General features: G+C 73.0%; 51 protein-coding genes and 1 pseudogene (2 of these 52 running past the window's edge). 28 read left to right on the top strand and 24 right to left on the bottom strand.

Translation table 11 applies throughout. The features are described from left to right. Together QFZ74_RS04055 and QFZ74_RS04060 are read right to left on the bottom strand one after the other, a co-directional pair. On the bottom strand, positions 1-508 hold the 5' portion of the coding sequence (locus QFZ74_RS04055; RefSeq protein WP_307619398.1) for an ABC transporter substrate-binding protein. 845 nt of this gene lie to the left of the window's left edge; only the first 508 of its 1,353 coding nucleotides appear in the window; it begins with the start codon at positions 506-508; its stop codon lies off the left edge, out of view. 142 nt (positions 509-650) lie between these two features. Continuing rightward, positions 651-2,189, bottom strand: a complete 1,539-nt coding sequence (locus QFZ74_RS04060) for an alpha-N-arabinofuranosidase (protein ID WP_307619399.1) — start codon at positions 2,187-2,189, stop codon at positions 651-653. 371 nt (positions 2,190-2,560) lie between these two features. Here QFZ74_RS04060 and QFZ74_RS04065 point away from each other — a divergent pair, with 371 nt between their 5' ends. Both QFZ74_RS04065 and QFZ74_RS04070 read left to right on the top strand, forming a co-directional pair. Continuing rightward, positions 2,561-3,715, top strand: coding sequence for a LacI family DNA-binding transcriptional regulator (locus QFZ74_RS04065; RefSeq protein ID WP_307619400.1), 1,155 nt, complete (start codon positions 2,561-2,563; stop codon positions 3,713-3,715). A 422-nt stretch (positions 3,716-4,137) separates the two neighbouring features. Continuing rightward, positions 4,138-5,271 carry a serine hydrolase gene (locus QFZ74_RS04070; protein ID WP_307619401.1) on the top strand — a complete coding sequence of 378 codons (1,134 nt, stop codon included), beginning with the start codon at positions 4,138-4,140 and terminating at the stop codon, positions 5,269-5,271. A 77-nt stretch (positions 5,272-5,348) separates the two neighbouring features. Here the strand turns inward: QFZ74_RS04070 and QFZ74_RS04075 are convergent, their stop codons facing one another. Next, complete coding sequence (locus tag QFZ74_RS04075) at positions 5,349-5,999, bottom strand: class F sortase (protein ID WP_307619402.1); 651 nt, start codon at positions 5,997-5,999, stop codon at positions 5,349-5,351. Positions 6,000-6,014: 15 nt separating this feature from the next. Next, the gene (locus QFZ74_RS04080; protein WP_307619403.1) at positions 6,015-6,503 is read right to left on the bottom strand and encodes a sortase; all 489 of its coding nucleotides are present in this window, start codon (positions 6,501-6,503) and stop codon (positions 6,015-6,017) included. Positions 6,504-6,928: 425 nt separating this feature from the next. On the opposite strand from QFZ74_RS04080, the gene purB reads away from it, so the two are divergent. Both purB and mug read left to right on the top strand, forming a co-directional pair. Then, positions 6,929-8,371 (top strand): adenylosuccinate lyase, encoded by a 1,443-nt coding sequence (gene purB / locus QFZ74_RS04085; protein ID WP_307619404.1) that lies wholly within the window; start codon positions 6,929-6,931, stop codon positions 8,369-8,371. Beyond that, positions 8,368-8,922, top strand: coding sequence for a G/U mismatch-specific DNA glycosylase (mug, locus tag QFZ74_RS04090; RefSeq protein WP_307624037.1), 555 nt, complete (start codon positions 8,368-8,370; stop codon positions 8,920-8,922). Before purB ends, mug begins: the two co-directional genes overlap by 4 nt. A gap of 13 nt (positions 8,923-8,935) precedes the next feature. Here the strand turns inward: mug and QFZ74_RS04095 are convergent, their stop codons facing one another. Next, positions 8,936-9,385, bottom strand: a complete 450-nt coding sequence (locus QFZ74_RS04095) for a hypothetical protein (protein ID WP_307619405.1) — start codon at positions 9,383-9,385, stop codon at positions 8,936-8,938. A 41-nt stretch (positions 9,386-9,426) separates the two neighbouring features. Next, positions 9,427-9,669: pseudogene (locus QFZ74_RS04100) on the bottom strand (ABC transporter permease); the annotation flags it as partial. A gap of 128 nt (positions 9,670-9,797) precedes the next feature. Here QFZ74_RS04100 and QFZ74_RS04105 point away from each other — a divergent pair. After that, positions 9,798-10,955: an ROK family transcriptional regulator gene (locus QFZ74_RS04105; protein ID WP_307619406.1), complete on the top strand. Its 1,158-nt coding sequence runs from the start codon at positions 9,798-9,800 to the stop codon at positions 10,953-10,955. Positions 10,956-11,186: 231 nt separating this feature from the next. Here the strand turns inward: QFZ74_RS04105 and QFZ74_RS04110 are convergent, their stop codons facing one another. Then, positions 11,187-11,951: a GntR family transcriptional regulator gene (locus QFZ74_RS04110; RefSeq protein WP_307619407.1), complete on the bottom strand. Its 765-nt coding sequence runs from the start codon at positions 11,949-11,951 to the stop codon at positions 11,187-11,189. A 111-nt stretch (positions 11,952-12,062) separates the two neighbouring features. Beyond that, positions 12,063-12,947: an RNA polymerase sigma-70 factor gene (locus QFZ74_RS04115; protein WP_307619408.1), complete on the bottom strand. Its 885-nt coding sequence runs from the start codon at positions 12,945-12,947 to the stop codon at positions 12,063-12,065. 272 nt (positions 12,948-13,219) lie between these two features. Here QFZ74_RS04115 and QFZ74_RS04120 point away from each other — a divergent pair, with 272 nt between their 5' ends. The 3 genes from QFZ74_RS04120 (at position 13,220) to QFZ74_RS04130 (ending at position 17,312) form a co-directional block, all read left to right on the top strand. Continuing rightward, the gene (locus tag QFZ74_RS04120; RefSeq protein ID WP_307619409.1) at positions 13,220-14,059 is read left to right on the top strand and encodes an alpha/beta fold hydrolase; all 840 of its coding nucleotides are present in this window, start codon (positions 13,220-13,222) and stop codon (positions 14,057-14,059) included. Positions 14,060-14,214: 155 nt separating this feature from the next. Then, the gene (locus QFZ74_RS04125; RefSeq protein ID WP_307619410.1) at positions 14,215-15,801 is read left to right on the top strand and encodes an alkaline phosphatase; all 1,587 of its coding nucleotides are present in this window, start codon (positions 14,215-14,217) and stop codon (positions 15,799-15,801) included. A 242-nt stretch (positions 15,802-16,043) separates the two neighbouring features. Continuing rightward, entirely contained in the window at positions 16,044-17,312 is a 1,269-nt protein-coding gene (locus tag QFZ74_RS04130; RefSeq protein WP_307619411.1) for a GNAT family N-acetyltransferase, read from the top strand. 259 nt (positions 17,313-17,571) lie between these two features. Here QFZ74_RS04130 and QFZ74_RS04135 read toward each other — a convergent pair whose 3' ends face one another. Further along, complete coding sequence (locus QFZ74_RS04135; protein WP_307619412.1) at positions 17,572-18,804, bottom strand: PLP-dependent aspartate aminotransferase family protein; 1,233 nt, start codon at positions 18,802-18,804, stop codon at positions 17,572-17,574. A gap of 60 nt (positions 18,805-18,864) precedes the next feature. Here QFZ74_RS04135 and QFZ74_RS04140 point away from each other — a divergent pair, with 60 nt between their 5' ends. Further along, entirely contained in the window at positions 18,865-19,374 is a 510-nt protein-coding gene (locus tag QFZ74_RS04140; protein WP_307619413.1) for an Lrp/AsnC family transcriptional regulator, read from the top strand. A 52-nt stretch (positions 19,375-19,426) separates the two neighbouring features. Further along, complete coding sequence (locus QFZ74_RS04145; RefSeq protein WP_307619414.1) at positions 19,427-21,118, top strand: DUF885 domain-containing protein; 1,692 nt, start codon at positions 19,427-19,429, stop codon at positions 21,116-21,118. A gap of 52 nt (positions 21,119-21,170) precedes the next feature. On the opposite strand, the gene QFZ74_RS04150 is transcribed toward QFZ74_RS04145, so the two are convergent. The 4 genes from QFZ74_RS04150 to QFZ74_RS04165 form a co-directional block, all read right to left on the bottom strand. Then, positions 21,171-21,686, bottom strand: coding sequence for an immunity 21 family protein (locus QFZ74_RS04150; protein WP_307619415.1), 516 nt, complete (start codon positions 21,684-21,686; stop codon positions 21,171-21,173). Positions 21,687-21,715: 29 nt separating this feature from the next. Continuing rightward, positions 21,716-24,709, bottom strand: coding sequence for an SMC family ATPase (locus QFZ74_RS04155; protein WP_307619416.1), 2,994 nt, complete (start codon positions 24,707-24,709; stop codon positions 21,716-21,718). Continuing rightward, positions 24,706-25,869 carry an exonuclease SbcCD subunit D gene (locus QFZ74_RS04160; RefSeq protein ID WP_307619417.1) on the bottom strand — a complete coding sequence of 388 codons (1,164 nt, stop codon included), beginning with the start codon at positions 25,867-25,869 and terminating at the stop codon, positions 24,706-24,708. Before QFZ74_RS04160 ends, QFZ74_RS04155 begins: the two co-directional genes overlap by 4 nt. Positions 25,870-26,014: 145 nt before the next feature. Next, complete coding sequence (locus QFZ74_RS04165) at positions 26,015-26,641, bottom strand: YigZ family protein (protein ID WP_307619418.1); 627 nt, start codon at positions 26,639-26,641, stop codon at positions 26,015-26,017. Between the two features lie 174 nt (positions 26,642-26,815). Here QFZ74_RS04165 and QFZ74_RS04170 point away from each other — a divergent pair, with 174 nt between their 5' ends. Continuing rightward, a complete protein-coding gene (locus QFZ74_RS04170) occupies positions 26,816-28,777 on the top strand; it encodes an amino acid transporter (protein WP_307619419.1) in 1,962 nt (653 codons plus the stop codon). Positions 28,778-28,897: 120 nt separating this feature from the next. Here QFZ74_RS04170 and QFZ74_RS04175 read toward each other — a convergent pair whose 3' ends face one another. Next, positions 28,898-29,440: a histidine phosphatase family protein gene (locus QFZ74_RS04175; protein WP_307619420.1), complete on the bottom strand. Its 543-nt coding sequence runs from the start codon at positions 29,438-29,440 to the stop codon at positions 28,898-28,900. Between the two features lie 371 nt (positions 29,441-29,811). On the opposite strand from QFZ74_RS04175, the gene QFZ74_RS04180 reads away from it, so the two are divergent. Together QFZ74_RS04180 and QFZ74_RS04185 are read left to right on the top strand one after the other, a co-directional pair. Then, positions 29,812-30,228 (top strand): CoA-binding protein, encoded by a 417-nt coding sequence (locus QFZ74_RS04180; protein WP_307619421.1) that lies wholly within the window; start codon positions 29,812-29,814, stop codon positions 30,226-30,228. A gap of 67 nt (positions 30,229-30,295) precedes the next feature. Continuing rightward, a complete protein-coding gene (locus QFZ74_RS04185) occupies positions 30,296-31,510 on the top strand; it encodes a 4-hydroxybenzoate 3-monooxygenase (RefSeq protein ID WP_307619422.1) in 1,215 nt (404 codons plus the stop codon). Positions 31,511-31,523: 13 nt separating this feature from the next. Here QFZ74_RS04185 and QFZ74_RS04190 read toward each other — a convergent pair whose 3' ends face one another. Together QFZ74_RS04190 and QFZ74_RS04195 are read right to left on the bottom strand one after the other, a co-directional pair. After that, a complete protein-coding gene (locus QFZ74_RS04190) occupies positions 31,524-32,081 on the bottom strand; it encodes a YbaK/EbsC family protein (protein WP_307619423.1) in 558 nt (185 codons plus the stop codon). Between the two features lie 31 nt (positions 32,082-32,112). Next, positions 32,113-32,685, bottom strand: coding sequence for an XRE family transcriptional regulator (locus tag QFZ74_RS04195; RefSeq protein WP_307619424.1), 573 nt, complete (start codon positions 32,683-32,685; stop codon positions 32,113-32,115). Positions 32,686-32,778: 93 nt separating this feature from the next. On the opposite strand from QFZ74_RS04195, the gene QFZ74_RS04200 reads away from it, so the two are divergent. Beyond that, complete coding sequence (locus QFZ74_RS04200) at positions 32,779-33,639, top strand: DMT family transporter (protein ID WP_307619425.1); 861 nt, start codon at positions 32,779-32,781, stop codon at positions 33,637-33,639. A gap of 337 nt (positions 33,640-33,976) precedes the next feature. Here the strand turns inward: QFZ74_RS04200 and QFZ74_RS04205 are convergent, their stop codons facing one another. Further along, a complete protein-coding gene (locus QFZ74_RS04205; RefSeq protein ID WP_307619426.1) occupies positions 33,977-34,741 on the bottom strand; it encodes an acyltransferase in 765 nt (254 codons plus the stop codon). A gap of 109 nt (positions 34,742-34,850) precedes the next feature. On the opposite strand from QFZ74_RS04205, the gene QFZ74_RS04210 reads away from it, so the two are divergent. Beyond that, positions 34,851-35,378 carry a gamma carbonic anhydrase family protein gene (locus QFZ74_RS04210; protein ID WP_307619427.1) on the top strand — a complete coding sequence of 176 codons (528 nt, stop codon included), beginning with the start codon at positions 34,851-34,853 and terminating at the stop codon, positions 35,376-35,378. 33 nt (positions 35,379-35,411) lie between these two features. On the opposite strand, the gene QFZ74_RS04215 is transcribed toward QFZ74_RS04210, so the two are convergent. Next, positions 35,412-36,056, bottom strand: coding sequence for a DedA family protein (locus QFZ74_RS04215; protein ID WP_307619428.1), 645 nt, complete (start codon positions 36,054-36,056; stop codon positions 35,412-35,414). Positions 36,057-36,401: 345 nt separating this feature from the next. On the opposite strand from QFZ74_RS04215, the gene QFZ74_RS04220 reads away from it, so the two are divergent. Together QFZ74_RS04220 and QFZ74_RS04225 are read left to right on the top strand one after the other, a co-directional pair. Beyond that, positions 36,402-37,340 carry a hypothetical protein gene (locus tag QFZ74_RS04220; RefSeq protein WP_307619429.1) on the top strand — a complete coding sequence of 313 codons (939 nt, stop codon included), beginning with the start codon at positions 36,402-36,404 and terminating at the stop codon, positions 37,338-37,340. 52 nt (positions 37,341-37,392) lie between these two features. Then, positions 37,393-38,109: an alpha/beta hydrolase gene (locus QFZ74_RS04225; RefSeq protein ID WP_307619430.1), complete on the top strand. Its 717-nt coding sequence runs from the start codon at positions 37,393-37,395 to the stop codon at positions 38,107-38,109. A 27-nt stretch (positions 38,110-38,136) separates the two neighbouring features. Here QFZ74_RS04225 and QFZ74_RS04230 read toward each other — a convergent pair whose 3' ends face one another. Then, a complete protein-coding gene (locus QFZ74_RS04230) occupies positions 38,137-42,645 on the bottom strand; it encodes a CHAT domain-containing protein (protein ID WP_307619431.1) in 4,509 nt (1,502 codons plus the stop codon). Between the two features lie 62 nt (positions 42,646-42,707). Between QFZ74_RS04230 and QFZ74_RS04235 the strand changes: the two genes are divergently transcribed. Next, on the top strand, positions 42,708-43,118 hold the full coding sequence (locus tag QFZ74_RS04235; protein ID WP_307619432.1) for a hypothetical protein: 411 nt from the start codon (positions 42,708-42,710) through the stop codon (positions 43,116-43,118). Between the two features lie 43 nt (positions 43,119-43,161). Here the strand turns inward: QFZ74_RS04235 and QFZ74_RS04240 are convergent, their stop codons facing one another. After that, a complete protein-coding gene (locus tag QFZ74_RS04240) occupies positions 43,162-43,614 on the bottom strand; it encodes a DUF4442 domain-containing protein (protein ID WP_307619433.1) in 453 nt (150 codons plus the stop codon). A 97-nt stretch (positions 43,615-43,711) separates the two neighbouring features. Here QFZ74_RS04240 and QFZ74_RS04245 point away from each other — a divergent pair, with 97 nt between their 5' ends. Further along, the gene (locus tag QFZ74_RS04245; protein ID WP_307619434.1) at positions 43,712-45,091 is read left to right on the top strand and encodes an MFS transporter; all 1,380 of its coding nucleotides are present in this window, start codon (positions 43,712-43,714) and stop codon (positions 45,089-45,091) included. Here QFZ74_RS04245 and QFZ74_RS04250 read toward each other — a convergent pair. From QFZ74_RS04250 to QFZ74_RS04260, 3 genes are all read right to left on the bottom strand, one after another. Next, positions 45,053-45,844, bottom strand: a complete 792-nt coding sequence (locus QFZ74_RS04250) for a spermidine synthase (RefSeq protein WP_307624038.1) — start codon at positions 45,842-45,844, stop codon at positions 45,053-45,055. The genes QFZ74_RS04245 and QFZ74_RS04250 overlap by 39 nt on opposite strands. 137 nt (positions 45,845-45,981) lie before the next feature. Continuing rightward, positions 45,982-47,151 (bottom strand): elongation factor Tu, encoded by a 1,170-nt coding sequence (tuf, locus tag QFZ74_RS04255; RefSeq protein ID WP_307619435.1) that lies wholly within the window; start codon positions 47,149-47,151, stop codon positions 45,982-45,984. Between the two features lie 122 nt (positions 47,152-47,273). Further along, the gene (locus tag QFZ74_RS04260; protein WP_307624324.1) at positions 47,274-47,513 is read right to left on the bottom strand and encodes a hypothetical protein; all 240 of its coding nucleotides are present in this window, start codon (positions 47,511-47,513) and stop codon (positions 47,274-47,276) included. A 22-nt stretch (positions 47,514-47,535) separates the two neighbouring features. Here QFZ74_RS04260 and QFZ74_RS04265 point away from each other — a divergent pair, with 22 nt between their 5' ends. From QFZ74_RS04265 to lnt, 7 genes are all read left to right on the top strand, one after another. Continuing rightward, the gene (locus tag QFZ74_RS04265; RefSeq protein ID WP_307619436.1) at positions 47,536-48,318 is read left to right on the top strand and encodes a TVP38/TMEM64 family protein; all 783 of its coding nucleotides are present in this window, start codon (positions 47,536-47,538) and stop codon (positions 48,316-48,318) included. 465 nt (positions 48,319-48,783) lie between these two features. Further along, on the top strand, positions 48,784-49,659 hold the full coding sequence (locus QFZ74_RS04270) for an undecaprenyl-diphosphate phosphatase (RefSeq protein WP_307619437.1): 876 nt from the start codon (positions 48,784-48,786) through the stop codon (positions 49,657-49,659). 156 nt (positions 49,660-49,815) lie between these two features. Further along, positions 49,816-49,947: a hypothetical protein gene (locus QFZ74_RS04275; RefSeq protein ID WP_373462343.1), complete on the top strand. Its 132-nt coding sequence runs from the start codon at positions 49,816-49,818 to the stop codon at positions 49,945-49,947. 278 nt (positions 49,948-50,225) lie between these two features. Then, a complete protein-coding gene (locus QFZ74_RS04280) occupies positions 50,226-51,944 on the top strand; it encodes a sialidase family protein (RefSeq protein WP_307619438.1) in 1,719 nt (572 codons plus the stop codon). Then, complete coding sequence (locus QFZ74_RS04285) at positions 51,945-52,448, top strand: hypothetical protein (protein ID WP_307619439.1); 504 nt, start codon at positions 51,945-51,947, stop codon at positions 52,446-52,448. It abuts the gene before it with no gap. Between the two features lie 92 nt (positions 52,449-52,540). Then, positions 52,541-53,011 carry a nuclear transport factor 2 family protein gene (locus QFZ74_RS04290; RefSeq protein WP_307619440.1) on the top strand — a complete coding sequence of 157 codons (471 nt, stop codon included), beginning with the start codon at positions 52,541-52,543 and terminating at the stop codon, positions 53,009-53,011. A gap of 81 nt (positions 53,012-53,092) precedes the next feature. Beyond that, positions 53,093-54,667, top strand: a complete 1,575-nt coding sequence (gene lnt, locus QFZ74_RS04295; RefSeq protein ID WP_307619441.1) for an apolipoprotein N-acyltransferase — start codon at positions 53,093-53,095, stop codon at positions 54,665-54,667. Here the strand turns inward: lnt and QFZ74_RS04300 are convergent. Next, positions 54,585-55,496, bottom strand: a complete 912-nt coding sequence (locus tag QFZ74_RS04300; protein ID WP_307619442.1) for a Gfo/Idh/MocA family protein — start codon at positions 55,494-55,496, stop codon at positions 54,585-54,587. The two genes, lnt and QFZ74_RS04300, sit on opposite strands and share 83 nt — an antisense overlap. 125 nt (positions 55,497-55,621) lie before the next feature. Between QFZ74_RS04300 and QFZ74_RS04305 the strand changes: the two genes are divergently transcribed. Then, positions 55,622-56,134 (top strand): DinB family protein, encoded by a 513-nt coding sequence (locus tag QFZ74_RS04305; protein ID WP_307619443.1) that lies wholly within the window; start codon positions 55,622-55,624, stop codon positions 56,132-56,134. 113 nt (positions 56,135-56,247) lie between these two features. Then, positions 56,248-56,451 carry the start of a hypothetical protein gene (locus QFZ74_RS04310; protein ID WP_307619444.1) on the top strand. The gene runs 288 nt beyond the window's last position, so the window shows 204 of its 492 coding nt (coding positions 1-204); its start codon is at positions 56,248-56,250; its stop codon lies beyond the right edge, outside the window.

The raw sequence follows: 56,451 nt of genomic DNA on the forward strand, positions 1-56,451 counted from the left end.
CGCTGTAGCGCTTGCCCCCGTACACCCCGGCCTGCCAGATGGCCGGGATGAAGTCCGACTCGCTGAGTCCGAGCGCGGCGACGACGTCGTCCAGCGGTACGAGCGTCCGGCGCGCGGCGAGGGTGGCCACCCAGTCGATGTGGATGACCGCCACGTCCGGGCCCTTGCCGGCGGCGATCGAGGTCGGCAGCGCGGGATAGAGGTTCTCCCAGCGCCGGGTGGTGTTGCGGACCTCGATCCTGCCCTTGAACTGCGTGTTGAAGGCGTCGACCATCGACTTCATGTGAGGGCCGTCGCCGCCGGTGAAGCCGTTCCAGTACTCCAGGGTGACCTTGGGCCCCTTGTAATCGCCGCCGCTGAAGCTGGGGACGGGCTTCGAGTCGCCCTGGTCCGTGCCGAGTTTGGTGCCGCTGCCGCAGGCGGTGAGCAGGCCGGCTCCTGCCGCACCCGCCATGCCGAGGAAGGCTCGGCGCTTCGGCTGCGGTCCATGCGGGGATGTGCTGCTCATCCTCTGCTCCTCGGGTGCGAGTACGGGTGTGAGGGCGGTGCGGGTGTGAGGGCGGTGCGGGTGCGGGCGGTTCGTGCGAGTGCGGGCTTTCCGGGCGCCGATTCGTCTGGAGGAGGTCAGTGCGCGCTCGGGTTCCTGTGCTTCAGTTCGCCGTCCCGCCGGCGCTTGCGTGCGTGCTGAGGCGGATCATGGTCCAGGAGACCGCGGGCAGTTCGACGGTGAGCGTGCCGTCGTCCGTCTTGGTGTCGACGACCGCCCGGGGGCGTACGCGGTCGGGCTGTTCGGCGGTATTGGCCGCCGTGGTGTCAGCATCGGAGAGGACCAGGTGCTCGGCGACCCGGGCGGCAGGGAAGGCGCGCAGGTCGACGGTGACGGAAAGCGGGTCCGTACGACCGCGGTTGACGGCGAAGAGGACGATCTCGCCGCTGTCCTCGTCGTGGGTGGCGGTGGCCCAGAGTGCGGGCACGGCACCGTACTTGGCGGTCTCGAGGACGGGGGAGTCGGGCTCCACGCGGAGCACCGTGCCGCGGGCGTGCCGGGCCGTCCGGGCGAACGGGTGGAAGATGGTCTGACGCCAGGCCGGGCCCCCCGGACGGGTCATGATCGGGCCGATGACGTTGGCGAGTTGGGCCTGGCAGGCGACGCCCACGCGGTCCGCGTGCCGCAGGAGGGTGATCAGCAGGCTCCCGACGACGACGGCGTCGGTGACGTCGTACACGTCCTCGATCAGCTCGGGAACGGGCTGCCACTGGAGCGAGGATTCCCCGCCGAAGCGGCTCTGGTACCAGACGTTCCACTCGTCGAAGGAGAGCTTGATCTTCTTCGTGTCGCGCAGCTTCGCGCCCACGTGGTCGGCGGTGGCGACGACGGAGTCGATCATCTCGTCCATCCCGGCAGCGCTGGCCAGGAAGGAGTCGGTGTCGCCGTCGGACGGGTCGTAGTACGCGTGCAGCGAGACGTAGTCGACGAACGGATAGGTGTGCTCGAGAACGGTCGCCTCCCATGAGGCGAAGGTGTCCATGCCGGCGTTGGAGCTGCCGCAGGCGACCAGTTCGAGCCCGGCGTCGAATCGCTTCATCGCCCGGGCCGTCTCCGCGGCGAGCCGCCCGTACTCGTCGGCCGTCTTGTGCCCCATCTGCCAGGGGCCGTCCAGCTCGTTGCCCAGGCACCACATCCGGACGTCGTACGGATCGGCGACGCCGTGCGTCCGGCGCAGGTCCGAACGGGCCGTCCCGGATGGATAGTTGGTGTACTCCAGCAGCTCCAGCGCCTCGGTCGTCCCGCGTGTGCCGAGGTTGACCGCCAGCATCGGCTCCACGCCCGCTTTGGCGGTCCATGCCATGAACTCGTTGAGCCCGAAGGCGTTGCTCTCCACGCTCCTCCAGGCGAGGTCGAGCCGGCTGGGGCGCTGCTCGACGGGGCCGACCCCGTCCTCCCAGCGGTAGCCGGACACGAAGTTGCCGCCCGGATAGCGGATGACGGTGGGGCCCAACTCCCCTACGAGCGCGAGGACATCGGTACGGAATCCCTCCGGGTCGGCCGCAGGGTGGCCCGGTTCGTAGATCCCGGTGTAGACGGAGCGACCCATGTGCTCGACGAACGAGCCGAACAGACGCCGGTCGACGGCACCGACGCGAAATCCGGGATCGAGGGTGAGACGGACCGTGGGCACCTTGGGCATCAACTGAGCTCCCTGGCACGTACTTGAGGTGCGGCGGGCGGGGGCGAGAGACGTGGACGACGACACGCGGTGCACGCGCGACGCGCCCCGGTCGAACGCGACGCGCAGGGGCCGCACGGCCACCGGTGGCGCCTGTCCCATGACGCTGGACGAACGGACGGCGGTAGCGTGGTGATACGTTTACATCGTTGGAACAGCGTTGTAAATAGCTTGCTCCATAAGGTCGTTGACGCAGAACTGTCCCTCGCGGCCGCCCTGCGCCGCTACTTGCGAGACTTGCCGGGTACGGCCCGCGTCGCCCGCCGGCGATGTGCCGGTCCGGTCCAGGCTGCTGAGGAAGGCATCCGCGGGTGCCGGTGGAGGTGATCGATGTGGGCGCTAGCCTCAAGGACGTGGCCGCACTCGCGGGGGTGTCGGTCAAGACGGTGTCCAACGTCGTCAACGGGTACGTCCACGTCTCCGCGCCCACCAGGGAGAAGGTCCAACGCGCCCTGGCGGAGCTGGACTACCGGCCGAACCTGTCCGCACGGAACCTGCGCGGCGGCCGTACCGGCGTGATCGCCCTGGCGCTGCCCGAGCTGGACGCGCCCTACTTCGCGGAGCTCGCCCGGTTCGTGATCGACGCCGCCGCCGAGCGTGGCTGGACCGTCCTCATCGACCAGACCGACGGGCTGCCCGAGCGTGAACTCCAGGTGCTCCAGGGCATCCGCGAACAGCTCATCGACGGGCTCATCTTCAGCCCTCTCACCGTCGGCCGCGAACATCTGGCCACCCGCACCGACAGCACCCCGCTGGTCCTGCTCGGCGAACGCATCCTCGACGGTCCCACCCACCATGTGGCCATCGACAACCAGCGCGCCGCGCGTGCGATGACGGAGCACCTGCTCTCTCTCGGCCACACCCGCATCGCGGCCATCGGCGCCCAGGACAGCCCGAGCGCGAACACCGCCCGTCTGCGGCTGGCGGGTTACCGGCAGGCCCTCAAGGCCGCAGGACTGGCCCACGACGACCGGCTGACCCCGCCGACCACGTCGTACCACCGCGCCGACGGCGCCGAGGCGATGCGTCGGCTGCTGGACCTGGAGCAGCCCCCGCAGGCCGTCTTCTGCTTCAACGACCTACTGGCCCTCGGGGCGCTGCGCACCGCTCTCTCCGCCGGCCTCCGGGTCCCGGACGATCTGGCGATCGCCGGATTCGACGACATCGAGGACGGCCGTTACAGCACGCCCACCCTCACCACCGTCTCGCCGGACAAGGCGCAGATCGCCCTCACGGCCGTGGAGTTGCTGGAAGCGCGCATCAACGGGCGTGTACGAGGCCGCCGAAGCGGAAGCGAGGCACGCGAGGTCGAGGCCGACTACCGGCTGATGCTCCGGGAAAGCACGGCAGGACGCGGCGAGCCGGCGGCCGCCCCGAACCTCGACGCGCGCGTCCCGGCCGCCCGGGATGACGGCCGGCCGGGAGGACGACCCGTTGAACTCTCCTCGACCTCTCCAGAGGGAGGCCCCGGCGCCCCGGGGCGATGAGAGGCCTGAGAACGGGCCGGTCAGCTTCGGTCGGCTCCTTCTGCGTGCGGCGGGCGAGTGGGGCCTAGAGCGCGGCTCCGCGGTGAGCACGGCATCGTCGAAGAACGCGAGCGGGGGGATGGGGCAGGCTCCGGGTGTTGTCGCTCGCCCACGCCGCTTCCGTGCAAGAGCCGGCCCCGGTCCGGGGACGGCCGCCCGGCGAAGCGCCCGGAGCTGCTGCCGTACGAGGGTCCGGCGGTCTGAGGGACGGGATGCGTGGGCGGGGTGAGCGCGTCGGCCGCGCCCAAGGCTGTGTGCGTGGCAGAGGCCGGACTCGACTCCTGGTGATCGCCACCCGCGGAGGGTTGCCGGGGAATAGCGGCCCGGACCGGCCGGTTGGCGAAGCACAAGATCGGCACGGCAGTTCGGGAGGGGTTGGGGTTATGGCAGTGCACGGCACAGTGACCGCCGGTTTCGAGGGGGTGCGGGAGGAGTTCGCCGCCTTCCTCGCAGGCGAGGAGCATGCGCCGGGCGCGCAGCTGGTGGTGCACCGGGGCGGCGAGCGGGTGGTGGACCTGTGGTCGGAGGGGGTGACCGGGGAGTCGTTGCTCGGCGTCTTCTCGTCCACCAAGGGCGCGGCGTACCTGGTGACCGCGCTCCTGGTCCAAGAGGGCGTCCTGGACCTGGACCGCACCGTGGCCTCGTACTGGCCAGACTTCGCCGCCGAGGGCAAGGCCGGGATCACCTTGCGCGAGCTGCTCGCCCACCGGGCCGGGGTGATCGGCCTGGACGCCGGCTTCACCCCGGCGGAAGCGGCCGACGACCGGGCGATCGCGGCCCGCCTGGCCGGACAGCGCCCGTTCTGGCAGCCGGGGCAGTTCTTCGGCTACCACGGGTTGGTGATCGGCGCGCTGGTCGGCGAGGTGGTGGTGCGGGCCACCGGGCGCACCCTGCAGGAGTGGTACGAGGAGCGGGTCCGCGCCCCGTACGGCCTGGACCTGTGGCTGGGCCTCCCGGAGTCCGAGGAGCCGCGGTTCCTCACCACCCTGCCGATGCTGCCGACGCCGGAGCAGCAGGCCGAGATCGAGGCGGCCGCGCGCAGCCCGTACAGCCTGGGCGGCATCGCGTTCAACGCGCACGCCCCCGGCAACGGCGAGCTGTACGACTTCCCGAACTCCCGCACCGTCCGCGCGAGCGGCCAGGCGTCGGCGGGCGGCATCGGCTCCGCGCGCGGACTGGCCGGCATGTACGCGGCGGCTGCCTTCGGCCTCGGCGGGGACGGCCCGCTCCTGAAGCCGGACACGGCCGCCGAGTTCGCCCGGATCCACTCCGAGGGCAAGGACCTGGTGAGCGGCCAGCCGCAGGCGTTCGGCCTGGGCTTCACCACTTTCGGCACCCACTTCCGCTCCACCGGTGCCGGCGCCTTCGGCCACAGCGGCGCCGCGGGCTCCCTCGCCCTCGCCGACCCGCGACAGGGCTACTCCTATGCCTACACCCGCCGCCGGTACGCCTTCCCGGGTGGCGCGGCCCCCGAGAACGAGCGCCTGCTGTGGTCGGTGGTCCGGGCGCTCGCCTGACGAGAGCGGGGCGCGGCCCGGAGATCCCGGACCGCGCCCCCGTACGGAGGCGCAGCTTCCGTTCGGTCGGCTACGTGCTACGTCACCGCGGTCAGCGTCGCGTAGACCACGAGGTTGCTCAGGTAGCCGGTGCGCTTGGTGTAGCCGCCGCCGCAGGTGATCAACCGGAGTTCGGGCCGCCCGGAACTGCCGTAGACCTTCTTGCTGGGGAACTTCTTCCTGTCGTGAAGCTCGACGGCACGGACGGTGAACACCGCTGTCCGCCGGTCCGCCCGGCTGATCTCGATGGTGGCGCCCTCGGTCAGGGCGCTGAGGTCGTAGAAGACACCGGGGCCGCCGGTGGGTGTGTCCAGATGCCCGGTGGCGATGGCGGTTCCTGCCGAGCCGGGAGCCGTGCCGTCGCCGTACCAGCCGGCGAAGCCGGGTTTGCCAGGGGGTGGGGTCCGTGGCGCCCCTGCCGCATCGAGGCCCACTCGCGTCATCGGGGCGTCCACGCCGATCGCGGCGATCCGGAGCCGGACCGGATCCGCGGGGCGCAGCGGACGGACCGTGGGGCGGGTGAGGTCCGCGGAAGCCGAGCCGGCCTGGGCCGCCCGTCGGTGCGGTGGATCCACGTCACGCACCCCGCAGATCAGCAGCACCGCACCTGCCGTCAAGGCGGCGGCGAGCGCGAGCGATGCGGGGACGAACGGATCTCGGGAAGCGCTGGTGCGGCGTCCGGGCGGCATCGCGGTCTTCGGACGTCAGGCTCGGTTGTCGTCCGGGCGGCGGTACATCCGGACCAGGCCCCCGGCGGCGGCTGTGACCAGGAGTCCACCGCCCAGGGCGAGCCCGACGCCGTTGTCCTCGGCAGGTCCGAATCCGGCGTCGACCGAGCCGTTCGGAGAGCGGCCGGTGACCTGGTACGTCTCCGTGACCTTGGTCAGCGGAGGGCACTTCAGGGTGACCGTGTCGCTGCCCGGCCTGGCGTCCTCAGGAATCTGGAACTCGCCGGTGAGCACCCCCTCCTCGTCGCCCTGGAAGAGGTGGAAGTCCCCGCCCAGCTCCGACCGGCCCTTGCCGTAGTCCGCGTCGGGGTCGCAGGCCCTCGTGCTGACCGTGACCGTGGACCCCGGGGCGGCGTTCCACGGGTCGATACTGACATCCGAGTCCTCGGCCGCGGCGGCCGGGATCTGCAGTCCGAGGGCACCGAGAGCCAGGCCGATGCCTGCACCCAGGTGTGTGTAACGCATGCGAATCCTCCATCGGAACGGTGGCCGGCCTGTCTGCGCGGTGCCTCTTGCGTGCTCTGCTCACGAGGCAACCGACACCGCGCCGGTTCCGCAACCTGACGCTTCGCCACATGTGTCGCCCAGTCAGGTGTCGCGGTGTCTCCGCTTGATCCCCTTCGCAGGTCACCGACGCGGAGATCACCGGCACCGACCACCCGCCGCCCCGTCCCCATAACGGTGACAACGGTGACGCGTGAGGACGCCACGACCTCCGGTCGCGCACGCGGACGAAGGGGTCGCCGCGGCCTGGCCGCACGGAACGGCCCGGGGTGGGCGATACGCTTTCGCGGACGGTCCACTTTTCTGCCCGGAAGCCTCTGACCTGTAGGTTCCTACAGACGTAGACGGTTATGAGCCTGTATGGACGGACGGTAAACTCCGTACACGTGACTTCAGCGCCCGCCAAGCCCCGCATCCCGAACGTCCTCGCCGGACGCTACGCCTCCACCGAGCTCGCCACGCTCTGGTCTCCCGAGCAGAAGGTGAGGCTGGAGCGGCAGCTCTGGCTCGCCGTGCTACGGGCGCAGAAGGACCTCGGGATCGAGGTGCCGGACGAGGCGATCGCCGACTACGAGCGCGTCCTCGACACCGTCGACCTGGCCTCGATCGCCGAGCGTGAGAAGGTCACGCGGCACGACGTGAAGGCGCGGATCGAGGAGTTCAACGACCTCGCCGGGCACGAGCACGTGCACAAGGGCATGACCTCCCGCGACCTGACGGAGAACGTCGAGCAGCTCCAGATCCGGCTGTCGCTGGAGCTGATGCGCGACCGCACGGTGGCCGTGCTGGCCCGCCTCGGCAAGCTGTCCGGCGAGTACGCCGAGCTGGTCATGGCCGGCCGCTCCCACAACGTCGCCGCGCAGGCCACGACGCTGGGCAAGCGCTTCGCGACCGCCACCGACGAGCTGCTCGTGGCGTACGGCCGCATCGAGGAGCTGCTGTCCCGCTACCCGCTGCGCGGCATCAAGGGCCCGGTGGGCACGGCGCAGGACATGCTGGACCTGCTCGGCGGCGACGCCTCGAAGCTGGCCGAGCTGGAGGACCGGATCGCGGGTCATCTGGGCTTCGCGCAGGCGTTCACCTCGGTCGGCCAGGTCTACCCGCGCTCGCTGGACTACGAGGTCGTGACCGCGCTGGTGCAGCTCGCGGCGGCGCCGTCCTCGCTGGCCAAGACGGTCCGGCTGATGGCCGGGCACGAGCTGGTGACCGAGGGCTTCAAGCCGGGGCAGGTCGGCTCGTCCGCGATGCCGCACAAGATGAACACTCGCTCCTGCGAGCGCGTCAACGGCCTGATGGTGATCCTGCGCGGCTACGCCTCGATGACCGGCGAGCTGGCGGGCGACCAGTGGAACGAGGGCGACGTGTCCTGCTCGGTGGTGCGCCGGGTCGCGCTGCCGGACGCGTTCTTCGCGCTCGACGGCCTGCTGGAGACGTTCCTGACCGTCCTCGACGAGTTCGGCGCCTTCCCCGCCGTCATCGCCCGCGAGCTGGACCGCTACCTGCCGTTCCTCGCCACCACCAAGGTGCTGATGGGCGCGGTGCGCGCCGGTGTCGGCCGTGAGGTGGCGCACGAGGCGATCAAGGAGAACGCGGTCGCCACCGCGCTCGCGATGCGCGAGCAGGGCGCCGAGCGCAACGATCTGCTGGACAAGCTCGCCGCCGACGAGCGCCTCCCGCTCGACCACGCGCAGCTGGAGGCCCTGATGGCCGACAAGCTGTCCTTCACCGGTGCCGCGGCCGACCAGGTCGGTGTCGTCGTCGCCCGGGTCGAGGAGATCGTCAAGCAGCACCCGGAGGCCGCGGGCTACACCCCGGGAGCGATCCTCTGACTCGATCGCCCCGCTTCACTCAAGCGGAACTGGAGGCCGCCCGCGACCGTCTCGTACCGGACGTCGTCGCGGGCGGCCTCCGCGTTCTGTTCTGCGGTATCAACCCGAGCCTGATGACGGCTGCGACGGGACACCATTTCGCCCGCCCGGGCAACCGCTTCTGGCCGGTGCTGCATCTTTCGGGGTTCACGCCGCGACTCCTGAAGCCGTCCGAGCAGCGGGAGTTGCTGTCGTACGGGCTCGGCATCACGAACGTGGTGGCGCGGGCGACCGCGCGGGCCGACGAGCTGTCCGCCGAGGAGTACGTCGAGGGCGGGCGGCTGCTGGCGGAGAAGGTGACGCGGCTGCGGCCGGCGTGGCTGGCCGTGGTCGGGGTGACGGCGTACCGGGCCGCCTTCGGGGAGCGTAAGGCCCAAGTGGGGCCGCAGGAGCGGATGATCGGGGACTCGCGGGTGTGGGTGCTGCCCAATCCCAGCGGGCTGAACGCGCATTGGACGGCGGCGACGATGGCGGAGGAGTTCGCCCGGCTGCGGGAGGCCGCGCAGGCGTAGCGGGCGGGGCAGCTCAGGGCGGGTCGCGGTCGGTGACGACCGCGAGGAGCTGGAAGGGAAGCTCCTTGTCCCACTGGGACACGCCGAGGGCGACCCACCGGCCCGACCCGGGCGACTGCCACAGGTGCACGTCCGGCACGTGACTGCTCAGGCCGTCCCACGGCTCCTCGATGTCCTCCCCGTCCATCGCCCGAGCGCCCACGCTGTACAGACTGAAGTGCTGCGGCGGCCCCCATCGCTCGACGAGCCGCTCGCCGAGACCGTCCCGATCGGCGTCGTACTGGACCGCGGTCTCCGCGCTCCCGGTGCCGTCGTCCTCCCAGAACTCGCCGCTGGTCTGCAACTCCGCTATGTGGTAGCCGGGGCCGCTCTCGCCGTGCTCCGTCCGGCCGTACTCCGCGGGAAACTCCCGGGCGCACAGCAGGTCGATGAGGGCGAGGTGCTTCGCGACGTCGACGTCCATGCGTTCCAGTAAAACGGCCCCCACTGACAATTGGCTGCCCGTCAGGCGTCCCGCCGCCGCACCCTCCAGGCTCCGGCGAGCAGCGCGGCCGCCGACCACAGCGCGGTGACCGCGAGTCCGGACCACGGGCCCAGGGAGCCGTCCCAGGTGCTGTGCAGGGCGACCTGGCCGGCGCGGTCGGGGAGGAAGTCGGCGACGTTGCCGGACAGATCGCCGATCAGGAAGGACACGACGAGGAGGAACGGGATCAGGGCGCTGAGCGTCGCCGTGCCGCTGAACAGGAGGGGGTTCGTGGCCCCGGGCTAACCTGCCGGACCCGTGCGGAGGCGGGTCTCCAACACGCGCCCCTCCCTGAGCTGTTGTGCGCCGAGTACGATCCGGCCCACACGCGCGGGAGCGGGGAGGGCGGACGGTGGAACGGCTGACCGGTGGCGATCCCTCGCTGCTGCGCAGGATCAACTCCGCGGTGGTGCTGCACGCGCTGCGCGGCGCGGACTGCGCCACGCTCGCGGAGATCACCCGGGTGACGGGGCTGTCCCGGCCGACCGTCGAGGGCGTGCTGGAGGGGCTGGTCGCGGCCGGGCTGGTCACGGAGCAGGCGGCCGAGGAGGGCTCCGCCCGGCGGCAGGGACGGCCCGCGCGGCGGTTCCGGTTCCGGGCCGAGGCCGGTCATCTGCTGGGCGTGGAGGTCGGGGCGCACCGCGTCGTCGCAGTCCTCGCCGGTCTCGACGGCCGGGTGCTGGACGCCCGGACCAGGGACGTCGACGTACACGCCGATGCGGACGTCCGGCTGGACCGGCTGGGCGCCGCTGTCGCCGAACTGCTGCGGCGCACCGGCGTCGCACGCGGCTCACTGCGCGCCGTGGGGGTCGGTACGCCCGGGATCGTCGAGGCGGACGGCACGGTGCGGCTGGGCACGGCGCTGCCGCAGTGGACGGGGCTGCGGCTCGGCGAGCGGCTCCGCCGTTCCGTCCGGTGCCCGGTGCTGGTGGAGAACGACGCCAACGCCGCGGCCGTAGCCGAGCATTGGAAGGGCGCGGCGCGGGCGACGGACGACGTGGTGTTCGTGCTGGCCGGGTTGAGCCCCGGCGCCGGTTCGCTGATCGGCGGGCGGCTGCACCGGGGGTTCGGCGGGGCGGCCGGGGAGATCGGCGCGCTGCACCTGCTGGGCCGTGAGGCCGCCCCGGAGCGGCTGCTGTCCACCACGGACGAGCCGCTGCACCCGCTCGACGAGCAGGCGGTCGCCGAGGTGTTCGCGCTCGCGCGCGAGGGGGACCCGCGGGCCCGTGCCGCCGTCGACCGGTTCCTCCAGCGCCTCGTCCACGACGTGGCCGCGCTCGTGCTGGCCCTCGACCCCGAACTGGTCGTGATCGGCGGCTGGGCCTCCGGCCTGGACGGCGTCCTGGAACCGCTGCGCGCCGAACTCGCCCGCTACTGCCTGCGCCCTCCCCGCGTCGCGCTCTCCCGACTCGGCGACACGGCCGTCGCCACGGGCGCGCTGCGCCTCGCCCTCGACCACGTGGAGGAGGAACTGTTCGCGGTCGAGGGCGCGTTGCCGGTACGGCGGTGACGCCCCGCGGCGCCGGGGAGGCCGCGGTCAGGACGCCCGCGGCGGCCGGAACGGTCACGGTCAGGACCCCCACACCCTCCGGGACAGGCACGGTCACGACGCGCCCACACCCTCCGGGACAGGCACGGTCACGACGCGCCCACACCCTCCGGGACAGGCACGGTCACGACGCGCCCACACCCTCCGGGACAGGCACGGTCAGGACCCCCGCCGCGACCGGGGCGGTCGAGGTCAGGACGCCCGCTGTTCCGGGCCGTGGTGGATCTCGACTTCGCTGCTGCTGTCGCCGAAGGTCAGCCGGCAGGTGTCCGCGCGGTACGTGGCGACCGAGAGTGCCGCGGTGCGTCCGGCCGCGACGTAGCGCGTGGTGACGACGAGGACGGGGGCTCCCGGGAGGCGGTCGAGTTCCTTGGCGTCGTCCGCGCGGGCCGAGCCGAGTTCGACGGCACGCTCCTGGCCCTCCAGCTCCAGGCGCTGGAGTTCGCGCAGCACAGCCCGCGCGCGGGCGGGGCCGGAGGGCGCGTCGATCGCCGACAGGTCGGGCACGGATGCGTCCGGGACGTAGAGCAGTTCGGCGGCGACCGGCTGACCGTGCGAGACCCGGGAGCGGCGCACGATGTGCACGGGCTCCTCGGCGTCGGTGTCCAGGTCGGTGGCGACGGCCGCCGGAGGGGTCGCCCGCGTGCAGTCGACCGGCTGCCAGGCGTCGCCCGCCGCGCCCGGCCACGCGTGTGCCGTCGCGCCCACGGCCACGCCCATGCGCGGCGGGGCGACGGTCGTACCGACACCGCGGCGGCGGTGCAGCCGTCCTTCCAGCTCCAGCTGTTCGAGGGCCTGGCGGAGCGTGGCGCGGGCCACGCCGAAGCGGGCGGCGAGATCACGCTCGTTGGGCAGGATCTCCCCGACCGAGAATTCCGAGTCCAGAGCCTGGCTGAGCAAGGTCTTGAGATGCCAGTACTTCGGTTCCGGCGCCGATTCCAGCTGCAAGGTCCCCACCCTGTCCTTGTTGCGCGCCTTGTTTATGCAAGGTTGTTGCACTTATCAGCGACGATAGGACGGCCCCCACCCTTGGTCAATACCAATCGGCGGGGGCCGGCACGGCTCGGGTCACAGGCTCGCCAGGGACCGGAGCTTGTCGGGGTTGCGGACGATGTACACCGCGCGGACCAGTCCGTCCACGACGTCGAGCTGGATCACGCTGTCGGGTTCGTCCCCCGCCAGGGCCAGCGCCGCGACCCCGCCGTTGATCTCCAGGAACCGCACGCTCAGCCCGGTTCCGCCCTTGCGCGTCGCGCCTATGAGGAAGCGGCCCACCTTGTCCGCGCTCTCCACGATGCGCAGCGGCGCCTTGGCCTTGCCGCCGCTGTCGCCCACGAGGCGGACGTCGGGAGCGAGCAGCGCCATCATCCCCTCCAGGTCGCCACCGGCCGCGGCGACGAGGAACCGCTCGGTCACGTCCCGCCGTTGGCCCGGGTCGACCTGGTAGCGCGGGCGCCGCTCGTCCACGTGCCGGCGCGCCCGTACCGCGAGCTGGCGTACTGCCGCCTCACCGCGGTCGAGCATGGCCGCGATGTCGGTGTACGGGTAGCCGAAGGCCTCGCGCAGGACGAACACCGCGCGTTCGAGCGGCGACAGGGACTCCAGGACGACGAGTACGGCGAAGGAGACGGAGTCGGTGAGCGCCGCGCGCTCGGCGGTGTCGGGGACGGTGTCCGCGTAGTCGGTGACGTACGGCTCGGGGAGCCACGGGCCGACGTACGCCTCGCCGCGCGCCTCGATCTGGCGGAGCCGGTCGATGGCGAGCCGGGTGGTGATGCGCACCAGGTACGCACGGGGTTCGCGCACCGCGCCGTGGTCGGCTCCGGACCAGCGCAGCCAGGCCTCCTGGACCACGTCCTCCGCGTCGGCGACGCGCCCGAGCATGCGGTACGCGACTCCCGTCAGGAGACGGCGGTGCTCTTCGAAGACGTCCGTCACGGCGTGTGTGGTCACGGCACCATCCCATCGGAAGCCGTGCCGTGCTGTCCAGACAGATCCACCGGTGGCGATGTGCCGTGCCGTGCCGTGCCGTCCAGGCCGATCCGACGGTGGCGATGTGCCGTGCCGTCCAGGCGGGTCCGACGGTGGCGGGTGCGGCGCGCCGGCACGGCACGCCGGTGCCGGGGCTACCCACGGGTAGCGATCACTGAGAAGCTGTGTGCCGCGTCCGCAGAACCGTCCCCCGGACGACGTCCGCAGGCCCGCCCCCCAGACAAGGAGCACCCATGACCACCACCGTCTCCTTCAAGGTCCCCAGCCCTCACGGCTCCCACGGCTCCCACGACGTCACCGTGTCCTACGCGCGCGTGGGCCGCGGCGAACCCCTGGTCCTGCTGCACGGCATTGGCCACCACCGGCAGGCCTGGGACCCGGTGGTGGACATCCTGGCGGCCGAGCGCGACGTGATCGCCGTCGACCTGCCCGGCTTCGGCGCGTCCCCGGGGCTGCCCGAGGGCCTCCCCTACGACCTGCCGACGACGAACGCGGTGCTCGCCGCGCTGTTCGAGGCGCTGGAGCTGGACCGGCCGCATGTGGCGGGCAATTCGCTGGGCGGGCTGCTGGCCCTCGAACTCGGCCGCGAGCGGCTCGCACGGTCCGTCACCGCCCTCTCCCCCGCCGGTTTCTGGACGCAGGCCGAGCGGCGCTGGGCGTTCGGCATCCTGATCGCGTTGCGGCGGATCGCCCGGCGGCTCCCGCTTCCCCTGGTCGAGCGGCTGGCCGCGACCGCCGCCGGACGCGCGGCCCTCACCAGCACCATCTACGCCCGGCCCGCCCGCCGTTCGCCGGAGGCCGTGGTCGCCGAGACGCTGGCGATGGCGCGGGCCACCGGCTTCGACGCCGCCCTGCGGACCGGCCTGACCGTCCAGTTCACGGACGACGTCCCGGGGACGCCGGTCACGGTGGCCTGGGGCAGCCGGGACGTGCTGCTCGTCCCCCGCCAGGGCATCCGCGCGAAGAAGATCATCCCCAGGGCCCGGCTGATCCGGCTGCCGGGCTGCGGGCACGTTCCGATGAACGACGACCCGGCCCTCGTCGCCCGCGTCATCCTCGACGGCAGCCGCTGACGGACCAGCCACCTGACCGGTACCCAACCCCTTTGCCGGGCAGCCCGGTTACGGCACCACGGGTCAGCTGTTCACTTCCGGTTTCCGTGCGCGGTGTGGTGCGCCCGTGGTCGGGGCGCTGCACACTGTCAGCACCCGACTCCGGAGGCGTATTCATGTCATCCCGTTCGTTCCCGGGCCGCCGCAGCGTCCTGCGCGGTTCCCTCGTCGCGTCGGCCGCCGCCACCCTGCCGGCCGCGTTCGGCTCCGCGCCGTCGTTCTCGCTCTCCGGGCGCCCTTCGGCGGGCTGGGGCGTGCAGGTGGGCGACGTGACGGCCGACTCCGGCCTGGTGTGGGTGCGTTCGGACCGGCCGGCGCGGATGATCGTGGAGACGTCGGCCACCGAGGCGTTCCGCGATCCGCACCGCTGGGACGGTCCGCTGCTGGGCCCGGACACCGACTTCACCGGCACCACGCTGCTGCGCGGGCTGCCGCCCGGCGAGCAGATCCACTACCGCGTGCTGCTCGCCGACCCGGACGACCCGCGCCGCACCGGCGAGCCGGTGACCGGGACCTTCCGCACCGTGTCCGCGCGGCGGCGCGAGGGCGTGCGGTTCCTGTGGTCGGGCGACCTCGCGGGCCAGGGCTGGGGCATCAACCCCGACCGCGGGGGCTACCGGATCTACGACGCGATGGCGCGGCTCGACCCTGACTTCTTCCTGTGCAGCGGCGACAACATCTACGCGGACGGTCCGATCTCGGCGACCCAGGCGCTGCCCGGCGGTGGCACCTGGCGGAACGTCACGACCGAGGAGAAGGCGAAGGTCGCCGAGACCCTCGCCGAGTTCCGGGGCAACTTCCGCTACAACCTGCTGGACGAGAACCTGCTGCGGTTCAACGCCCAGGTGCCGGCCATCGTCCAGTGGGACGACCACGAGGTGCGCAACAACTGGTACCCCGGCGAGGTGATCGCCTCCTCGGACACGCGGTACACCGAGAAGAGCCTCGACGTGCTGGCGGCGCGCGCCCGACGGGCGTTCAGCGAGTACTTCCCGGTGTCGACGCTGCGGCCCGGTGAGCGGGAGGGCCGGGTGTACCGGGTGCTGCACCAGGGCCCGCTGCTCGACGTGTTCGTGCTGGACATGCGGACGTACCGCGACGCCAACTCCCCCGGCACCCAGACGGTGGACCCGCAGGGCATCCTCGGCCGTGAGCAACTGGACTGGCTCAAGCGCGAGTTGTCGCGGTCTCAGGCGGTATGGAAGGTGATCGCGGCGGACATGCCGATCGGCCTGGTCGTACCGGACACGCTGGAGGGCCGGCCGAACTTCGACGCCGTGGCCCAGGGCGACCCGGGCGCGCCGCTCGGCCGGGAGCTCCAGATCGCCGAACTGCTGCGACACATCAAGCACCGGCGGATCACCGGCACGCTGTGGCTGACGGCCGACGTGCACCACACGTCGGCCCAGCACTACCGGCCCGCCCAGGCCGCGTTCACCGACTTCGAGCCGTTCTGGGAGTTCGTCTCCGGCCCGCTCAACGCGGGCGCCTTCCCGGCCACCGCCCTCGACGCGACGTTCGGTCCTGAGCGGGTCTTCCTGAAGGCGCCGACCGCCTCGAACGTCTCCCCCGCCGGCGGCTACCAGTTCTTCGGCGAGGTCGACATCGACGGCGGCAGCGGCGAACTGACGGTACGTCTGCGTGAACAGGACGGCACGGTGCTCTTCACACAGACCCTTCAACCCGGCCTGGTGGGGCAGTAGATCAGCAGCGCGCGTGCGATCGGGCGCGCGCGGATCCCCAACTCCCGTACTCTCGAAGGTGCTCCGCGCCCCGGCGTCATCCCCCGATGCGCGGAGCCTCCGCACGACCGGGCTCGCGCAGGCCCAGGCACCCGCCGCCCGGAAGCCGTTGAAAACGGACAGAAGCTCGCTTTACTCATCGGTCACAATACGTTCGTGATCACGCAACACCGTTCCTTCAGAGTGGTTGCATGAACCGAGACATGACTGACGCGACGCACGAGCAGCAGCACGGCCACCCCCTGCACCGCTGGCTCCCCACCTGGTGGCTACGGCGCCACGGTCACGCGCCTCCTACAGGCGATACCGGCGCCCGGGAGACGGAAGGTCAGCCCGGGCCTGCCGACGAGACCTCGCCGGTCACCGCGTCCGGCACCCTGTGGCGGATGCGGACGACGGTGAAGGACGAGCCGGGATCGCTGGCCGCGCTGTGCACGGCACTCGCCGAGCACCGCGTGGACATCCTCAACCTCCAGGCGCATCCCCTCGCCGAGGGCACGGTGGACGAGTTCCTGCTGCGGGCGCCGGGCGCGGCCACCGGGGAGGAGATCACCCAGGCGGTGACCCTGGCCGGGGGTGCGCACACCTGGATCGAGCGGGCCGACGCTCACGATCTGGTCGACGCGCCGACCCGGATCCTGGGACTCGCGGCGCGCACCGCGCTGGATCCGGCGGAACTTCCCCTGGCCCTGCGACAGTTGCTCGGCCGCTGCACGATCCGCTCGCTGCCTGTCCCGCCCACCGGCGAAGTGGTGCCGGTGGAAGGGGTGTTCAAGGACACCGTGCTGCGGCTGCGCGCGGCGGAAGGCGGCGTGATCACCGTGGAGCGGCCGTATCTGCCGTTCACCCCGACCGAGTTCGCCCGCGCGCGGGCGCTCGTGGAGATGGACAGCCGGCTCGGCCCGCGGATCCCGCGCAGCCGGGACGTGCTGACGCTCCCCGAGGGCAACGCCATCACCGTACGCCGCGCCGACGCGAGCGACCTCGAAGCGGCGAGGGCGATGCACGCCCGCTGCTCCCCGCACACTCTCGGCCTGCGCTACCACGGGCCGGCCAGGGACGCGGACCGCTATCTCAAGCACCTCCTCGGCCCGCGCTTCGGACGCACGCTCGCCGTGCAGACGGCCTCCGGCCGCATCGTCGGCCTCGGCCATCTGCTGTGGGACGGCGACGAGTCGGAGGTCGCGCTGCTCGTCGAGGACGCCTGGCAGCAGCGCGGCATCGGCCGTGAACTGCTCGCCCGGCTGGTGACGATGGCGGTCGAGGCGGGCTGCGAGAGCGTGTACGCCGTGACGCGTGCGGCGAACACCGGGATGGTCGCCACGATGCGCGGACTGGGGGTCCCGCTCGACTACCAGATCGAGGAGGGCACCCTGGTCGTCACGGCCCGCCTGGACGCCACCCCGGTCAACTCCCTGATGCCGTACGACAGCAGGCAGGGCGAGCTCGGCGGGGCGACCCTCGGCCGCTGAACACCGCCGGAACCACAAGAGCGAACGGCCCGGCTCGAAAAGCCGGGCCGTTCGCACGCCGTCAGCGCCCCCTCAGCCCACCGCCACCCGAGTCTCCCCCGACACCCCCGCAGCCGACGCCCCGAAACCGGCGCCCCCGCCCCCAGCGCCGCGTCAGGTCCCCCAGGTCCTCGACACCTCGACCCCACCGACGACAGCCGCAGGCAACGACCGGCTCACACCGCCGACCACTCACCCGCCCTCGCCAACCGCCCCGCCCTCAGCTCACCCCCACCCGCACGTCCCCCGACACCCCCGGAACCGGCGCCGGCACCCCCGCCCCCAACGCCGCGTCCAGATCCGCCCACAGGTCCTCGACGTCCTCCAGCCCCACCGACATCCGCAGCAGCCGGTCGCTCACCCCGGCATCCCGTCGGTCCTCCGCGTCGACGATGCGGTGACTGATGGAGGCCGGGTGCTGGATCAGGGTGTCGACGCTGCCGAGGCTCACGGCCGGGGTGATGAGCCGGACCCCGGCGATGACCTCGTGCGGGTCGCCGTGCACCTCGAAGGCGATCATCGCGCCACCGAGGCGCGGATAGTGGACGCGGGCCACGCGCGGGTCGGCGGCGAGCCGTACGGCCAGTTCGGCGGCGCTCGCGGAGGCGGCCCGTACCCGGACCGGCAGCGTGGCGAGGCCCCGTAGCAGCAGATAGCCGGCCAGCGGGTGCAGCACGCCGCCCGTGGCGAACCGGACCTTGCGCAGTCCGCGCGCCAACTCCTCGTCGCAGGCGACCACTCCGGCCAGTACGTCGCCGTGCCCGCCGATGTACTTCGTGGCGCTGTGCAGCACGAGCCGTGCGCCCTGCTCGGCCGGGCGCTGGAGGACGGGCGTGGCGAAGGTGTTGTCGGCGAGCAGCGGCACGGAGCCGCAGGCGTGGGCGATGGCGCGCAGATCGAGTTCGGCCAGGGTCGGGTTGGCCGGGGACTCGACCATCACCAGCCCGGTGTCGGGGCGCAGGGCGTCCGCGATGCCGGCCGGGTCGGTCCAGGTGACCTCCGTGCCCAGCAGCCCCGCGGTCAGCAGGTGGTCGCTGCATCCGTACAGGGGTCGTACGGCCACGACGTGGCGCAGGCCCATGGAGGCGCGGACGAGGAGCACGGCGGTCAGGGCCGCCATGCCGCTGGCGAACGCGACCGCCGCCTCGGTGCCTTCGAGCCGGGCGAGCGCGGTCTCGAACCGGGCGACGGTCGGGTTGCCGAGGCGCCCGTACACCGGCACGCCGTCGAGTTCGGCGCCGGTCGCGGCGAAGGCGTCGATGCGGGCGGCCTCGTCGCGGCTGTCGTACGACGGGTAGGTGGTGGACAGGTCGATCGGCGGGGCGTGCAGTCCCTGCCGGGCGAGGTCGTCACGGCCGGCGTGCACGGCCTCCGTGGCGAGGGCTCGGGGTGCGGTGCGTACGGCGTGTTCCCGGGTGTGGGGAGCGTGGGCGCGGATGCTCGCTGAGTCCATGGTCGGAAGGGTGAACACCGAGCGGGTGACCGGCGTGAACTCCCGTGTTACGTTCGGCGGATGGCCGACTCCGTCGTACTGGATCCGGTGGACCTCCATCTGCTGCGGCTGCTGCAGAACGACGCCCGGACCACCTACCGTGACCTCGCCGCCCAGGTGGGCGTGGCGCCGTCCACCTGTCTGGACCGGGTGGCCCGGCTGCGTCGCTCGGGCGTGATCCTCGGTCATCAGCTGCGGCTCGATCCGGCCAAGTTGGGGCGTGGGCTCCAGGCGTTGCTGTCGGTGCAGGTCCGACCGCACCGGCGGGAGCTGGTGGGGCCGTTCGTGGAGCGGATCCGCGCGCTGCCGGAGGCGCGGACGATGTTCCACCTCACCGGTCCCGACGACTACCTCGTCCATGTGGCGGTGGCCGACGCGGCGGATCTCCAGCGGCTCGTCCTCGACGAGTTCACGGCGCGGCGCGAAGTGGCGCGTGTGGAGACCCGGTTGATATTCCAGCAGTGGGACTGCGGACCACTGCTGCCGCCGGGGCCGAGGCCGGAGCCGACGTCAGCCGAATCGCGGACGTGAATCGCGATTAGTCGGATGACGCGGGCGTCGTCGCCGTATGAGGATGGGCGGCATGTCTGAGACCAAGACCACGCTGCCCCGTGAGGTCGCCGACGCCTACGTCGACGAGTTCATCGCCCTCGATCCGGTCACCGGTACCTACCTCGGCGTCGCAGAGAGTTCGCGCAGGCTGCCCGACTTCTCACCCGCCGGCCAGGAGGCTCTGGCGGAGCTGGCGCGGGCCACCCTCGCGAAGCTCGACGAGGCCGAGCGGCGGCCCGGCGCGGACAGTGACGTGGAGCGTCGCTGCGCGCGGCTGCTGCGTGAGCGGCTGACCGCCGAACTCGCCGTGCACGAGGCCGAGGAAGGCCTGCGCAACATCGGCAACATGGTCACGCCAGCGCACATGGTGCGCGACGTGTTCACGGTGACGCCGACGCAGACGGACGAGGACTGGGCGGCCGTCGCGGAGCGGCTGCGCGCGGTCCCGGCCGCGCTGGCGGGCTACCGCGAGTCCCTGGCGCTCGGCCTGGAGCGGAAGCTGTACGCCGGTCCGCGCCCGACGGCCACGTTCATCGAGCAGCTCACCGAGTGGGCGGACACGGACGGCAAGGGCCGCGGCTGGTTCGAGGACTTCGCCTCGGCCGGTCCCGAGGCGCTCCGCGCCGAGCTGGACGAATCGGCCCGCACGGCGACCGCGGCGATCGTGGAGCTGCGGGACTGGATGCGGGACGTGTACGCGCCCGCCGTCGAGGGCGCCCCGAACACGGTCGGCCGCGAGCGGTACGCGCGCTGGTCGCGCTACTTCAACGGCACCGACCTCGACCTGGACGAGGCGTACGCCTACGGCTGGTCCGAGTTCCACCGCCTGCTCGGGGAGATGCGGCTGGAGGCGGAGAAGATCCTGCCCGGTGCCGCGACGCCGTGGGTGGCGCTCGCGCACCTCGACGAGCACGGGGTGCACATCGAGGGTGTGGACGAGGTCCGCGAGTGGCTCCAGGGCCTGATGGACCAGGCGATCGAGGAGCTGGACGGCACGCACTTCGAACTCGCCGAGCGGGTACGGAAGGTGGAGTCGCGGATCGCGCCGCCCGGCGGTGCGGCGGCCCCGTACTACACGCCCCCGTCGGAGGACTTCTCGCGTCCGGGCCGCACCTGGCTGCCGACGATGGGCCAGACCCGGTTCCCGGCGTACGACCTCGTCTCGACCTGGTACCACGAGGGCGTGCCGGGCCACCACCTCCAGCTGGCGCAGTGGGCACACGTGGCGGAGAACCTCTCCCGCTACCAGGCCACGCTCGGCGGGGTGAGCGCCAACGCGGAGGGCTGGGCGCTGTACGCGGAGCGCCTGATGGACGAGCTGGGCTACCTCACGGACCCCGAGCACCGGCTCGGCTACCTCGACGCGCAGATGATGCGCGCGGCCCGGGTGATCGTCGACATCGGTATGCACCTGGAGCTGGAGATCCCCGCGGACTCCCCCTTCCACCCCGGTGAGCGCTGGACGCCGGAGCTGGCCGAGGAGTTCTTCGGCGCGCACAGCAGCCGTCCGGCGGACTTCGTGAAGAGCGAGCTGACCCGCTACCTGTCCATCCCCGGCCAGGCGATCGGCTACAAGCTGGGCGAGCGCGCCTGGCTGCTGGGCCGCGAGAACGCCCGTGAGCGGCACGGCGACGCGTTCGACCTGAAGGCCTGGCACATGGCGGCCCTGTCCCAGGGTTCGCTCGGCCTGGACGACCTGGTGGACGAACTGTCCGCGCTGTGACGGCCGGCGCCCATGGCGCCCACGAGCGCAGTCATGGGCGCCCCGCGGCGCCTCAGGCGGGAAGTCGCCGCAGCTGTACGAGGCCGAGCCAGGTCTCCGGACCCGGCTTGGCGTATCCGGCGCGCACCGCGTACGGCCCCGCCGCCAGCGGCACGCGCAGCCGCTCCGTGCGCTCGGTCTCGGTGCCGGGCCACGCCGAGTCGAACAGGACGACAGGACCGGGTACGTCCCAGCGCACCTCGTCCTCCCAGACGACCGTGCCGAGGGCCTCGGGGACCCGGGCGAGCAGTTCGTCCTCCGAGTCCCCGGCGCACCACCGCACGAACATGCCGTGGTCGGGCAGGAACGAGGTGGAGGCCGGCTCGTCCCCGAGCACGAGGGCCGCGCTGTCCCCGACGGGCAGCAGTCCGACGTACCCGTCGACCTCGCACGCCCGGTCGTAGTCGGTGTCCAGGTCCTCCCCGTCGGCCCCGGCCCAGAAGGGCAGCACCGCCTCGGGAACCGCTATCAGCGGGCCACCGCCCGACTCCACCCACTCCACCGCGCCCGGATCCGCGTATCGCGCCATGGGCGAAACCTACACGGACGGCGACCGCGTCAACTCACCCCCTGCTGTCTCACCGTGGAACCCGAGCGGCCCTTCACGATCTCCAGTTGGGCGTGGACGCGGCGGCGGAGGTCGGCGACGTGGCTGACGATGCCGACCGCGCGGTCGCGTTCGCGCAGGGAGTCGAGGACGTCGAGGACCTCGTCCAGGGTCTGGTCGTCGAGGCTGCCGAAGCCCTCGTCGATGAAGAGGGTGTCGAGGCGGACGCCGCCGGCCTCGTCGGTGACGACGTCGGCCAGGCCGAGGGCGAGGGCGAGGGAGGCGAAGAAGGTCTCGCCGCCGGACAGGGTCGCCGTGTCCCGTTCGCGGCCGGTCCAGGCGTCGACGACGTGCAGTCCGAGTCCGCTGCGGCCGCGTCCGGTGCGGTCGTCGGAGTGGACGAGGGTGTAGCGGCCGGACGACATGCGCTGCAGCCGGACGGTCGCGGCGGCGGCGACCTGTTCGAGGCGGGCCGCGAGCACGTACGACTCCAGGCGCATCTTGCGTTCGTTGTCGGCCGAGGTACCGGCGGTGAGTGCGGCCAGGCGGGCTACGCGGTCGTACTCCTCGCGCAGGGGGCCGAGTCGGCGTACGCCGCCGGCCGCCCGGGCGGAGAGCCGGTCGAGTTCGGCGCAGCAGTGCGCGGCCGCGTCGCGGGCGGAGGCGGCCTCGCGCAGGCGCCGGGCGGCCTGGGCCGCGTCGTGTTCCGCCGCCGCGAGGTCGGCGGGCGGCTGCTGGGCGGCGGCCGCGGTGTCGGGTTCGGCGAGGGCGGCGCGTACGGCGGCCTCCTCGGACTGCCAGGCGTCGAGGCGGCGTTGGAGTTCGCGGTGGGCGGCGGGGGCGAGGAGGGCGGCGGCCGCGGCCTGCGGGGTCTCGAATCCGGCGCGGTAGGCGGCGTCGGCGAGGCGGGCGTCGGCGTCCTTGAGCCGCTGGGCCGCCTCCTCGGCGGCGCGGGCGGTGTCGGCGGCGTCGGTGAGCAGCGCCACGCGCCGCTCCAGCTCCGCGGCCCGCGCGGCGACGCTGGCGGCGGTACCGCGCGCCTGCGCCAACTCCCCTTCCAGGGCCTCCCGTTCCTGGTCGAGGGCCTCGCGCCGGGTGAGCCGGGAGGCCGCTCGTACGGCGGCCTGCTGGCGGTCGGCGAGGCGCCGCTCGCGCTCCTGCTCGGCTCGCCGCAGCTGTTCCTGGGCGGTGTGCAGCGCGGAGGCGTCGCGACGGGCCTGGGCGTGGTCGCGCTCCAACGCGCCGTGGGCGGCGGCGAGTTCAGCCGTCGAGGCGTCGCCCGCCTCGGCGGTGGCGGCTGCCAGGGCCTCGCGTGCGGCGCTCAAGGTCCGCTCGTCCTCGGCGCGTTGCTCGTCGGCGCGCTGGTAGGCCGTGAGTGCCTGCTCCTCGGCCTCGCGGCCGACGTGGCCGGTGATCTTCCGCGCGGGCGCGGGGTGTTCGGTGGCTCCGCAGACGGCGCAGGGCGCGCCGTCGGTGAGGGTCGCGGCGAGTTCGGCCGCGATGCCGTTCAGCCGCTGTTCCTTGAGGTCGAGCCAGTGGGTGCGGGCCTTAAGGGCGTGCTTCGTCGAGTCGAGCGACCGCGCGCGAGCGGTCTCCGTCTCCCCGGCCAGCCGGTCGCGCAGGCGTGCGGCGTCGAGCCGGCGCCGGGCGGGTTCCCGCTGTACGGCGAGCTGTGCGGCCCGGGTGGCGGCCTCCTGCGCGGACTCGATCCGGGTCCGGAGTTCCGCGCGCGTGGCCTCCCAGTCGGCGAGCCAGCTCTCGGCGTCGCGCAGCACGTCCTCGTCGTCCCGCTCCTGACGGTCCACGTCGGCGCGTTCCGCGAGGAGTTGAGCGAGTCGCTGCTCGGCGCGGCGGGCGGACTCCAGCCCGCCCAGCTCCTCCGCCGCGCGGCGGGCGTCGGCGGCGAGCCCGGCGGCGCCGGCGTCGGCGAAGCTCTCCGGCAGCAGCCCGCGCGTGCGTGCCTCGGCGGCGGCCGCCCGGCGCTGCTCGGCCTCGGCCCTCTCGCGCAGCTCCAGTGTCGGCGCCGCCTTCTCGGCCTTGCGGCCGCGCTCCATGCGCGCCTGCGCCTCCTGGTGCGCCCCGGCCCGCTCCTCCAGCAGCGCGGCCCGCTTGCGCGCCTCGGCGAACCGCGCCTGCAACCGGGCCCGTTCGCGTACGTCGGCCAGGGCGCCCTCGGCCGTGGCGTGCGCGGACTCTGCGGCGGCGAGGCGGCTGCGGGCGACGGTGAGGCGTTCGCGGGCGGTGCTGCGGGCGACGGCCGCGGCGGCGAGGACGGCCTCGGCCAGGCCGGGCTCGCCCGGAGCCAGCTCCGGCAGCTCCATGGCGTCGCCGGCCTCCTGCTGCATGCGGTGCGCGTCGGCCAGCAGCGTGGCGTCGCCCTCCCGCACCCGGGCCTCGGTTGCGCGGCGGCGTTCGGCGAGGCGCTTCTCGACGTCGGCGAAGCGCTGGGTGTCGAAGAGGCGGCCCAGCAGCCGGCCGCGCGCCTCGGCGTCGGCGCGCAGGAAGCGCGCGAACTCGCCCTGGGGCAGCAGGACGACCTGGCAGAACTGCTCCCGGCTCATGCCGAGCAGCTGCGTGAACTCCTCGCCGATCTCCTGGTGCGAGCGGCTGAGGTCCTTCCAGGCGCGGGCCACCGCGTCGTACTCGCGCAGCCAGCTCTGCGCCTTGTCCATGGTGGTGCCGGACCCGCGCTTCTTGGGCCGCTGCCAGGGCGGCTGCCGGGTGACCTCCAACCGCCGTCCGCCGACGGTGAGTTCGAGCCGTACCTGGGTGCGGACGGCGGGGTCGGCGTGGTCGCTGCGCAGGGTGAGGCCCTGGCCGGTCTGCCGGGCGCCGGGCACGGTGCCGTAGAGCGCGTAGCACACGGCGTCGAGGACGGAGGTCTTTCCGGCGCCGGTCGGTCCGTGCAGCAGGAAGAGCCCGGCGGTGGACAGCGCGTCGAAGTCGACGCTCTGGGATCCGCCGAAGGGTCCGAAGGCGGTGATGTCGAGCCGGTGCAGCCTCATCGTGCCACCTCGCGTACGACGTCCTCGACGCGGACGGCGTCGAACGCCTCGCGCAGGACCGCCTCCTCGTGCTCGTCGGGTCCGGCGCCGCGGACGTGGGCCACGAAGTCCTCGGCGATCTGCTGGTCGCTGCGGCCCGCGAGGCGCGTGGCGTAGGACACGCCTGCGTCCTGCGGGGCGCGCTCGGGGTCGAAGACGAGGCTGAGGGTGTGGGGGAAGCGCTCGGTGAGCCGGGCCATCGGGTCGGCGGGGCGGACGGCGTCGGTGAGCGTCGCCTCGACCCAGGCCTCCTCGTGCCGGGTGAGCGCCGGGTCGGCGAGCAGGTCCTCCAGCGTGCCCCGGATCCGGGCCAGCGGGCGCGGCACCGGGCAGTCGACACGCTCGGCCGTGACCGCGCCGTCGGCGTCGAGGTCGACGAGCCACATGCTCTTGCGGTGGTCGGCCTCCGAGAAGGAGTACGCCAGCGGGGAGCCCGAGTAGCGCACCCGATCGGTGAGGGTCTGGCAGCCGTGCAGGTGGCCCAGTGCCACGTAGTCGACGCCGTCGAAGACCCCGGCGGGGACCGCGGCCACCCCGCCCACGGTGATGTCCCGCTCGCTGTCGCTGGGCTGTCCGCCGGTGACGAAGGCGTGCGCGAGGACGACGGAGCGGGTGCCGGGCGTACGGGTGGCGAGGTCGGCGCGGACGCGGTCCATGGCGGCGGCGAGCACGGTCTCGTGGCCCGCCTTTCCGACCCCGAACTCGTCCTTCACCAGGGCGGGTTCGAGGTACGGCAGCCCGTAGAAGGCGACGTCGCCGTGGGCGTCCGCCAGTACGACGGGGGTGCCGCACGCCGACGCCGCGGTGCGCAGGTGGATGCCCGCGCGCCCGATGAGCCCCGCGCCGACGCCGAGCCGTCGGGCCGAGTCGTGGTTGCCGGAGATCATCACGGTGGGCACACCCAGCTCCGCGAGCCGGTGCAGAGCGGCGTCGAACAGCTCGACGGCGGCCAGCGGCGGCACGGCCCGGTCGTACACGTCCCCCGCCACGACCACCGTGTCCACCTCGCACTCACGCACGGTGTCCACGAGGTGACCGATGAACGCGGACTGGGCGTCGAGCATGTTCACCCGGTGGAACGCCCGGCCGAGATGCCAGTCGGACGTGTGCAGGAGCCTCATGATCCATGAGGTTAACGGCCGGGTACGACACCACGGGCGGTTACTCCCGTATCAGCCCGACATGACGCGCACCACACTCGGACATTACATCCAGGTATGCCGGAAATGACACCTGTTCACCTCGTCACGCCAACCATCCGAACCGTCAGGCGTCCCCGTACGCCTCTCCGCCCAGCTCGAACCTCGCCGTCCCCGCCGTCGCGTCCGCCAGCCATGCGCGGAAGGCGTCGACGTCCGCGTCCGGGAGGCCGATCTCGAGGGTGACCGCCTCGCCGTAGCGGACGTCCCGCACGTCGCGTCCCGTGGCGTGCAGGTCGTTCTGGATCTTGCCCGCGCGCTGGTGGTCGACGGTGACCGTGGCCAGCCGGAACCGGCGGCGGGTGAGCGTGCCGAGCGCGTCCAGGGCCTCGCCGACGGCTCCGCCGTACGCCCGGATGAGGCCGCCGGCACCGAGCTTCACGCCGCCGTAGTAGCGGGTGACGACGGCGACGACGTACCGCATGTCGCGGCGCAGCAGCATCTGGAGCATCGGGACGCCGGCGGTGCCGCCCGGTTCGCCGTCGTCGCTTGCCTTCTGGACCGACGCGTCGGCGCCGATGACGTAGGCCCAGCAGTTGTGCGTGGCGTCGGCGTGCTCCTTGCGGATCCGTGCGATGAAGTCCTGGGCCTCCTGCTCGGTGGCCGCGGGGGCGAGCGCGCACAGGAAGCGGGAGCGGTTGATCTCGGTCTCGTGCACGCCCGCGTGGGCGACGGTGCGGTACTCGTCCTGCATCAGGTCAGCCTAAGCGGACGTCAGCGGTCGCCCGGCGCCGAGGTACGGGTCACGATGTGGTGGACGTTCGCGCCCACCGCGCCCGAGAAGGGCCGGTGGGGCCGTCGTACGACACGCTGCCGTCGTCCCCGAGGAGGCAGGACCGAATGACGGGCGCCCGGGCGGAGAGCAAGCATGGCCGTCGGTGAGCAGGCGCGCACCGGGCCGCACCGCTCCCGCTGGCGGTCGTGGCTCCTGGAGGGGCTGAGCGAGCAGACGGCCCAGCACCCGGGCCCGCACCGCACCCCGCCGCCCGAACAGAAGGGCCACCGGTGGTGGCGCGTGATGTGCCTGACGGGCGTCGACTACTTCTCGACGCTCGGCTACCAGCCCGGCATCGCGGCCCTCGCGGCCGGGCTGCTGTCCCCGCTGGCCACGCTCGTGCTGATCGGGCTCACGCTGCTGGGCGCGCTGCCGGTGTACCGGCGGGTGGCGAGCGAGAGCCCGCACGGCGAGGGGTCGATCGCGATGCTGGAACGGCTGCTGCCGTGGTGGTCGGCCAAGGTCCTCGTCCTGGTGCTGCTGGGCTTCGCGGCGACCGACTTCATCATCACGATCACCCTGTCCTCCGCGGACGCGGCGGCCCACGTGGTCGAGAACCCCTTCGCGCCGCCCTGGATTCGGGGCGGCAACGAGTGGATCACGCTCGTGCTGCTGGGACTGCTCGGCGCCGTCTTCCTCAAGGGGTTCAAGGAGGCCATCGGCATCGCCGTGGTGCTGGTGACGCTGTATCTGCTCCTGAACGTCGTCGTGCTCGCCGCCTCCGCCTGGGCGGTGTTCCACCACACGGTCCGGATCGACGACTGGGTGCACGCCCTGACGGTCGGCTACTCCTCGCCGCTGGCGATGGTCGGCGTGGCGCTGCTGGTGTTCCCGAAACTGGCCCTCGGCATGTCCGGGTTCGAGACGGGCGTGGCCGTGATGCCGCAGATCAAGGGCGCCCCGACGGACACGTACGAGAAACCGGCGAACCGGATCCGGGACACCCGCAAGCTGCTCACCACGGCCGCGCTGATCATGAGCTGTCTGCTCCTGCTGTCCAGCCTGGCGACGACGCTGCTCATCCCGCAGGACGACTTCAGGAGCGGCGGCCCGGCCAACGGGCGCGCGCTCGCCTATCTGGCGCACCAGCTCCTCGGCGAGGCCTTCGGCACGGTGTACGACGTCTCGACGATCACGATCCTGTGGTTCGCGGGGGCGTCCGCGCTCGCCGGGCTGCTGAACCTCGTCCCCCGCTACCTCCCCGGCTACGGCATGGCCCCGGAGTGGACCCGGGCGGTGCGTCCGCTGGTGCTGGTCTTCCTGGTGGCGGCCGTGCTGATCACGCTGTGGTTCCACGCGAGCGTGGACGAGCAGAGCGGCGCGTACGCGACCGGCGTGCTGGTGCTGATGCTGTCGGCGTCATTCGCCTGCACGGTGGCGGTGCACAAGCGGGGGCACCGCTGGGCCACGGCCGGCTTCGGGGCGATCACCGCGGTGTTCGCGTACACGCTCGTCGCGAACGTCGTCGAGCGGCCGGACGGCATCAAGATCGCGTCGATCTTCATCGTGACGATCCTGCTGACGTCGCTGGGCTCACGCGTGCACCGCGCCTTCGAGCTGCGGGCCTCCGACGTCGTCTTCGACGAGGCGGCGCTGCGGATCATCGACGAGGCCGCGCGGTACGGCCCGCTCCAGCTGATCGCGAACGAGCCGGAGGAGCACAGCAAGCGGGAGTACCAGGACAAGGTGCGCGACCAGCTCCGGCACACCCTCATCCCGGAGGGCGCCCCGTTGATCATCCTGGAGGTCTTCGTGCGGGACTCCTCGGACTTCACCACCGAGATCACCGTGCGCGGCGACCAGAAGCACGAGGTGCGGCGGCTGCGGGCGAGGGGGCCGACGGTGCCGAACACCATCGCGGCCGTCCTGCTGGCCATCCGCGACCGCACCGGCGAGACACCGCACGTCTACTTCAACTGGACGGAGGGCGGCCCCATCAGCCACCTGATCCGCTTCCTGATCTTCGGCGAGGGCGAGGTCGCACCGGTCACCCGCGAGGTGCTGCGCCGGGCCGAGCGCGATCCGGAGCGGCGGCCGTGGGTGCACGTGGGCTGAGTGAGGCACGGGCAGGCGGCGGCCGTGGGTGCACGTGGGCTCAGTAAGGCACGGGCAGGCGGCGGCCGTGGGTGCACGTGGGCTCAGTAAGGCACGGGATAGGGGGCTGACGCCCGGGCGCTACTTCTTCCGTCCCCGTGGCACGGTGAGGGACGTCAGCAGCGCCGTGCCCGGGGCGAGCGCCGGCCAGTCGGGGCCGTGCCAGGCCAGGACGGCGATCGCGGAGGTCGGGAACTTGGTACGGACGGCGCCGAGCGCGTCGTCCAGGCTGTCCCCGGCCAGGGTCAGCACCAGGTCCTCCAGTCCGGGGTTGTGCCCGACGAGCAGCAGCGTCTCGACCTCCGGCGGCACCTCGTGGACGACGCCCAGCAGATCCCCTACGCCGGCCGCGTACAGCCGCTCGTCGAAGCGCACCGGCGGCGGGGTGCCCCACTGGGCGGCGGCCAGCTCCCAGGTCTGGCGGGCGCGGACGGCGGTGGAGCACAGGGCGAGGTCGGGCAGGGAGTCGGCCTCGGCGAGGGCCCGGCCGGCGGCGGGCGCGTCCCGGCGGCCGCGCCCGGCCAGGGGCCGCAGCGGATCGGCCACGCCTTCGGGCCGCGCGGACTTGGCGTGCCGCAGGACCACGAGCCGCCGCAGCGGGCCCGCTCCCGCGCGGGCGCTCACGCGGGGCTCCCGGCACGGGCGGGCTCACCGGTTCGGATGGCGTGGAGTCGCTGCACGGGGCGAGCGTAGGCGGCCGGACGCCCCGGCACACAGACCCGTGCAGTTTTCCGTACGCCGTGGCGGCCCCGGCCGGGGAATGACGGCGCGGCGAAGCCGGTTGTGCGGCGGACGCAGTCACGCACGACAGCTCCCGCGGAGCCCCACAAGGCAGACGGGCGAGCGTAGGCGGACGGACACGCCCCGGGACACGGTCCCCGTGCCGTTTCCGGACCCGTTGCCGGCCCCGGCCGGGGGAATGACGGCGCGGCGAAGCCGGTTGTGCGGACGGCAGTCACGCACGACAGCTCCCGCGGAGCCCCAGGAGGCAGACGGTGTACGGCGACGAAGCGACGATCCGCAGGATCCTGACCGAGCTCGGTGACACCTGGGCGATCGTCGGACTGTCCTCGAACCGCGGGCGCGCGGCGTACGGCGTGGCCGGGGTGCTCCAGCGGTTCGGCAAGCGGATCGTGCCGGTGCACCCGAAGGCGGAGACGGTGCACGGCGAGCGCGGTTACGCCTCCCTCGCTCAGATCCCCTTCGAGGTGAACGTCGTGGACGTCTTCGTCAACAGCGCGCTGGCCGGGCCGGTGGCCGACGAGGCCGTGGCGCGGAACGCGCGCGCCGTCTGGTTCCAGCTCGGGGTCGTCGACGAGCGCGCGTACGAGCGGACCCGGGCGTCGGGGCTGGAGATGGTGATGGACCGGTGCCCGGCGATCGAGATCCCGCGGCTGAGCCGGGTGCGCTGAGCACTTCGTCCGCAGCTCTCCGCAGCTCGGGAGCCACCTATTGACTGGACATCGTCATACTGTGGGAGTGACGCACCCCCTTTCTCCCCACCCCACCGAACACCGTCCCGTCGTCATCGTCGGCGCCGGTCCCGCCGGGCTGGCCGTCGGCAACATCCTGCGGGCCGCGGGAGTCGACTGCGTGGTCCTCGAAGCCGAGAGCAGACGGTTCATCGAGACCCGGCCGAGAGCCGGCATCATCGAGCAGTGGGCCGTGCGCGAGCTCGAGCGGCGCGGCCTGGCGGACAACCTGCTGGAGCGCGCGGAGACGCACACCGAGTGCGAGTTCCGTTTCGACGGCGAGCGCTACCGGCTCTCCTACGGCGAGCTGACGGAGCTTCGGCACTACGTCTATCCGCAGCCGCTGCTGGTGACGGACCTGGTGCGGGAGTACGCCGACGTGCGGGGCGGCGACATCCGCTTCGGCGTGCGGGACGTAGCGCTGCACGACCTCGACACTCAGTGGCCGTCCGTGTCGTACGTGTGCCCCGGGACCGGGGAGCGCCGGGTGATCCGGTGCGATGCGGTCGCCGGCTGCGACGGGGCGCGCGGGGTGAGCCGGGACGCGCTGGAGCCGGGGCGGGCGCGGATCGCGCGGCACGACTACGGCATCGGCTGGCTGGCGCTGCTCGCCGAGGCGCCGCCGTCGTCCGACTGCGTGCTGTTCGGCGTCCATCCGCGCGGCTTCGCCGGGCACATGCCGCGCAGCCCCGAGGTCACCCGCTACTACCTCCAGTGCCCGCCCGGCGACGATCCGGAGAACTGGTCGGACGAGCGCGTGTGGGCCGAGCTGCGCGAGCGCCTCGGGGTCACGGAGGAACAGCCGCTGATCGAGGGTCGGTTGATCGAGAAGCGCGTGCTGGACATGCACAACTACGTGGTCGAGCCGATGGTGTTCGGCCGGCTCTTCCTGGCGGGCGACGCGGCCCATCTCACCGCGCCCATCGCGGCGAAGGGCATGAACCTCGCGCTGCACGATGCCTTCCTGCTCGGCGACGCGCTCGTCGCGTACCTCACGCGGGGCGACGAGAGCGGGCTGGACGGCTACTCGCGGGCGTGTCTGCGGCGGGTGTGGGACTACCAGGAGTTCTCGCAGTGGCTGTCCGACATCTACCACGGGGCCGCGTCAGGTGATCCGTTCCTCGCGGGCACCACGCTCGCCCGGCTGCGCCGGCTGTTCACCTCGCCGGCGGCCGCGTCGGCGTTCGCCGAGCAGTACCTCGGCTCGGCCGCCGGCTTCTGACGGACGCCGTGTCTCAGGCGACGCCGAGGCCCTCCAGGACGACGGCGCCGGGCAGTTCGGTGAAGGCCTTGCCCGGCACGAGCAGCTTGCCGCGCCTGCGTCCGCTGCCGACCAGGACGTAGGGCAGCTCGACGACGGCCGCGTCGACGAACAGGGGCCAGGAGTCCGGCAGTCCGAGCGGGGTGATGCCGCCGTACTCCATGCCGGTCTCGCCCGTCGCCGTCTCCATCGAGGCGAACGAGGCCTTGCGGGCGCCGAGTTGACGGCGGACGGCGCCGTTGACGTCGACGCGGGTGGTGGACAGCGCGAGACACGCGGCCAGCCGGGTCTCCCCGGCCCGCTTGCCCGCCACGACCACGCAGTTGGCGGACCGGTCGAGCAGGTCCTGGCCGTAGTGCTCCACGAAGACGGCGGTGTCGGCCCAGCGCGGATCGGTGTCGACGTACACGATCTGCTCGGCGGGGACGCTGCCGCGCCAGTGGCGGACGGCGTCGGCGACCGGGGCGATCAACTCGTCGACGCAGTCGGGAGCGGGGAGGGCGGTGTCGAAGTGGCCGAGGGGTGCGCGCATGGCCGCACGGTAACAGTGCGCCGGGGGCCGTTCAGCGCACCGGCGGGACGGACACGGTCATCACCATGTCCATCGGCACGTCGCCGCTGTTGCCGTACGTGTGCGGGGTGTTGGCCTCGAAGGAGGCGCTCGCGCCGGTCGGGACCTGGTACGCGACGCCGTCGACGGTGAGCGTCAGCTCCCCGGCCGTGACATGGACGAGCTCGACCGTGCCGGTGGGGTGCGGGTCGGAGGTGCTGCTCTCGCCGGGCATCAGGCGCCAGTCCCACATCTCCACCGGGCCGGGGGCCTCGGTGCCCGCGAGGAGCCGGTTGTAGCTGCCCGCGTCGGTGTGCCACAGCCGGACGGCCTGCTCGGCGGGGACGATACGGACCTGCGGGCCCTGTTCGTAGTCGAGCAGCGTGGTGATGCTGATGCCGAGCGCGTCGCCGATCTTGACCACCGTGCCGATGCTCGGGTTGGTCCGGGCCTGCTCGATCTGGATGAGCATGCCGCGGCTGACGCCCGCGCGGGCGGCCAGCACGTCCAGGGTGAAGCCGCGCTCGTTTCGCCAGCGCTTGACGTTGCGCGCCAGTGACTGGGTCAGCAGGTCGAGGTCCGACACGTTGAGTCCATTATTCTGAATGAGGGAGTCCATTGGGATGTACTACGATGTGGTGCACCCGATCGTTCACCGAACTGTACTGCGAGGCAGCCCGTGACAGCACTCTTCGCCCTGGCCACCAGCCTGCTCTGGGGCCTGGCCGACTTCGGCGGCGGTCTGCTGACCCGGCGCACCCCGGCCCTGACGGTGGTGGTCGTCTCGCAGGCCATAGCCGCGGCCGTGCTCGGCGCGATCATGCTGGCGACGGGCGGGCTGAGCGAGGCGGGACCGCAGCTGTGGTTCGCGTTCGCGGCGGGCCTGGTCGGGCCGATCGCCCTGCTCTCCTTCTACAAGGCGCTGGCCCTGGGCCCGATGGGCGTCGTCTCCCCGCTCGCCACGCTGAGCGTGGCCGTCCCGGTCGGCGTCGGCCTGTTCCTCGGCGAGCGCCCCGGTCTGCTCCAGGTCGCGGGGATCGCGGTCGCCGTCGGCGGAGTGGTCCTCGCGGGCGGACCGCAGCTGAAGGGGGCGCCGGTGCAGCGGCAGGCGATCCTGCTCACGCTGATCGCGGCCATGGGCTTCGGCACGGTGTTCGCTCTGATCGCCGAGGCCTCCAGCACGGTCACCGGACTCTTCCTCGCCCTGTTCGTGCAGCGGGTGACCAATGTGGCCGTGGGCGGCGCGGCGCTCTGCGCGGCGGTGCGGCGCGGCTCTTCCGCGCTCCCCGAGAGCGGCACCTTCCCCTGGGCCTCGCTCCCGGCCCTCGCCTTCGTCGGCCTCGCCGACGTCGCGGCCAACGGCACCTACTCGGTCGCCGCCCAGCACGGCCCGGTCACCGTGGCGGCGGTGCTCGCCTCGCTCTACCCGGTGGTGACCTCCCTCGCCGCCCGCGGCTTCCTGCGCGAGCGGCTCCGCGCCGTGCAGGCAGCAGGCGCCGGTCTCGCGCTGGTGGGAACGGTACTGCTGGCGACGGGCTGAACCTCTCCGTCATTCCCGCGCTGCCCGCACGGCGGGTCAAGGGCGCGCCCCCGGCCCAGCCCCTGATCAGCCACCGACGCGCGGAGAGAAACGGCCGCCGACACCTGTCACGCCCTCCCGGGACCGCCGACGGCGCCTCCCAGAACGGCGCGAACACGGACGCCGGCCTGCACCCTGGCCGGAACAGCACTGACGGCCAGGGGCTGACCGTCGGTCGCCCCGGGGCTGCCCGCGGCCCGGCGAGAACTGGCCACCGCGCCGCGCCCGCCCAGCCCCTGATCCCACCGGAGCCGGGAACGTTGCCTTCGACTGAGAGCGAGCCGGTTCCGGTTCCGGTTCAGCCCTCGGGCTCCAGTTCCGCGAGGCGCCCGGCGTCCTCCAGCTCCGCGAGCGCCCGCAGCTGTCCCGGTGTGACGTCGTCCGGGATCGGGACCGGAGCGGGGGTGCGCAGCGGGGGCTGCCAGCCCTCCTCGGGGGTCCAGCGGCGTACGACCCGGGCGGGGGCGCCCGCGACCACGGCGTGGTCGGGGACCGTGCCCCGGACCACGGCGCCGGCGGCCACGACCACGTTCCGGCCGATCCGCGCCCCCGGCAGGATCACCGCGCCCGTGCCGATCCAGCAGCCCGGACCGATCTCCACCGGCTCCATCCGCGGCCACTGCCTGCCGATGGGCTGGTGGGGGTCGTCGTACGAGTGGTTCGTGGACGTGACGTAGACGTACGGCCCGAAGTAGCAGTCGCGGCCGATGGTCACCGTCGTGTCGGCGATGACGTGGCTGCCGCGGCCGAGGACGACGCCGTCGCCGATGCGCAGGATCGGGTCGGGGCCCAGGTCGAGGTCGGGCATCAGACCTGCGGTCAGGGTGACCTGTTCGGCGATGATGCAGTAGGCGCCGAGGTGGATCCAGGGTTCGCCGAACACCGTGCCGAGCGGGAAGGCCAGCTTGGTGCCCTCGCCGATCGCCCCGAACCGAAAGCGTCCCGGCCGCTCGGCGGAGACGGTCCCCGCGCGCCGCGCCCAGGCCCAGCCGGCGTGCACGGCCCGCTGGGCGAGACGGCGCCGCCACGAGGCGAACGAGAACGTGTTCTTGGGCTTGGGCACCCGCTCACCGTACTCAGCGCCCGCCGTACCGATGCCGCCGGACCGCTGTGATCTTCGCCCCACCCGGTGGCGTACGGTGCGGGGGTACGTCGGACACGAGGAGACGGTGATGACGCGGCAGGCGCTGATCGTGGGCATAGGCGGCAGGGAACCCCGCATCGACGAGGAGGCGTTCGTGGCGCCGACGGCCTCCGTGATCGGCGACGTCACGCTGCTGCCGGGCGCCAGTGTCTGGTACGGCGCGGTCGTGCGCGGCGACGTCGAGCGGATCACCGTCGGGGCGGGCTCCAACGTGCAGGACAACGTCACGCTCCACGCCGACCCCGGCTTCCCGGTCACGATCGGCGAGCGGGTCTCCGTCGGCCACAACGCGGTCGTGCACGGGGCGACGGTCGAGGACGACTGCCTGGTCGGGATGGGCGCGACCGTCCTCAACGGCGCGATGATCGGGGCCGGATCGCTGGTCGCCGCGCAGGCGCTGGTCCCGCAGGGGATGGTCGTACCGCCCGGGTCGCTGGTCGCGGGCGTGCCCGCGAAGGTGCGCCGTGAGCTGTCGGAGGAGGAACGGCAGGGCCTCACCCTGAACGGCACCATGTACGCGGAGCTGGCCAAGGCGCACCACGAGGTGCACCAGTAGAGGGCCGTACGACGGTCCGTCCGGCGCCGGGGATCAGTCCCCGGCGGCCACGGGCTCCGGCTCGCGTCGCTGCGATTCGGCCTTCTTCGCCCGGCGCTTGAGCATCAGCAGGGACCCGGCGCCGATGAGCACGGCCACGGCGAGGCCCAGCCAGGAGAAGCGCTTGAGCCAGCCCTCGGCGACGATGCCGACGTAGTAGATGACCGCCGTGGTGCCCCCGGCCCAGACGATGCCGCCGAGGACGTTGGCGATCAGGAACTTCCAGTACGGCATGTGCAGCACGCCGGCGAGCGGGCCGGCGAAGATGCGCAGCAGGGCGACGAAGCGGCCGAAGAACACCGCCCACATGCCCCACTTCTCGAACGACCGCTCGGCGGTGGCGACATGGCCCTCATGGAAGTGCTTGGGGAACTTCGCGCCGAGCCACGCCAGCAGCGGCCGTCCGCCCTTGCGGCCGATGGCGTATCCGATGGAGTCGCCGACGACGGCACCGGCGGTCGCGCACGTGCCGAGGATCACAGGGTCGACGCCCGTGTTCTGCGAGGACAGCAGCGCCGCGGAGACCAGGACGATCTCCCCGGGCAGCGGGATGCCGAGGCTCTCCAGACCGATGACCAGGGCCACGACGGCGTAGACGGCCACCGCGGGCACGGTGTCGAGCCATTCCTGGACGTGCAACGCCGGTTCCTCCCCTGCTCGTGTCCCAGAGTTCCGAGGCATCGCCCGACGGGCGCGCTCGTAGGGAAGGCTACCTGCTGACCGGCGAAGCGCGCCGCGCCCGCACCCCGGCTGATCAGCCGGTAGGACCGGTCCCGCGGGTGCCCTGGTGCCCCCCGGCCGCCCCGTGGCCCGGTCCCCCAGCCGCCCCGTGGCCCGGTGGTCCGGCGGCCCGGTGCCTCGGCCGCCCCGTGGCCCGGTGGCACCGGTCGCCCTGTGGCCCAGTAGCCCGCTGCCCCGTGCCCGTGTCGCCGCCGGGTCCGCTGTGCCAGGCTGGCGGCCGACGCGTGGAAGGGGGGCGCCGGGATGGGCGGCCTGCTGTCGGAGCTCGGGAAGAAGCTGGCGGAGCGGTGGGTCTCGCTGCTCGTGCTGCCGGGCGCGCTCTATCTGGCCGTGGCGGTCGCGGCGCGTGCGCTCGGCCACGGCCACCCCTTCGATCCGGCCCGGCTCGCCGACCGGGTCGCGGCCTGGGCGGGTGCGCCCTGGGCGCGTGACGTGGGCGGGCAGGTGGTCGTCCTGCTGGCCGTGCTGGGCGGATCCGTGGTCGTGGGGCTCGCCGCCCAGGCCCTCGGTTCGCTGGTCGAACGGCTGTGGCTGGCCGCCGGCTGGCCGACCTGGCCGGTGCCGCTGCGCACTCTCGCCCGGCGCCGGGTCGCGGCCCGGCGCCGCCGCTGGGAGGCGGCCGCCCGGCGCTACCGCGCGCACCGGGAGGAGGCGGGCCGCGCCCGCGCCCTGGGGCGGGCCGTCGATCCGGCGGAGCGATGGGCTGCCCACGCGGGCATGACGCGCGTCTCCCCCGAGCGCCCGGCGCGGCCGACGTGGTGCGGTGACCGCGTCCAGGCCGTCGCCTTCCGGCTGGAACGCCATTACGGCCTCGATCTCGCCGTCGTGTGGCCCTCCTTGTGGCTGATCCTCCCGGACACCCCGCGCGCCGAGATCAACACGGCCCGCGAGACCCTCGCCCGCGCCACCGCCCTGTTCGCGTGGGCGCTGCTCTATCTGCCGCTGGCCGTGTTCTGGTGGCCGGCCGCGCTGATATCCGCCGTCCTCGCGCTCACCAGCAGGGTCCGTGCCCGGGCGGCGACCGAGACGTACGCCCTGCTTCTGGAGTCCGCGGTCCGGCTGCACACCGCCGACCTCGCCGGCCGGCTCGGAGTGGACCACAGCGGTCCGCCGACCCCCGAGCTCGGCACGGAGCTGAAGCGCCTGCTCGTCGCCAACCCCTCGCCCCCGCCTGCCGATTGAGCCCGGAGGGCGCCGTTGTGCTCGCCGGTGCCCGTGCGGCAGACTGCCGCACATGGCACGGGCGGAGAACCCTGGGACAGCGGACGGCCCCTCCGACGACAACCGCATCCTGCTGCTGGGCTACAAGCCCGACGGCCGCGTGATCGTCGCCCGCAACAACCCGGACCGCGCGGACTGCGTCGTCGTCCTGGTCCCCGGCATCGGCGCCCTGCGCGACCTCGACCGGCACCTGCACCGCGCCGAGGTGTTCTACCGCTCCCTCGCGTCCGCGCCGGACGACGACACGGTCTCGGTGATCACGTGGCTCGACTACGAGCCGCCAGGATCCGGGAGCGAGGCCCGTGACCCGGCGTCCGCGCTGCGGGGCGCGGGCGCGCTGGCGAGCTTCGTCGCCGGCGTCCACGTGACGCGGGAGTTCTCCGGGATGGCCTCGCCGCGCGCCCGGCTGACGGTCATCGGGCACGGGTACGGCGGGCTCGTGACCGGCTTCGCGGCGCGGGACCACGGTCTGGAGGCCGACGCGCTGGTCTTCCTCGGGTGCGCCTCGGCGGGGACGGAGACGGCCGGCGAGCTGCGCACGATGGCGCCCGTGTACGCCACGTCCCCCGAGATCAACGGCGACGGCACGCCGTACGGGGTGCACGGACCTCGGCCGGACTCCCCCGGGTTCGGTGCCCGGGTGCTTCACCCCGGCCCGCTGTCGCACGGGGACGACCCGACCGTCCGGTATCTGCCGTCGGTCAGGCGGATCGTGCTCGGGAGCGCCTGAGCCGGGTCACGCGCCGGTGTGGCCGGGTCACGCGCCGGTGTACAGGTGCGCGGCCCACAGGGACGGCGTCCCCGGATACCGGTCCCGCTGGGTGCGGGTGGCCCGGTGCAGGGCGTGCGCGGCGCGGCCGAGGTCGAGTGTCCCGGAGTCCGGATCGCGCAGGGCCGTGTAGAAGTCCTCGGCGATGTCGACGGCGACCTCGTCGTCCAGCGTCCACAGGGTGCCGACGACCTGCGGGAAGCCGGCGAGCTGGAAGGCACCGGCGAGGTGCATCGCCTCGTCGAGGAAGCGGTCGGCCACGTTGAGCGCGGTGTGGCAGGCCGAGAGGTAGGCGAGCTGGGCGTCCTCGAGGTTGACGCCGACGAGGCTGGCCACGGTCAGCGGGCTCTGCGCGTGGTCATGCAGCAGGAGCCTGCTGGTCGCGGGGTCGTCGAGGTCGTACTCGCCGTGGCAGGCGAAGTGCACGACGGGACGTCCGGGCAGCTCGGCCAGCACGAGGTCCCGGGTGGGGAGCGGGCCGGGGCCAGGGGCGGTGCCGGGGTCCGGCTCGGTCAGTGTGAGGGGATCGGGGAGCAGCCCGGCGAGCATCTCCTGCTCGGCGGTGACGTGCTGGAGCCTGCCGTGGTCGGGCAGGCCCGGGGTGGTCGGCATGGCGACGACGAGCGAGCGGTCCGCGCGGGCGGCGCCGGCGCTGCGCCGCCGGCGCGCCTGGCGCAGGGCCCGGACGGTCGGTGTGTACGAGGAGACGACGCGGTCCATGACCGTACGGCGGCCGTCGGTGCCGGGGTCGCCGTGGTGCCCGGCGGCGTGCAGGGGAAGCAGGCTGAGGCGTCCGTTCGGCGCCCACCACAGGCGCGGCCACTCCGCTTGGTCGTCCGGCGTGGTGCGGTGGCCGAGGCGGTCGAGGACCGGTCCGGTGACGGTGTCCCAGAGCCAGGCGAGGACGTCGCCGAGCGCGTTCTGGGCCGCGACGCGGTCCGCGTCCGGGTCCGTGGCGTCGCGCAGGGCGACATGGAAGGCGTTGACCTTGTCGATCACCACACGCGGCGTCAGACCGGGCAGCGGCAGGACGGTCACCTCGCCGGGTGTGAGCAGCAGGGCGTGGCTGCCGTACTCGTGGACGGTGAAGGTGACGATCGGGCCCGCCCCGGCCTCGGCGGCCAGTTCGTCGAGGGTGGGCGGCAGGGCGAACCCGGCGAAGCCGTCGAGCGTGCGGATGTGGCCGAGGAGGGCCGTCATCTCGGCGGCCGTGTCGGCCCGTTCGCGCAGCGACCGCTGTCCGGCGGAGGCCGCCTGAGGGGGCTCGACGTCCCGGTCGAGGCGCTCGCGGAGGGCCGTGAAGCGGGCCGCGAGGTCGGGGTGGACGCCGCGCAGTTCGGTCAGGTCGCCGCGCGCGTCCAGGGCCTGGCTCAGAAGGACCGCCCGTCCCGTCTCCAGCAGCGTCAGCGCCCGTTGAGCGCGCTCGGCGAGCGGGCGGGTCGGGTCGGCCAGGGCGGCCGCGGCGGCGCTGTCGGCGAGATCGGCGGCAGAGCCGAGGGCGAACTGCTGGTCGCCGCGGCGCAGTCGGTGCGAGGCGAGTTCCGGCAGCAGAAGGACCACGGTCTCCAGCAGTTCGGCCGCGAGGGCGGGATCGTCGGCGAACGCCATGTCCGAGCCGAGCCGCGCGCCGAAGTTACGCAGTGCGGCCGGGGCGGTGACGCAGCGGACCAGTTCGGTGAGGTGGCGCAGGCCCTCGTCCTTGTCGGCGAGGTCCTCGCCGCGCTGGAAGCGGGAGCGTACGGCGGTCGCCAGCACCATCAGAGCCTTGGGCCGGGTGACGTCGGGCGCGGGGGCCACGTCGAGGGCCCGGCGGCCGACGTCCACCGCCTCGTCGAGGTCCCGCGGGTCCCTGCTGACGTCGAAACGGTGCTGGAGCAGGTTGCACAGGTTCGTGAGGCCATGCGCGCGCAGGGCCTCGTCCTGGGGCTCGATCTCGACGGCCAGGCGGCCGATGCGCACTCCTTCGTCGAGGTCGCCCCGGTCGCCGGCCAGCCGGTACCTGAAGTGCAGCGCGTTGCTCAACGACGCGATGTAGACGGCCCGTTGGGGATCGTCGGCGTGGGCCACCGCGACGGCCTGCCGCGCGGCGTCGATCGACGCGTCGATGTCGGCGCCCGCGCCGCCCCGTTCGAAGCGCGACCGCAGCGCGAAACTGAGGGCCGACAGGCGCTTCGCCCGGTCCTCGTGCTCGGGGGCGGTCGCCTCGACGGCACGGCGGCGCACCTCGACCGCGTCCTCCACGTCGGCCAGTGAACCAGTCCGCGTGAAGCGGCTCATGAGGCACTCGGCGAGCAGGTCCCACGCGTCCGCGTGGTCGGAGGACCGGCTGCTGTCGGCTTCGGCCGGCTTCCCGCTGTGATGACGGCGGGTGTTGAGGGTGAGGACGAACCGTGTCCGGACGTCTCCTTCGCTCCCGTCGGCGGGCGGCAGCGCGGTCTCCTCGACGGCTCGGCGGGCGAAGGCGGTGGCCTCGTCGAGATCCTGGAGCGAGCCCGTGCCCCGCGCGCGTTCCCGCAGCATCTGGGCGAGGTTGGCCAGGGGCAGCCCGCGCCCACCCAGCGGGGCGACGGGTGCCTCGGCGGCCCGGCGCAGCAGGGTGACGGCCTCGTCCAGATCGGCGCGCTCGCGCAGGCGGTCGAAGCGCAGATGGAGCGAACCGGCCAGGTTCACCAGGGCGGTCGAGCGCCCGGAGTCGTCCGCCGCGGCGTCCAGGCTCAGGCGGCCCAGGGCGATCGACTCGTCGAGGTCGGCGAGTCGCTCCTGCCGTGTGTAGCGTGAGACCAGGGCGGTGACGAGGTGCTCGAGGCGCGGGCCGCGCTCGGCGTCGCCGACCTGGGTCGCCTCGATGATCAGACGCCGGGTGGCCAGCACCTCGTCGAGATCCTCGTCCGTGGCGCGCAGTTGGAAGCGGCGCCACAGGGCGGCGTCGAGGACGGTCAGATGCAGCAGGCGGTCGAAGGCGTCCGCCGCGCCGCTCTCGACGGCCCGGCGGCCCGCGGACACGGCGGCGTCCAGATCGGCCGCCTCGCCTGTCCGCTCGTAGCGGGCCAGCAGGGAGCTGCCGAGGTTGGAGAGGGTCAGGGCCCGGGCGGGATGGTCCAGGGCCTCCGCGCGTTCGACGGCCCGGCTGGCCACGGCCGATGCCTCGTCGCCGTCCGCCGGGTCGCCGGCCCGCGCGCAGCGTGTCTCCAGCGCCCGGCTCAAGTTCAGCAGCCGCAAGGGGTGTTCGCGGTCGTCCGCGGGTGTCGCGGCGACGGCCTGGCGCAGGACGTCCACCGTCTCGTCGAGATCCGTGGCGGTGTCGGTCAGGCCGGCGCGGGACTCCAGGGCGTCGCCGAGGTATGCGAGGCGCTGTCCCCGCTCGGTGTGCCGGTCCGGGGTCGCCTCGACGGCCCGCCGCAGGACGTCCACCGTCTCGTCCAGGTCGGCCGCGTCCTGGGTCCGCTGGTGGCGGCTGCGCAGGGTGCGGCCCAGCGTGGACAGGTACAGGCCCCGGTCGGGGTGCTGTGCGCCGGCCGCCACGGACGCGCGTCCGATGCGCACCGCCTCGTCCAACTCGGCCGGATCGCCGGTCTGTTCGTACCGGATGCGGAGGTTGTGGCCGAGGTTGCTGAGGACGGCGCCGCGCTCGGGGTGGTCCGCGGGCATGGCGTCGAGGGCCCGCCGGGTGACGGTCATCGCCTCGTCGAGGTCCGCGCCGGCGTGCGTGAGGTCGAAGCGTGCCTGGAGCACGGCGCCGAGGTTGGTCAGCGCGAACTCCTGCTGCGGGTGCCCCGCGGCGGCGGTGACGGCCCGGCGCAGGACGCGCACGGCCTCGTCCAGGTCGGCGGCGTCATGCGTGTGCTCGTGGACGGCCTTCAGGGCGGCGCCGAGGTTCGACAGATACATCCCCAGGTCGGGGTGGTCCGCGCCGCTCTCCACGGCCCAACGCCCGGCGGTCACCGCGTCGTTCAGGTCGCGTTCGTTCCCGGTCCGCGCGAAGCGGGTCTGCAGTGCGCCGCACAGGACCGTCAGGCGTCGCGGCCGGTCGGGATTGTCCTTGGGGGTGGCGTTCACCAGGTGGATCCAGTGGTCGACCAGGTTGCAGAGCAGGCCCACGTCGGAACCGGCCGCCGCGTGCTGGAGCAGCGCCGCCGAGCGGGGCGCGACCCGGTCCACCAGCGCGGGCAGCAGGGGCGCGGGGAACTCCCGCATCCCGATGGTGATCGCGCCGGGGGTCAGCAGGTCCAGCGCCGCCTTGGCCGCCCGCCGGTCGTGCCCCCGCGAGGCCTCGTACTGGTACCACGTGAGCCAGCCGAGCGCGTGCCGGGCGTCCAGGTCCCACTGCTCCGACTCGTCGATGGTCGCGGTGAGTTCGGCCGCAAGCGACTGGACGGGCGCTTGTGAGGCGAGAGTTGGGTCACCCTTGTCGCTGATCCGGCGCAGGATCTCGCCGAGCAACGTCAGCAACTCGTCGCGGCGCCGCATCCGATCCCCCTTGTCGCAGCGGTCCCCCATCGTACGATGGCAGGGCCCTGCGCCGGGGTTCACCAGTGCGACCAGTATCCGGGGACATCCACATGGGACAAGGCTCAAGGCGTACGCCGGAGCACATCGCCGAGGGGCTCGCGTACGTGTGCGAGAACGTCGACGTGGTCCGCGCGACACTGGACCGCGGACCGGCCGGCGGGCCCGCCCGGCTGGACGAACTGCTCGCCGCGCTGCGGGCCGGGGAGAACCCCACGGCCCTGCTCGACGGCGTACACCGGGCCCTGCGTGCGGCACAGGACGCCAACGGCGTCTTCGGGCGCACGCGTTCCTCGTCGATGGTGACCGCCGCGGGCGTCGCGCCCGGCCCGCCGTACGAGCCGGTGCTGCTCTGCCCGCGCTCCGACCATCCCTGCGCGCGGTACGCCTGGCCCGGACCTGGCGGCGTTCCCGAGTGCCGGGTGAGCGGCGAGGCCCTGCGGCTCACGACGCTCACGCCGTGACCCGAGGGCCTCAACCAACCGTGCGCGAAGCGCCGTTACCGCCTCAGCCGTTCGGCCGCAGGGTCCATACGACGGTCATCTCCGCGGTGACGGCGCCGTCCTCGCGCTGGATGGCGATGGCGACCGGGAACTCGGGCCGCTCGCCCTTGTCCAGCTCCGCGACGACCTCGGCGGCCGGACGACCCAGGGTCGCCGTGGCGGTCACCGGGCCCATGGCCAGCTTCTTGTAGTCGATCTCCGCCCGCACCGCGAGGGGCACCGCGCGCGAGAGCTGCTCGCCGAATGCGGTCAGCACGATGGCGCCGCTGGCGGACTCGGCCAGCGTGAACATGGCGCCGGCGTGGGGGCCGCCGATGTGGTTGTGGTAGTCCGGCTGGTCCGGGAGCCGGAGCACGGCACGCTCCGCGGTCACCTCGGCGAACTCCAGGTTCAGGGTGCGCACCATCGGAACGGCGGCGGCCAGCATCTCGCCCATCGAGGCGCTTTCAACGGTCATGGAGCGAGATGTTACCGGCGAGTAGGCAGGCTGGCCACCCCCGTCAGCTCGAGAAATCCCGTTGGCAAGCAGGACCTCGGGCGGGGATAGTCGCCCGGTGAGCACCGCCGCCGTCTCCTCCTCCCCCAACGCCCCCTGGCGCAGGCCTGCTTGGGCCGGCCGCAACTACACGCTGCTGACCGCCGCGACGATCGTGACGAGCCTGGGCTCCGGCGGCGCGCTGATCGCGGCCGCGTTCGCCGTTCTGGAGGCGGGCGGCGGCGCCGGGGAGGTGGGCTTGGTCGCGGCCTCCCGCGCGCTGCCCCAGGTGCTCTTCCTGCTCATCGGCGGAGCGGTCGCGGACCGTCTCCCCCGGCACCGGGTGATGGTGGGCGCCAATGCCCTCAACTGCCTCTCGCAGGGCGCCTTCGCGCTGCTCGTCCTCGCCGGCGAGCCCCGGCTGTGGCAGATGATGCTGCTCACCGCACTCGGCGGCACCGGACAGGCGTTCTTCGGCCCGGCGGCCGAGGGCATGCTGATGTCGTCCGTCAGCGGGGAGCAGGCCGGCCGGGCGTTCGCGGTGTTCCGGATGGCGACGCAGGGGGCCGCGCTGGGCAGCGCGGCCCTGGGCGGAGCACTCGTCGCCGCGGTCGGGCCCGGCTGGGTGCTCGCCATCGACGCGGGGGCGTTCGCGGTCGCCGGAGCGCTGCGCGCCTTCCTCGACGTGAGTCATATCGAGCCACGGCCGCCGGGTGACGGGTTGCTCGCCGACCTCCGGGATGGCTGGCGGGAGTTCACGGGGCGGCCCTGGTTGTGGAGCATCGTCGTCCAGTTCGCCGTCGCCAACGCCGTGGTGGGTGCGGCCGAGGCCGTCTACGGTCCGCTCGTCGCCCGCGACAGTCTGGGCGGCGCGGGCCCCTGGGGTCGCGCCCTGGGCGCGTTCGGGGCGGGCACGGTGGCCGGCGCGTTCCTGATGACCCGCTGGAGACCGCGCCGTCTGCTCCTGGCGGGCACCCTCTGCGTCTTCCCGCTGGCCCTCCCGGCCGTCGCGCTGGCCGTCCCGGTGCCGGCCGAGGCGCTGTACGTGGTGATGTTCGTGACCGGTACGACCGTGGAGGTGTTCAGCGTCTCCTGGATGACCGCGCTGCACCAGGAGATCCCCGAGGACAAGCTCTCGCGCGTCTCGGCGTACGACTGGTTCGGCTCGATCGCGCTGCTGCCGCCCGCCATGGCGCTGGCGGGACCGGCGGAGGGGGCGTTCGGACGCACGGAGGCGCTGTGGGGATGCGCGGGGCTTGTGGTGCTGGTGACGGCCGCGGTGCTGTGGGTCCCGGACGTCCGGAATCTGACCCGCCGCACCGCTCCGGTGACCGGTGGTCCGACGCCCTCGGCCCCCTCGCAAGGCCCGAACTCCTCGGCCGCCTCACAAAGCCCGGAGAATTCGACGACCAAGAGCACGTCAGCCGATACCGAAGGCCCCCTCGGGGGGCTCGGGTGACGCCACGGCGTCCTCGTCCCGTACCGGCAGGGCGGCGCCGATGAAGTCCCGCAGCGCCGCGCCGCCTTCGACCCGGGCCGGGAAGGCGTCCGAGGCGGTGCGGCGGGCCAGGGCGGCGGTGTCGAGGGGGCGGTGCGAGGCGACGAGCACCGCGTTGCCGAACCGGCGGCCGCGCAGCACCCCCGGTTCGGCGATCAGCGCCAGCTCCTCGAACACGGCGCCGAGGGTGGCGAGTTGGGAGCGCAGGAAGGCGAACGGCGCGGCATCGGCGAGGTTGGCGAGGTAGACGCCGTCGGCGCGCAGGACGCGCTCGGCCTCGCGGGCGTAGGCGAGCGTGGTGAGGTGGGCCGGGACCCGGGAGCCGCCGAAGACGTCGGCGATCAGCACGTCCGCCGAGGAGTCCGGGGCGGCCTGGAGCCAGGTGCGGGCGTCGGCGGCGTGCAGCGCGATGCGGGCGCCGTCGGGGAGCGGCAGGTGCTCGGCGACCAGGGCCAGCAGACCGCGGTCGGCCTCGACCACGTCCTGCGCCGAGCCTGGCCGGGTCCCGGCGACGTACCGGGGCAGGGTGAGCGCGCCGCCACCGAGGTGCAGCACGTCCAGCGGGCGGCCCGGCTCCGCCACGCCGTCCAGGACGTGGCCGAGCCGTCGCGCGTACTCGAACTCCAGGTGCGTGGGCGCGTCCAGGTCGACGTACGACTGCGGTGCCCCGTCGACCGTCAGCAGCCACGCCCGCTCGCGGTCGACGTCGGGCATCAGCTTGGCGGTCCCGTGGTCGACGGTCCTGGTCACGGGTATGGGCTCGGCGTCGTGCTCGTTCACGGATCCATTGTGCCGTCGCCCGCGCAGGTGCCCGCCCCCGTAGCAGCGGAGGCGGACACCTGTGGACGGGGTCAGCCGACCGAGGTCACCGTGCCCGCGCCGACCGTCCGGCCGCCCTCGCGGATGGCGAAGCCGAGACCGGGCTCCAACGGAACCTCGCGGCCCAGCTCGACGGTCATGGTGACCGTGTCGCCGGGGCGCGCGACGGCCGTCTCACCGAGGTCGACGTCGCCGACGACGTCCGCGGTGCGGATGTAGAACTGCGGCCGGTAGCCGGTCGCCACCGGGGTCGTCCGGCCGCCCTCGCGCCCGGACAGGACGTACACGCGCGCGGTGAAGCGCCGGCTCGGCGCGACGCTGCCCGGCGCCGCCACGATGTGCCCGCGCCGGACCGCGTCCCGGGGGACGCCGCGCAGCAGCAGCGCCACGTTGTCCCCGGCCTGCGCCTCCTCCATCGGCCTGCCGAAGGTCTCCAGCCCGGTGACCACGCTCTCCAGGCCGGCGCCGAGCACCTCGACGCGGTCGCCCACCCGGACCGTGCCGCGTTCGACCGCGCCGGTGACGACCGTGCCGCGGCCGGTGATGGTGAGCACGTTCTCCACCGGCAGCAGGAACGGCGCGTCCACGTAGCGCTCCGGCATGGGCACGTACGTGTCCACCGCGTCCAGCAGCGCCTCGATCGACGCCGTCCACCGGGGGTCGCCCTCCAGCGCCTTGAGGCCGGAGACGCGTACGACGGGGACGACGTCGCCCGCGTAGCCCTGCGCGCTGAGCAGCTCCCGGACCTCCAGCTCCACGAGGTCGCTGAGCTCCTCGTCGCCCGCGTCGGCCTTGTTGAGGGCGACGACGATGTGGTCGACGCCCACCTGGCGGGCGAGCAGCACGTGCTCCGCGGTCTGCGGCATGATCCCGTCGAGCGCGGAGACGACGAGGATCGCCCCGTCGAGCTGGGCGGCACCGGTGACCATGTTCTTGACGTAGTCGGCGTGGCCCGGCATGTCCACGTGGGCGTAGTGCCGGGTGTCCGTCTCGTACTCGACGTGCGCGATGTTGATGGTGATGCCGCGCGCCGCCTCCTCCGGGGCCCGGTCGATGCGGTCGAAGGGCACGAACGTGCCGGTGCCGCGCTCGGCCAGCACCTTGGTGATGGCGGCGGTCAGGGTGGTCTTGCCGTGGTCGACGTGGCCCATGGTGCCGATGTTCAGATGCGGTTTGGTGCGCACGTACGCCGTCTTGGGCATGGCTGTACCTCGAAGCCTCGTAAGAGGAGATCTCGAAAGGAGAGACCTCGTAAGAAGAGCGGGGACCCCGGGCGACTCGCCGACCCTCCCCCTGCGGGGTCCGCCGGACGATCCGGAGAGGGTCAGCTTCGGGCGCCGTCGACGGCGACGACGATCGGTACGATCGCGACGGCAGCCTTCGGGGCATCCGCGACCGCGGATGCTGCGAGGTCGAAGGCGTGCCGGAACATGACGCCGATGATTGCGGAGGGCGTGTCGCGCGTCGAATGGTTTTCCGTCGTCCGTGCGGCCGTGCCCGGTACGGCGGTCGAGATACCCGCATCTGTGGGGGTCGCGTGCGGGCGCGTGCGGCGATCGGACATGTGCGTCGGTTAGGGTCGCCGGATGCTCGATGCCACCACCCGCTCTGGGGGCACCGCCACGGCCTCTCCCCGGGCCGCCGCCACGGAGCTCGATGTCGCCGTGCCCACGGTGGCGCCTCTCCCGCGCGCGGGCTTCACGACGCGCTGCACGCGCGCGTTGCTGTCGCCCTGGTCGCGGCTGTCCCTTCTCCTGGGCCTGCTCGCGGCGGCCGCCGTGACGATGCTGATGTTCGAACCACAGCGGCTGCTGACGCACGGCTGGCCGCCGTACCTCGGCGGGGCCGCGGCGGCCGTGGCGTTCGCGCTGGCGTACGGGCTGTGCACCGTGGCGTTCGTGCCGCGACCGCTGCTGACGCTGGCGGCGGGCACGCTGTTCGGCTCCGAACTCGGGCTCGGCTCGGCGCTGGCCGGCACGGTGCTCGGGGCCGGGATCTCGTTCGGCCTCGGCCGTGTCCTCGGCCAGGACGCGCTGCGCCCACTGCTGCGCGGCCGCTGGCTGCGGGCGGCCGACACCCAGCTGAGCCGCTACGGCTTCCGCTCGATGATGGCGGCGCGACTCTTCCCTGGCGTGCCGTTCTGGGCCGCGAACTACTGCGCGGCCGTCTCCCGCATGGGCTGGCTGCCGTTCCTGCTGGCGACGGGCCTCGGCTCGGTCCCCAACACCGTCGCCTACGCCGTCGCGGGCGCCCGCGCCTCGTCCCCGACCTCCCCCGCCTTCCTCCTCGCGATGGTCGCCATCGCCGTACCGGCCCTGGTCACCGCGGTGGTCGCCTGGCGCAAACGGCATCACTTGCGGCGCCGCTGATCCGTGGGAGGGGCTGGGCGGGACCGGGCCTGCGGCTGAGCGGGTGCTGGGCCGGCGGCTGACCGACCGCCGCGCCACCGGTCCGCCCGCTCGCGTCGTGAACTCGCTTTGTCGATATGGGTGGCGCTCGGCCGGCGCTGGTCGCTGTGCTGCCGTCGAGCCGCGCTCCGCTCTGCGCGGCGCCATCGCCCGGGCCACCGGGCCACCGGCACGACCGCGAAGCGCGTCGACACCCGCCCGTGCCCCCTCAGTGGCTCGACCGACGCCCCATCCGCAGCCCCCGCTCGGCCTCAGCGGGGCACCGCTGACCCAACTCCCCACACACACCGGGCGAACCGGGTGCGAGGCTGCGTCTGGCCCGCGCCCCAACCCCTTCCTGCTTCCCCGTCATCTCGGGGCGCTACGCTGCCCCTCGATCCGCGTGATCATCACATTCCCCGATCAGCACTTGGACGCTCTACATCCATGTCTTGGTTTGAATCCCTCGTCCTCGGACTCGTCCAGGGGCTGACCGAGTTCCTCCCCGTCTCCTCCAGCGCGCACCTGCGGCTGACCGCGGCCTTCTCGGGCTGGAAGGACCCGGGGGCGGCCTTCACCGCCATCACCCAGATCGGCACCGAGACCGCGGTGCTGATCTACTTCCGCAGGGACATCGGCCGGATCGTCTCGGCCTGGTTCCGGTCGCTGTTCGACAAGAGGATGCGGCACGACCACGACGCGCAGATGGGCTGGCTGGTCATCGTCGGCTCGATCCCGATCGGCCTCCTCGGCGTGACGCTCAAGGACCAGATCGAGGGCCCGTTCCGTGATCTGCGGATCACCGCGACGATGCTGATCGTCGTCGGCGTCGTCATCGGCATCGCCGACCGGATGGCGGCCCGGGACGAGACAGGCGGCCGGCACCGGTCGCCCAAACAGCGCAAGACGCTGGAGAACCTGGGCGTCAAGGACGGCCTGATCTTCGGCCTCTGCCAGGCCTGCGCCCTCATCCCGGGCGTCTCCCGCTCCGGCGCCACGATCAGCGGCGGCCTGTTCATGGGCTACCAGCGCGAGGCGGCCGCCCGGTACTCGTTCCTGCTCGCCATCCCGGCCGTACTCGCCTCCGGTGTCTTCGAGTTGAAGGACGCGATGGAGAGCGACCACGTCGCGTGGGGGCCGACGCTCTTCGCCACGGTGATCGCCTTCGCGTCCGGATACGCGTGCATCGCCTGGTTCATGAAGTGGATCTCCAACAAGAGCTTCATGCCGTTCGTCTGGTACCGCATCGCCCTGGGCATCGTCATCATCGCGCTGGTCGCAGCGGGTGTCCTGAGCCCGCACGCGGCGGAGTCGGCGGGCTGAGGCCGAACGGACATGCGGTCCGTGTAGCCAAGTGGTAGCGCAGCGTCAGTGCTTGCCCCTAGGCTTGTCCGCATGTTCCCCGATTCCATGCCCTCTGGGTCGTCTGGGCCCTCTGGACTCTCTGGGCTCTCCGGTTCAGCGCGCTCTGCCGCCGAGGTGAACGAGCAGATCCGCGCGCTGTGGCTGCGCGCGGGCGGAACTCTGTCGGCGCAGGAGCGTACGGAGTACGAGCTGTTGGTGGTCGAGTGGGCCGCCGCGATCCGCGGCTCGATCATCGAGGCTGCCTGAGAACCACGACGTCCCACGACATCCCAGCGCCCCCTCCCGAGCCACCCGCACCCCAACGTCAGTCGGAACCGAAAAGTCGTGCGACGGACGCCTTCTGCCTGCCCGTAGAGCAGATGAAGGCCCCACCCGTACCGCCGCGCACCACTTCTTCGTCCGACTCACCCACCCTTGAGGTGCTTGTGGCTCTCCTCTCCGTACTCCGTCTTCGCCGCCCTCCGCGGGCGCGGGGACGTGTCGCCATCGGTTTGCTGACGCTTCTCGCCGGCACCCTGCCGAGCGTGACGGCCGACGCCGCCACCCCACCCTCCGGATCGGTCAGCGATACAGCCCCCACGGTCACGTGGAGCGCCGGTCCCTTCGCCACCCCGAACGTCTCCGGCACGTCCGGGACGGTGACCTGTCAGAGCCCGCAGCTCTGCGACGACTACGCCCTGAAGGTGTCGGTGCCCGCGGGCTACGACGCCGGTCACAGTCTGCGCGTCGACGTCAAGTGGCCGAACTCCGCGGCGGACTTCGACGTGTACGTCCTCGATCCGGCCGGCCGCGAGGTGGCCGCCGCGGCCTCCACGAGCGATCCCGAGGTCGTGCTGCTCCCGGCGGTGACGGCGTCGTACACCGTGCGCGTGGTGCCGTACGCGCCGCTCGGCGACAGCTTCACCGGTACCGCGAGCCTGGTCGCCAACCCGGCCGATCCGCCGCCGAGTACGGCCGTGCCGCCGACGTACGCGAACTCCTGGGCGCCCGACAGCATCGCGGACGCGCACAGCGCCGGTGAGCCCTCGATCGGCGTGAACCGCGCCACGGGCGCCGCGATGTTCCAGGCGTACACCTCGACCCTCAAGGTCACCTACGACGGCGCCGGCAACGCCACCTGGCAGGACAAGAGCGCGAACGCGGCCAAGGGCTGTCCTCAGGGCAGCACCACCAGCCTCGACCCGATCCTGTTCACCGACCCGGACACCCACCGCACCTTCGAGTCGCAGCTCGCCGGCAAGACCGCCCTGACCTGCTACACCGACAACGACGGGGAGACCTGGACGCCGACGGGCGGCTCGGGTGTCAACTCCGGTGTGGATCACCAGACCATCGGGGGCGGCGCGTTCGCGCCGGGCGGCCCGGGGCCGGTCACCTCGTACCCCCATGCCGTCTACTACTGCTCGCAGGACATCGCCGACGCCTCCTGCGCGGCCAGCCGGGACGGCGGTCTGACGTACGGGCCCGCCGTGCCGATGTACTCGCTGCTGGAGTGCGGCGGGCTGCACGGGCATGTGAAGGTCGCCCCGGACGGCACCGTGTACGTGCCCAACAAGGGCTGCGGCGGCCATCAGGCGGTGGCCGTGTCCGAGGACAACGGGCTGTCGTGGACCGTGCGCGAGAACCCCTCCAGCACCCCTGCCGACTCCGACCCCAGTGTGGGGATCGGCGCGGGCGGCACCGTCTACATGGGCTACCAGAACAGCGACGGCACCGCCCACGTGACCGTCAGCCACGACAAGGGCAGGACGTGGCTGTACGACCAGAACGTCGGGTCGGCCCTCGGCATCCGGAACATCGTCTTCCCGGCCGTGACCGCCGGGGACGACAACCGCGCCGCCTTCGCCTTCCTGGGCACGACCACCGGCGGCAACTACCAGGACACGGACCACTTCACGGGCGTCTGGCACCTCTACGTGGCCACGACGTACGACGGCGGCCAGTCCTGGGTCACCGTCGACGCGACGCCCACCGACCCGGTCCAGAAGGGGTCGATCTGCACGGGCGGCACCACCTGCGGCGACGACCGCAACCTCCTGGACTTCAACGACGTCACCGCCGACGCCCAGGGCCGCGTGCTCGCCGCCTACGCCGACGGCTGCACCGGCGCCTGCGCCACCGGCGGCGCCCAGAACTACGACGCGCTGGCGTCCATCGCCCGGCAGTCCTCCGGCGGCACGCTGTACGGCGCGTTCGACGCCGTCGTGGCCGGCAAGCGCAAGACGTCCAAAGGAGGCAAGTAGGTGAAGTCCGCGTCCCCGGCCGCCCTTGTGCTCGGTGCCGTCCTCGGCCTGGCGGCCCTCACCGGATGCTCGGCGCCGGACTCGCGGGCGGAGCCTTCGGGTGCGACGCCGAACGCGTCCGGGCAGCCGACGGACGCCTCGGCCGGGAAACGGTCCGGCACGGCGTCCGGCGGCTGTCCCACCGCTCCCTCGCTGCCGCTCCCCAAGGAGTTCCCGGCGCGGCTGCCGATGCCGGACGGTGCGGTCGTGACGTCGGTGGAGCACCGGTCCGGTGACCGGCTCGTCGTGGCCACCGTCGTACGGGGCGGCTTCGACGCGGCGCTGTCTTTCCTGCAACAGCGGCTGCCCAAGGCCGGGTTCGCCCTGAAGGACGGCGAGGTGGAGGAGGACGACGCCGAGTCGGACTTCTCCTCCGCGACCGTCGTCGGACGCTGGACCCTGCGAAAGCTGCCCGACTGCGAGGGAGGGGTGAACCTGACGTATCTGACCGCCCCCGCCGGCTGAACCTGGCCTGATGGCGCTGTCCCGCCCCGTCTCCACCGAATGTCCCCCGCGTATCCCTTGGCTCCGCCCGCGCCGTGCTCAAAACTGTGCCGATGACGCAGCGCGTGGAGCTTGCGACCGTGCGGGACCGGCTGGCCGTGGACGACCTGGTCACCGAGTACGCGATGACGGTGGACGACGGGGACTGGACGGCGTACCCAGGGCTGTTCACGGCGGACGGCCGGGCGGACTACCGTTCCGTCGGCGGCATCGAGGGCGACGCACCGCAGGTGGCGGGCTGGCTCGCCGACGGCTGGGGGCAGTTCACGATGCGCCAGCATCTGATCGTCAACCGCCGGGTGCGGTTCGGGGTCCTGGAGCAGGACACCGGTGACACCGCCGCCGTACAGGCCGACTACGTCAGCGCGTTGCGGCACGTCGGCAGGGCCCCCGCGGCGCCCGACTTCATGTGCGGGGGCCGGTACGCGTTCGGCCTGCTGCGGACGGCCGACGGCTGGCGGGTGCGGGAGCTGATCGTGCGGGAGAAGTGGCGCCGCGAACCCGACGGACCCACGGCACCGTGATCGGATGAGCCGACGCCCCCTTGTCGAGGAGGGGGCACGGGCGCGCACACTGGAGACAGCCGCAGGGTAGGGAGGCGACGTATGAGGACGCTCGACCGCTGGCTCGCCTCCCCGTGGCGGCGCGGCATCCTCGCCGTCCTCGCGGGGGCCCTGGCGGTGATCTCCTTCCCGGCGCCCGCCGTGTGGTGGCTCGCCTACGTCGCCCTCGTCCCCTGGATCCTGCTCGCCCGCTCCGCTCCGACGGGGCGGCGGGCGGCGTACGACGGCTGGTGCGGCGGCTTCGGCTTCATGCTCGCGATGCACCACTGGCTGCTGCCCAGCCTGCACGTCTTCACCTTCGTGATCGCCGCGCTGCTGGGCGCGCTGTGGGCGCCCTGGGGCTGGCTGGTGCGCCGCTCGCTGGGCGGGATGCCGGCGCCGGGCCGGGTCGCGGGCGCGCTGCTGGTGGTGCCGTCGGCGTGGCTGATGGTGGAGCTGGTCCGGTCCTGGCAGGGGCTCGGCGGGCCGTGGGGCATGCTCGGCGCGAGCCAGTGGCAGGTGGAGCCGGCGCTGCGGCTGGCCTCGGTCGGCGGCGTGTGGCTGCTGAGCTTCCTGGTGGTGGCCGTGAACGTCGCGGTCGCCGGGCTGGTGGCGGTGCCGGAGGCCCGCGTCCCGGCCGTGGCCTCGCTGGCGGCGACGGCGGCCGCCACCTCGGCGGCCTGGGTGTGGTCGCCGCGGCCCGACGTCGACGGCCGGGTCCGGATCGCCGTCGTGCAACCGGGTGTGGTCGGGGGCCTGGGCAGCATCGGCCATCGGCTGGACGTCGAGGAGCGGCTGACCCGCCGGCTCGTCGGCCAGGACGTCGACCTGGTCGTCTGGGGGGAGAGCAGCGTCGGCGCCGACCTCGGCAGACGCCCGGACCTGGCGCGGCGGATCGCGGCGCTGTCCCGGGAGACCGGCGCCGACATCCTGGTCAACGTGGACGCGCGGCGCTCCGACCGGCCCGGGATCTACAAGAGTTCGGTGCTCGTCGGCCCGGACGGACCGACCGGCGCCCGCTACGACAAGATGCGGCTGGTCCCCTTCGGCGAGTACGTCCCGGCCCGCTCCCTGCTCGGCTGGGCGACCTCGGTCGGCAAGGCGGCGGGCGAGGACCGCCGGCGGGGCACCGAGCAGGTGGTGATGCACGTCGGGCACGGGCTGCGCGTCGGCCCGATGGTCTGCTTCGAGACCGCGTTCCCGGACATGAGCCGGCAACTGGCGCAGGACGGCGCGGACGTGCTGCTCGGCCAGTCGTCGACGTCGACGTTCCAGGACAGTTGGGCCCCGGAGCAGCACGCGTCGCTGGCCGCGCTGCGCGCCGCCGAGACCGGCCGGCCGATGGTGCACGCGACACTGACCGGCGTCTCCGCCGTCTACGGCCCGTCCGGGCAGCGCCTCGGCCCCTGGCTCGGCACCGGCGCGAGCACCGCTCAGGTGTACGAGGTGCCGCTGGCGCACGGTGTCACGCCGTACGTCCGCTACGGCGACTGGCCGGTGGACACGGCGCTGCTCGTCCTCGCCGGGCTGGGGATCCTGGAGGGGATGCGCGCCTTCAGGCAGCGGGGGAACGCTCCTGCACCGCACGTACCACCCGCTCGCACAGTTCGTGCGTCGCCAGCGCGTCACGGGCGTTGAGCACCGTCCCCGCGCGCACCGCGTCGAGGAACGTGAGCGCCGCCTGCTCGATGCCGCGCTGCCGGGAGACCGGCACCCAGTCGCCGCGCCGCCGCACCGTCGGCTGCCCCTTGTGGTCGACGACCTCGGCGAGGTTGATCACCTGCCGCTTGCTGTCCTGCCCGGAGACCTCGAGGACCTCCTCCGCTGAACCGCTGAGCCGGTTCATCGTGCCGATCGCGGTGAAACCGTCCCCGCCGAGCTGGAGGACGACGTGGTGCACCAGCCCGTCCTCGACGCGGGCGCGCACGCTCACGTCGTCGATCGGCCCGGGGGCGAGGAAGCGCAGGGTGTCGATGACGTGGATGAAGTCGTCGAGGACCAGCGTGCGCGCGGCCTCCGGCCGTCCGACGCGGTTCTTCTGCATGAGGATCAGCTCGCGCGGGTGCTCGGCGCACTGCGCGTAGGCGGGGGCGAAACGCCGGTTGAACCCCACGGCCAGCGGGAGGTTCCGCTCCTCGGCGAGCTCCACCAGCCGTTCGGCGTCGCGGAGTTCGTACGCGAGCGGCTTGTCGACGTACGTCGGTACGTCCGCCTCCAGCAGCCGGGTGACGATCTCGGGGTGGACGTCGGTGGGCGCGTGGACGAAGGCGGCGTCGAGGTCCTGGGCGAGCAGGGAGTCGAGCGTGGTGTGCCGCTGCCCGGCCGGGAGGTGGAGGCTGTCGGCGACCTGGCTGAGGGTAGCGGGCGTCCTGGTCTGCAGATGCAGCTCCACGCCCGGCTGCACGCCCAGCACCGGCAGATAGGCCTTCTGCGCGATGTCACCGAGTCCGATGCAGCCGACCTTCACGTGTGCTCCTCCTGGCGTTCTGCCTGGTGTTTTCCCGACGGTTCCTGCTCGGAAGGATACGGTGGCCGCCAGTTCACGCTGAAAACTCCTCGCGCGGCGCCGCAGGCCCGAGCGACGATACGAGCATGCCGATCAAGCGCGAAGAACCAGCCAAGACCGCCGACGAACGCACCATGCTGGAAGGCTGGTTGGACTACCACCGGCAGACCCTCGCCTGGAAGTGCGAGGGCCTCACCGAAGAACAGCTGCGCACCGCGTCGGCGCCGCCGTCCGGGCTGTCCCTCATGGGTCTGGTGCGGCACATGGCGGAGACGGAGCGGGGCTGGTTCCGGCGGGTGCTGGCCGACGACGATCGCGGCTGGATCTACAGCAGCGCGGAGGACCTCGACGGGGACTTCCATGTCACGGACGCCGACACCTGGGAGGAGGCGTACGCCACCTGGCAGGCCGAGATAGCGATCGCCCGGCGGCACGCGGCCGGCTTCGCCCTGGACGACCTCGCCAAGGGCAGGAGCAGGTACACCGCGGAGCCGTTCAACCTGCGCTGGATCTACATGCACATGATCGAGGAGTACGCCCGGCACAACGGCCACGCCGACCTGATCCGCGAGCGGATCGACGGCAATACGGGCGACTGACGTCAGCCTGGGCGGCTCCCGGCCCTCCGTACGGGGCAGGAGATCACCCATGTGGGGCATCATCCACCGGTCCGCCGTTCCCACGCGGGGGTCGAGACAGCAGAGTGGCGCGGGTGCATCGATCGACGACCACCGCAGCGCTCCTGGTCACCGTCGCCGTCTCGGCCCTCTCCGGCTGTGTGACGGTGCAGCGCCCCGCCGCGCCCGCGCGGCCACCAGGTACGGCACCGTTCCGCCCGTCGGTGCCCCGGCCCGAGGGCAGCGCGCTGCCGCGGGTCGTCCAGGCGCCGGCGCGTGAGGCGCTGGAGATGGTCGCG

Origin of the sequence: Streptomyces sp. V3I7 (genome assembly GCF_030817495.1) — a bacterium.
Lineage (GTDB): Bacteria > Actinomycetota > Actinomycetes > Streptomycetales > Streptomycetaceae > Streptomyces.

Bases quoted from the DNA above. Each gene is read 5' to 3' on its own strand.
- QFZ74_RS04240 (WP_307619433.1), bottom strand. From the start codon at position 43,614: ATGACCGTTGAAAGCGCCTCGATGGGCGAGATGCTGGCCGCCGCCGTT.
- QFZ74_RS04160 (WP_307619417.1), bottom strand. From the start codon at position 25,869: ATGAGGCTCCTGCACACGTCCGACTGGCATCTCGGCCGGGCGTTCCAC.
- QFZ74_RS04120 (WP_307619409.1), top strand. From the start codon at position 13,220: ATGACCACCACCGTCTCCTTCAAGGTCCCCAGCCCTCACGGCTCCCAC.
- QFZ74_RS04095 (WP_307619405.1), bottom strand. From the start codon at position 9,385: ATGGACGTCGACGTCGCGAAGCACCTCGCCCTCATCGACCTGCTGTGC.
- QFZ74_RS04070 (WP_307619401.1), top strand. From the start codon at position 4,138: ATGGCAGTGCACGGCACAGTGACCGCCGGTTTCGAGGGGGTGCGGGAG.
- QFZ74_RS04235 (WP_307619432.1), top strand. From the start codon at position 42,708: ATGGGACAAGGCTCAAGGCGTACGCCGGAGCACATCGCCGAGGGGCTC.
- QFZ74_RS04210 (WP_307619427.1), top strand. From the start codon at position 34,851: ATGACGCGGCAGGCGCTGATCGTGGGCATAGGCGGCAGGGAACCCCGC.
- QFZ74_RS04140 (WP_307619413.1), top strand. From the start codon at position 18,865: ATGGCCGACTCCGTCGTACTGGATCCGGTGGACCTCCATCTGCTGCGG.
- QFZ74_RS04260 (WP_307624324.1), bottom strand. From the start codon at position 47,513: ATGTCCGATCGCCGCACGCGCCCGCACGCGACCCCCACAGATGCGGGT.
- QFZ74_RS04270 (WP_307619437.1), top strand. From the start codon at position 48,784: ATGTCTTGGTTTGAATCCCTCGTCCTCGGACTCGTCCAGGGGCTGACC.
- QFZ74_RS04230 (WP_307619431.1), bottom strand. From the start codon at position 42,645: ATGGGGGACCGCTGCGACAAGGGGGATCGGATGCGGCGCCGCGACGAG.
- QFZ74_RS04170 (WP_307619419.1), top strand. From the start codon at position 26,816: ATGGCCGTCGGTGAGCAGGCGCGCACCGGGCCGCACCGCTCCCGCTGG.
- QFZ74_RS04080 (WP_307619403.1), bottom strand. From the start codon at position 6,503: ATGCGTTACACACACCTGGGTGCAGGCATCGGCCTGGCTCTCGGTGCC.
- QFZ74_RS04220 (WP_307619429.1), top strand. From the start codon at position 36,402: ATGGGCGGCCTGCTGTCGGAGCTCGGGAAGAAGCTGGCGGAGCGGTGG.
- QFZ74_RS04250 (WP_307624038.1), bottom strand. From the start codon at position 45,844: ATGCCCGACGTCGACCGCGAGCGGGCGTGGCTGCTGACGGTCGACGGG.
- QFZ74_RS04145 (WP_307619414.1), top strand. From the start codon at position 19,427: ATGTCTGAGACCAAGACCACGCTGCCCCGTGAGGTCGCCGACGCCTAC.
- QFZ74_RS04265 (WP_307619436.1), top strand. From the start codon at position 47,536: ATGCTCGATGCCACCACCCGCTCTGGGGGCACCGCCACGGCCTCTCCC.
- lnt (WP_307619441.1), top strand. From the start codon at position 53,093: ATGAGGACGCTCGACCGCTGGCTCGCCTCCCCGTGGCGGCGCGGCATC.
- QFZ74_RS04165 (WP_307619418.1), bottom strand. From the start codon at position 26,641: ATGCAGGACGAGTACCGCACCGTCGCCCACGCGGGCGTGCACGAGACC.
- QFZ74_RS04190 (WP_307619423.1), bottom strand. From the start codon at position 32,081: ATGCGCGCACCCCTCGGCCACTTCGACACCGCCCTCCCCGCTCCCGAC.
- QFZ74_RS04130 (WP_307619411.1), top strand. From the start codon at position 16,044: ATGACTGACGCGACGCACGAGCAGCAGCACGGCCACCCCCTGCACCGC.
- QFZ74_RS04075 (WP_307619402.1), bottom strand. From the start codon at position 5,999: ATGCCGCCCGGACGCCGCACCAGCGCTTCCCGAGATCCGTTCGTCCCC.
- QFZ74_RS04225 (WP_307619430.1), top strand. From the start codon at position 37,393: ATGGCACGGGCGGAGAACCCTGGGACAGCGGACGGCCCCTCCGACGAC.
- QFZ74_RS04155 (WP_307619416.1), bottom strand. From the start codon at position 24,709: ATGAGGCTGCACCGGCTCGACATCACCGCCTTCGGACCCTTCGGCGGA.
- tuf (WP_307619435.1), bottom strand. From the start codon at position 47,151: ATGCCCAAGACGGCGTACGTGCGCACCAAACCGCATCTGAACATCGGC.
- QFZ74_RS04125 (WP_307619410.1), top strand. From the start codon at position 14,215: ATGTCATCCCGTTCGTTCCCGGGCCGCCGCAGCGTCCTGCGCGGTTCC.
- QFZ74_RS04135 (WP_307619412.1), bottom strand. From the start codon at position 18,804: ATGGACTCAGCGAGCATCCGCGCCCACGCTCCCCACACCCGGGAACAC.
- QFZ74_RS04290 (WP_307619440.1), top strand. From the start codon at position 52,541: ATGACGCAGCGCGTGGAGCTTGCGACCGTGCGGGACCGGCTGGCCGTG.
- QFZ74_RS04305 (WP_307619443.1), top strand. From the start codon at position 55,622: ATGCCGATCAAGCGCGAAGAACCAGCCAAGACCGCCGACGAACGCACC.
- QFZ74_RS04060 (WP_307619399.1), bottom strand. From the start codon at position 2,189: ATGCCCAAGGTGCCCACGGTCCGTCTCACCCTCGATCCCGGATTTCGC.
- QFZ74_RS04150 (WP_307619415.1), bottom strand. From the start codon at position 21,686: ATGGCGCGATACGCGGATCCGGGCGCGGTGGAGTGGGTGGAGTCGGGC.